Raw genomic sequence first — 56,664 nt, 5'->3', positions numbered from 1 at the left:
GCCCCGGTTGTCCTCGTGGTCGAGCCAGACCACGTCGCTGCGATCCGGGATCGGCGGGGTGAACGACGTGAGGATCCGCGACGCGGTGTCGGAGATTTCGCTCAGTGCCGCAACGGCTTCGGCGCGCGCCGACGCCGCCTTGCTGTCGCTGGTGGTGTCGATCGCCGAGCGCGCCGCGGTGGCCACGTCGCGCAGCGCCGTCAGGTAGGTCGCCATCTCGTCGTCGAGGCGGTCGATGCGGCCCGGCGTGCCCTCGTGGATGGCCGCCGCGAAGCTGGCGGTCGTCGCCTCCAGCCGTTGCACCAGTTCGGGTTCCACCAGCCGGGTGATCCGGCGCGCGGCGACGCCGAGGCCGGCCGACGTCAGCTCGGCGGTGGCCACGGACGTCACCCGATCGACGAGTTCGTGCGCCTCGTCGACCACCAGCAACGCGTGCTCCGGCAGCACCGCCGATTCCGCGACGGCGTCGATGGCCAGCAGGGCGTGATTGGTGACGACGACATCGGCCCGGCCGGCCTCCGCGCGTGCCCGCTCGGAGAAGCACTCGGCGCCGAAGGGGCAGCGCGCCACGCCCAGGCATTCCCGCGCCGAGACGCTGACCTGAGACCAGGATCGGTCCGGCACGCCGGGCTTCAGGTCGTCGCGGTCACCCGAATCGGTCGCCGACGCCCAGGCGGTGAGGCGTTGCACGTCGCGGCCCAGCGCGCTGACCGCCACGGGATCGAAGAGCTCTTCCTGGGGCCGCTCGTCGTCCGACTCGCCGGTCGCTGCGCCGTTATGGATCTTGTTCAGGCACAAGTAGTTTCGCCGGCCCTTCAACAGCGCGAAGCGGGGCCGGCGCGGCAGCGCATCGGCGAGCGAGTCGGCCAGCCGGGGCAGGTCACGGTCGACGAGCTGACGCTGCAGCGCAATCGTCGCGGTCGACACGACGACCGGCGCCTCGTCAGTGACCGCGCGGACGATCGCGGGAACCAGGTAGGCCAGCGACTTGCCGGTGCCCGTGCCGGCCTGCACGACCAGGTGCTCGCCGGTCTCGAAGGCCCGCTCGACCGCGCCGGCCATCTCGACCTGCCCGGGGCGCTCGCTGCCGCCGAGCGCGGCCACGGCCACGGCGAGCAACCCGGACACGGACACCTCAGGCGTGGTCATCGCCTTCGCTCTCAGGCCCGGATCTGCGTCGTCGGGATCGCGGGCTCGCCGTGCGAGAGGTTCAACCCCTCCCACGGCAGGCTGCGCAGGCCCGAGGCCACCAGCTGCCGCGCCGCCGCCAGGTCCGCGTCGAACACCGCCTCGCCGCCGCGGACGAGCGGCGTCGTCACCGCCCGACACGGCTCGGTGGTCTCCGGGGGGCGGCCCGCCGGATAGACCACCTCCTCGGTGATCGTGCCGGTTGGACGTGCCAGGCGCAGCGCCTGTTTGCGGCCGCCGTGGGATTCCTTGTGGCTGCTTCGCTTTTGCACGGGCATGCCGTCCACCTCGACCAGCTTGTAGACCATGCTCGCGGTCGGCGCGCCCGAGCCGGTGACCAGCGACGTGCCGACGCCATAGCTGTCGACCGGCTCGGCGCGCAGCGCGGCGATGCTGAACTCGTCGAGATCGCCGGACACCACGATGCGGGTTTGGGTGGCTCCCAGCCCGTCGAGCTGGTCGCGCACCTGCCGGGCGAGCACCCCGAGCTCACCGGAGTCGATGCGGACGGCGCCGAGCCCGGTGCCGGCGGCGGCCACCGCGTTGGCCACGCCGGTCGTCACGTCGTAGGTGTCCACCAGCAGCGTGGTGCCGGCGCCCAGCGCGTCGACCTGGGCGCGAAAAGCCGCGACCTCGTCCGGGCCGTCGCGATGCGTGTGCAGCATGGTGAACGCGTGCGCGGAGGTGCCCTCGGCGGGAATGCCGTATCGGCGCTGCGCCTCCAGGTTGGAGGACGCGGCGAAGCCGGCGATGTAGGCGGCGCGGGCCGCGGCGACCGCCGCGTGTTCGTGGGTTCGGCGCGACCCCATCTCGACCAGCGGGCGATCCCCGGCAGCGCTGACCATGCGCGCCGCCGCCGAGGCGATCGCCGTGTCGTGGTTAAAGATCGACAGCGCCAACGTCTCGAGAACGACGCATTCGGCGAAGCTGCCGTGCACCGAAAGCACCGGCGATCCGGGGAAGTACAGCTCGCCTTCGGCGTAACCGTCGATATCGCCGCCGAACCGGAAATCGCGCAGGTAAGCCACGGTGTCCGGGTCGAGGAATCGGGCCAGCAATTCGCAGGCGTCGTCGTCGAACCTGAACTGCGGCAACGCTTCCAGGAGCCGGCCGGTCCCGGCGACCACGCCGTAGCGGCGCCCGTCGGGGAGCCGGCGGGCAAACAGTTCGAACGTGGTCCGGCGGTGGGCGGTGCCGTCGCGCAGCGCCGCCGCCAGCATGGTCAACTCGTACTTGTCGGTCAGTAGCCCGGCTAGGACCGGCTGGTTCATTCCGCAACGGTAACGGCTGGCGGCGACGGGGGTGTGTCTCGGTATCGTAGGGGCCATGGTTGTTGCGTCAGCGCCCACGAAACCGGGCACTACCGGGCAACGCGAGTCGGCTCCGGTGGACGTCACGGCCAGCCCGTGGGTCACCATCGTGTGGGATGACCCGGTCAACCTGATGACCTATGTGACGTACGTCTTCCAAAAGTTGTTCGGCTACAGCGAGCCGCACGCCACCAAGCTGATGCTGCAGGTGCACAACGAGGGCAAGGCGGTGGTGTCGGCGGGCAGCCGAGAATCCATGGAAGTCGACGTGTCCAAGCTGCACGCCGCCGGTTTGTGGGCGACGTTGCAGCAGGACCGGTGAGGTTCCAGGTAGTCCGGGACTCCTTGTGCGCAAATGGAAGCGCGTCGAGACCGCCAACGGTCCCCGTTTTCGGTCCGCCTTGGCCGCTCATGAGGCCGCCCTGCTCAACAACCTGATGAGCGCGATGATCGGCCTGCTCGACGAGCGCGAATCTTCCTCGCCCACAGACGAACTCGAGGAGATCACCGGAATCAAGACCGGCCATGCCGAACCGCCACGTGACCCGACGCTGCGTCGGCTGCTGCCGGATTTCCACAATCCCGACGAACTCGGCGACCAAGCGGCCGATCAAACGCCCGATGGCCTCAACGCCGCGCTGCGCAGTCTGCACGAGCCGGAGATCATCGCGGCCAAACGCGCTGCGGCGCAACGGGTCCTGGACACCATTCCGGGCGATGGCGGCCGCTTCGAGCTGACCGAGGACGACGCGAACGCCTGGATCGCGGCGGTCAACGACCTCCGGCTGACGTTGGGGGTCATGCTCGAGATCGGGCCGGAGGGCCCGGAGCGCCTGCCGGCCGACCATCCGCTGGCCGTGCACTTCGACGTCTATCAGTGGCTGACCGTCCTGCAGGAGTATCTGGTTTTGGCCTTGATGGGGCGCCGATGATGTGGATGACGGCCGGATGAACGGCATCACCGACGTCGCGGGCATCCGTGTCGGCCACTACCAGCGACTCGACCCCGACGCGTCGCTGGGCGCCGGGTGGGCCTGCGGCGTGACGGTCGTGCTGACGCCGCCCGGGACGGTCTGCGGCGTCGATTGCCGCGGGGGCGCGCCCGGGACCCGGGAGACCGATCTGCTGGATCCGGCCAACACCGTGCGGTTCGTCGACGCGGTGTTGCTCGCCGGCGGCAGCGCCTACGGCCTGGCCGCCGCCGATGGCGTCATGCGCTGGCTCGAGGAGAACGAGCGCGGCGTGGCCATGGACGGCGGCGTCGTCCCCATCGTGCCGGGAGCGGTGATCTTCGACCTGCCAGTCGGCGGCTGGGACCGCCGGCCGACGGCCGACTTCGGGTATGCGGCCTGCGCGGCCGCCGGGGTCGGCGAGGTGGCCGTCGGGACCGTCGGCGCGGGGGTCGGCGCGCGGGCCGGGGTGCTCAAGGGCGGCGTGGGGTCGGCCTCGGCGACGTTACCGTCCGGGGTCACCGTCGGCGCCGTGGTCGTGGTGAACTGCGCCGGCGAGGTCGCGGACCGGGCGACCGGCCTGCCGTGGATGGCGGACCTGATACGGGAGTTCGCGCTGACGCCACCGCCGGCCGAGCAGATCGACGCGTTCGCGCAGTTGCCGTCGCCGCTGAGCCCCGAGCACCCGCTGAACACCACCGTCGCCGTAGTCGCGACCGACGCCGCGTTGAGCCCGGCCGCGTGCCGGCGCGTCGCGATCGCCGCCCAGGACGGCCTGGCCCGGACCATCCGCCCGGCGCACACCCCGGTGGACGGCGATACGGTTTTTGCGCTCGCGACGGGGGCGGTCGAGGTGGCCCCGGCCGTCGCTTCGAAGCCGCCGCCCGCCTCTTTCCTGCCCGAGACGGGGCTGGTCACCGAGGTCGGTGCGGCCGCGGCCGACTGCCTGGCCCGCGCGGTGCTGGCCGGGGTGTTTGCCGCCGAGTCGGTCGCCGGAATACCGACCTACCGCGACGTGTTGCCCGGCGCATTCGCCTGAAGGAAACCGTGACCTACCCGAGCCGCACCGACATCAACCGGTGCCCATGCCGGTAGCCTGGACCATGCCGAGAACGCTCTAGAAGGGCAGCTATGGGCATGATCCCGCGCCGCGACGATATAAGAGGCGATGAGGTGGGGGCACCTCCCGCTTGCGGGGGAGAGCGGCGCGCATGACTCAGGGACATCCGCGCACACCAGCAACCAAGTCGAAAAAACGACCCCAGTGGGTCGTCGGCGGGGCCACCATCCTCACCTTCGTGGCGCTGCTGTATCTGGTCGAGCTGATCGACCAGCTGATGGGCGGCCGGCTGGATTCCAACGGCATCAGGCCGCTGACCACCGACGGCCTCTGGGGCATCATCTTCGCGCCTGTTCTGCACGCCAACTGGCAGCACCTGATGGCCAACACGGTGCCGCTGCTGGTGCTCGGCTTCCTGATGACGCTGGCGGGATTGTCGCGCTTCGTCTGGGCCACGGTGATCGTCTGGGTTTTGGGCGGCTTCGGCACCTGGCTGATCGGCAACGTGGGGAGCGCTTGCGGGCCGACGGATCACATCGGGGCGTCCGGCCTCATCTTCGGCTGGCTGACGTTTTTGCTGGTCTTCGGGATATTCGTGCGCAAGTTCACCGACATCGTCATCGGGTTGGTGGTGTTGTTCGCCTACGGCGGCGTGCTGCTCGGCGCGATGCCCGTGCTCCACCAGTGCGGCGGGGTGTCCTGGCAGGGCCATCTGAGCGGTGCGGTCGCCGGCGTGGTGGCGGCCTATCTGCTCTCCGCCCCGGAGCGCAAGGCCCGCGAAAAGAAAGCCGGCGCGCGGCGGACCAAGACATGAGTTCGCCGTTGGCGCCCGTCGGGGTCTTCGACTCCGGCGTCGGGGGACTGACCGTCGCGCGGGCCATCATCGACCAGCTGCCCGACGAGGACATGATCTACGTCGGCGACACGGCCAACGGTCCGTACGGCCCGCTCTCCATTTCGGAGGTGCGCGCGCACGCGCTGGCCATCGGTGACGACCTGGTCGACCGCGGCGTCAAGGCGCTGGTGATCGCCTGCAACACGGCGTCGGCGGCCTGCCTGCGCGACGCCCGGGAGCGCTACGACGTGCCCGTCGTCGAGGTGATCCTGCCGGCGGTGCGGCGCGCGGTCGCCACCACCCGCAACGGGCGCATCGGCGTCATCGGCACCCGGGCGACCATCAACTCGCACGCCTACCAGGACGCGTTCGCCGCCGCCCGGGACACAGAGATCACCGCGGTGGCCTGCCCGCGGTTCGTCGACTTCGTCGAGCGCGGGGTGACCAGCGGGCGCCAGGTGCTCGGGCTCGCCGAGGGCTACCTGGAGCCGCTGCAGCGCGCGCAGGTGGACACCCTCGTGCTCGGATGCACCCACTACCCGCTGCTGTCCGGGCTGATCCAACTGGCGATGGGCGAGAACGTCACGCTGGTGTCCAGCGCCGAGGAAACCGCCAAGGAGGTGCTGCGGGTGCTCACCGAAACGGACCTGCTGCGCCCCCATGACGCGCCGCCCGCCACGAGGGTCTTCGAGGCCACCGGCGACCCCGAGGCCTTCACCAAACTGGCCGCGCGGTTTCTGGGTCCCGCCGTGACCGGCGTGCAACCGGTGCATCAAACCCGCGCCCGCTAGCGCGCCGGGAGATTCTGGTCACACCAAAGCGGCCATGTTTTCTCCATCGCCCCATCGGGCATGGCACAGTAGTGTCCGTGCGAATAACCGTGCTCGGCTGCTCGGGCAGCGTGACCGGTCCGGATTCGCCTGCATCGGGTTATCTGCTTCGGGCACCGGATACCCCGCCGCTGGTACTCGACTTCGGCGGCGGTGTTTTGGGCGCGCTGCAGCGCTACGCCGATCCCGGTTCGGTGCACGTGTTGTTGTCACACCTGCACGCCGATCACTGCCTGGACGTGCCGGGCCTGTTCGTGTGGCGCCGCTACCATCCGTCGAAGCCGCTCGGCAAGGCGCTGCTGTACGGCCCCGGCGACACCTGGTCCCGGCTGGGCGCCGCCTCATCGCCATACGGCGGCGAGATCGACGACTGCTCCGACATTTTCGACGTACGTCACTGGGTCGACGGCGAGCCGGTGACGTTCGGCGCGGTTACGGTGACACCGCGTGTGGTGGCACACCCCACCGAGTCGTACGGCTTGCGGATCACCGACCCCAGTGGTGCGTCGTTCGTCTACAGCGGCGACACCGGCCTCTGCGATCAGCTGGTCGAGCTGGCCCGCGGCGCGGACGTCTTCCTCTGCGAGGCCTCCTGGACGCACGCCGCGGATCGGCCGCCCGCGCTGCACATGTCCGGCACGGAGGCCGGCCGGGTTGCCCGGCAGGCCGGCGTGCACGAGCTGCTGCTGACGCACATCCCACCGTGGACATCGCGCGAGGACGTGATCACCGAGGCCAAGGCCGAGTTCGACGGTCCCGTACACGCGGTGGTCTGCGGTGAGACGTTCGATGTCCGCCGCTCCGAAAGGGTCTGACCACCCGGCGTTGGCTAGGGTTACTGGGTGTCCAAACGAGAAGACGGCCGCCTCGACGACGAGCTTCGCCCCGTCGTCATCACCCGCGGATTCACCGACCACCCGGCGGGTTCGGTACTGATCGAATTCGGCCACACCAAGGTCATGTGCACGGCCAGCGTGACCGAAGGGGTGCCGCGCTGGCGCAAGGGATCGGGGCTGGGCTGGCTGACCGCCGAGTACGCGATGCTGCCGTCGGCCACCCACACGCGCTCCGACCGCGAATCGGTCAAGGGCCGGCTTTCCGGGCGAACTCAGGAGATCAGCCGGCTGATCGGCCGGTCGCTGCGGGCGTGCATCGACCTGCGGGCATTGGGGGAGAACACGATTGCCGTCGACTGCGACGTGTTGCAGGCCGACGGCGGCACCCGCACCGCGGCCATCACCGGCGCCTACGTTGCCCTGGCCGACGCGGTGACCTACCTGTCGGCGGCGGGCAAGCTTTCGGACCCGCGCCCGCTGTCGTGTGCCATCGCGGCCGTCAGCGTAGGCGTCGTCGACGGCCGGATTCGGGTCGACCTGCCCTACGACGAGGACTCCCGCGCCGAGGTGGACATGAACGTCGTGGCCACCGACACCGGAACCCTGGTGGAGGTCCAGGGGACCGGCGAGGGGGCGACGTTCCCACGCTCGACGCTTGACAAGCTGCTGGACGTGGCGCTGGCCGCATGCGACAAGTTGTTCGCCGCCCAGATTGAGGCTCTGGCGTTGCCGTACCCCGGGGTGCTGCCCGAGGGACCGACCCCGTCGAAGGCGTTCGGCAGCTGACCGTGTCAGATGGTGATGACCCGACTGCTGGTCGCCAGCCGCAACCCCAAGAAGCTGGCGGAACTGCGCCGCGTGCTCGACGGCGCGGGTCTGTCGCGTTTGACGTTGGTTTCGCTGGACGACGTCGCGCCGTTCGAGGAGGCCCCCGAAACCGGTGCGACGTTCGAGGACAACGCGCTGGCCAAGGCGCGTGACGGGTTCGCCGCGACGGGCCTGGCGTGCGTGGCCGACGACTCGGGCTTGGAGGTGGCCGCGTTGAACGGGATGCCCGGCGTGCTGTCGGCGCGCTGGTCTGGCACCCACGGCGACGACGCGGCCAACACCGCGCTGCTGCTGGCGCAGTTGCGTGACGTTCCCGACGACCGGCGCGGCGCGGCGTTCGTGTCGGCCTGCGCGCTGGTCTCCGCGTCCGGGGAGGTCGTCGTCCGCGGCGAGTGGCCCGGCTCGATCGCGCGGGAGGCGCGCGGCGACGGCGGGTTCGGCTACGATCCGGTGTTCGTTCCCGACGGCAGCGACCGCACCGCGGCGCAGTTGAGCCCGGCGGAGAAGGATGCGGTGTCACATCGCGGTCGCGCGCTCGCGCTGCTGGTGCCGGCGCTTGGGGCGCTCGCCTGAGCGGCGCCGGTAATCACATAGGTCACATCAGCCTCCGCAACGGGGCGGTTGACTTTCTGCCCGCCTCATAGCGACAGGCCGTCAACCGGAGTCGCTATGAGGCGGGCACAAAGTGTGTCGCCGCCGGAAGAGATGAAAAAGGCAGATGTGACTCAAAGCCCGAAGCGCGCTTTGACGTCCTTCGTTTGGAAGTGCTCGACGATGATGCCGAGCAGTGGGATGGTGCCGGACAGCAGCACGCCGATGGTCTTGCCGATCGGCCAGCGCACCTTGATCGCGAGGTTGAACGCCGCCAACACGTAGGCGAAATACACCCAGCCGTGTACCACTTCGATCCAGCGGATCTCGTGGTGGAACGCCAGGTGCGAGACGATCTCATAGCACAGCGCGATGAGCCAGAGACCCGTCGTCCAGGCCATCACCCGGTACGCGAGCAACGCGGTGCGGATCTTCTCGACGGGGAAGGCGGGCGCGGGTGTCTCGGGCGTGCTCATGCGGTGGTCCTGTTCTCCTTCTGGGCGTCTTTCTGGGCGAGCTCGGCGAGGTAGGCGTTGTACTCCCGCAGCGCGGGATCGTCGGTCGGTGGCGGCGCCGGCTTGGGCCGCTCGGGCAGCAGGCCCGCGGGGATCTCGGTCATCTCGGCGCTGTTGTGCGCTTGCGGCGGCTCCTCCTCGTAGCGCACGAATTTGCGGTAGGCGTAGACGCAGAACCAGGCGAACAGCGGCCACTGCAGCGCGTAGCCCAGGTTCTGGTAGGTGCCAGAGACCGACTGGAATCTCGTCCACTGCCACCAGCCCAGGGCCAGGCAGCCACACGCCGCGACGATCACCAAAGCGATCAGCGCGGGCCTGCGACGGCGGGTAGTCGGCACCCCTTGAACGTACCGCTCACGATTTGGGCCCGACGAATTCATCGAAGCCGCGCGGTACGATCGGCTCCGCTGCGGGCGTGGCGAAATTGGCAGACGCGATGGTTTTAGGTGCCATTGCTCGAAAGAGCTTGAGGGTTCGAGTCCCTCCGCCCGCACCGATGTTCACGCGCCAAATAACGGTTACTGGCTAGACGGGTTGGCTTAACTCCCTTGGCTGCCCCAGGGCATAAGACCATCCCAATCTGGGTACTTCTTCTTGACTGTTGGGCACGTGAGCGTGCCCGAGCATTTAGGTAAAAGGAGCCGCCCAGGTGGGCTGGCATCGTGCAAATCAGGCCAGAGTGCCGGGCGGTGGAACCGGCAGGTGAACCGCGACGACGACCGGAACCTCACTGAAGCAGCTGGCGAGACCACTGCCGACTTTGGCGACGACTTCCTCGATGAATCTGATGACGGTTCGACCGCTACGGTGGCGGAAACCGTCGAAGCGTTGCCGAGCGGATCGGCACTGCTGGTCGTGAAGCGCGGCCCGAATGCCGGTTCTCGGTTCTTGCTCGATCAGCCAGTCACCTCGGCGGGACGCCATCCCGACAGCGAGATTCTGCTGGACGACATCACGGTGAGCCGTCGTCATGCCGAGTTTCGCCTGGCAGAGGACGGTAGCTGGACCGTCGCCGACGTCGGGAGCCTCAATGGCACATACGTCAACCGTCAGCCGGTGGACTCCGCGGTGCTGGCCAACAACGATCAAGTGCAGATCGGTAAGTTCCGGCTTGTCTTCCTGACCGGATAAGTCGGACGGGCGATGTCGATAGTCGCCGGCGCCAAACGCCCCGCGTTTCGTTGCCCACTCCGCGGGTAACCGCGTTGAACCGCAATTAGGAAGGCGCGTCATGGCCACCGGACAGGACCCATTCGACCAAGCCATCGACCGCGCGGAAACCCGGGCCGCCGCGGCTCGCGAACGGGCCGCCCTGGCAGGCCTGTCGGCGGCCCGCAGCTTCGAGGAGTCCGCGCGCCAGCACGAGCGAGTCGCGCAGGTGCAAGACGTGACCGTCGCACAAGGCGTGTCCGACTCGGAGGTGCACCGCAAATCCGCGTCCCGCCATCGCCAGGCGGCAGCCGAGGATCGAAAGCTGGCCCAGCTGAAGCGAAAAGAGTCCGAAGCCGACCTGGCCGTAGACGGCGATTGATCACCCGAACAGTTCGCGGTGCCGTTCGACGTAGTGCCGCACCGTCTCCGCGGGACGGCCGATGAGGCGTTCGACATCGTCGGTCGACCGGTTGTAGCGGTCCTCGCGGTGCAGTCGCGCCATGGTGGCGATGTGTTGCTCCACGTGCGGCGGCATCCCCAGTTCGCCGAGCTCGCGCAGCCACTCGTCGTCGGACGGCCGGACGGCGCTGACGGTTCGGCTCAGGGCCCGCGAGTATTCCTCGGCGAGTTCGTCGACGGAAAGCGTTGCGGGACCGGTCAATTCGTAGACTGCGCCAAGATGGACCCGTGGTTCTACAAGTATGGCGGTGATGACGTCGGCGACGTCGGCCGAGGCGACGGGGGAGGTGCGCCCGTTTCCGAACGGCAGCGACAGTTGTCCCGTCTCGCGGATCGAGCGGGCCGCCAACATCCCGAAGAGCGGGTTTTCCAGCAGGACGGTCGGCCGGACGTGCACCGCCGGGACGCCCGACCAATTGATGACGCGCTCGGCGAGCCAATGTAGGCGTTGGTGCTTGGATTCCGCCGTGCTGGTGGCGGTCATCTGGGAGACCGTCATCTGCGACATGTTGACCAACACTTCCAGGCCGCCGAGTTCCTCCGCCGCCACGCACACCACCGTGGTGGCCTGCAGATAATCCAGGGAGACGCTCATGTTGAAGAACATCCGGGTGACGCCCGACATCGCCGCGAAGACGTCGACCGGATTGGTCAGGTCCCCGGCGATCACCTCGGCGCCCTGCGCGCGGAGCGCGTCGGCGCGGGCGTCGTCGCGGTGCACCATCGCGCGGACGGCAGCGCCCAGGCTGAGCAGCCGAGTCACGACCTGCGGGCTGATGCCCGCCACCCCGCCGCCGGCGCCCGTGATCAGGTAGGTCGGCGGCTCTGCCATGAAAACACCTTTGTTCCAACGGATTTGGAGCTGATCGTAACCCCGTGACGGGACTTACGCGTGTTCACAAATTGACCCTGTGTTCAATGGCGCGCAGATCCATGCGCGATATCTTGAATGCGCAGCTAGAACGCCATTTTCAAGGTACATCGGGTGGCGGCCGCAAATCGGGTCAGCGAACACGTGTTTATCGAACGCGGCGGCCGGGAAGCCGATAGGGAAGCGTGAGCCGACCGGCCCACGTAAAACCCCGATCAGACCGCTGGGATGACTTATGGTTTCTCCGCTTCGCAGCCTCACTCGATGGAGCACGGCGCCCGCGAAGGGCGTGCAGACCGCCAAATCCTGGGTCAACGTGCCGCGGGGGCTGGCCGCCCGGGCGACCACCCCGCTACTGCCCGACGATTACCTCAAGCTGCTCAACCCGCTATGGTCGGCGCGCGAGTTGCGCGGCCTCATCGTCGACGTTCGACCGGAAACCGCCGACTCGGCGACCGTCACGATCAAGCCCGGCTGGGGATTCTCGGGGCGGTACAAGCCGGGCCAGTATGTCGGCATCGGCCTGCGGATCGACGGCCGGTGGCACTGGCGCTCCTATTCGTTGACGTCGATCCCGCGCCGCGACAACAAGAACATCACCATCACCGTCAAGGCCACCCCCGAGGGCTTTCTCTCGACGCACCTGGTCAATGGCGTCAAGCCGGGCACCATCGTGCGCCTGGCCTCACCCAAGGGAGACTTCGCGCTGCCCGACCCGGCGCCGGCCAAGATCCTGTTCATCACCGCCGGCAGTGGCATCACCCCGGTGATGGCCATGCTGCGCACGCTCAAGTCGCGCGGACAGCAGGCGGACATCGTGCACATCCACTCGGCGCCGAGCGCCGACGACGTGATCTTCCACGACGAGCTGCGCGAGCTGGAAAAGGCCCAGCCGGCATATCGACTTCACCTGCAGCTCACCAAAACTCAGGGTCACTTCGAATTCGACGACCTCGCCGACATCGTGCCCGACTGGCAGGACCGCCCAGCCTGGGTGTGCGGTCCGAACTCCTTGTTGGACGCCGCCGAAGAGACGTGGAAAGGCGCCGACTGCAGCGACCAGCTGCACATGGAGCGATTCACCATCGCCGCCACGGACAAGGGCGGGGAAGGCGGAACGGTCACCTTCGCCACCTCCGACAAGACGGTCGAAATCGACGGCGCCACATCGATTATGGAGGCCGGCGAACAGGTGGGCATCCAAATGCCGTTCGGGTGCCGGATGGGCATCTGCCAGACGTGTGTGTTGCCGCTGGAGGCCGGGCACGTGCGCGACTTCCGGTCGGGGACCGAGCACGGCGCCGGCGACCGCATTCAAACCTGCATCTCCACGGCATCCGGAGACTGCACCATCAAGATCTAGGGGGACTCATGGCAATCACTGACATCAAGGAATACGCGCACCTGACCACCGAGGACGTCGACCAGCTCGCGCAGGAACTGGACGCCATCCGCGCCGACATCGAGGAGTCCCGCGGTGAGCGCGACGCCCGCTACATTCGCCGGTCAATTCAGTTGCAGCGGGTCTTGGCCGCCGGCGGTCGAATCGTGTTGTTCGCCAGCCACAACAAGCTCGCCTGGCTCAGCGGTACCGCCATGCTCGCCATGGCCAAGATCATCGAGAACATGGAGTTGGGCCACAACATCATCCACGGCCAGTGGGACTGGATGAACGATCCGGAAATCCACTCGACGGAGTGGGAGTGGGACACCACCTGCCCGAGCGTCCAGTGGAAGCGCTCCCACAACTTCGTCCACCACAAGTACACGAACGTTGTCGGCCTCGACGCCGATGTCGGCTACGGCATCATGCGCGTCACCCGCGACGAGCCGTGGGAACCCTGGATGCTCGGCAACCCGATCTACAACATGCTGCTGGGCACGTTCTTCCAGTACGGCGTCGCGTTGCACCACATCGAGACCGCGAAGCTGCGCAAAAAGGAGAAGAGCTACGCCGAGGCGGCCAAGGATCTGCGGGTGATCATGAAGAAACTGGTCCGGCAGGAGGGCAAGGACTACCTGATCTTTCCCGCGCTGACCGGGCGCAACTGGAAGCGCACCATCAAGGCCAACATGACCGCCAACCTGATCCGCAATATCTGGGCCTACATGGTCATCTTCTGTGGGCACTTCCCCGACGGCGCGGAGAAATTCACCGTCGATGAGTTCGAGAACGAAACCCAGGGCGAGTGGTACCTGCGCCAGATGCTGGGATCGGCGAACTTCAACGCCGGCCCGCTGATGGCCTTCATTAGTGGCAACCTGTGCTATCAGATCGAGCACCATCTGTTTCCGGATCTGCCCAGCAACCGCTACGCGGAGATCGCCGTGCGGGTGCGCGAGTTGTGCGACAAATACGACCTGCCCTACACCACGGGATCCCTTGGCCGCCAATACCTGCAGACGTTCTGGACGATCCTCAAGCTCGCCCTGCCCGACAAACTTCTGCAGGCGACGCCCGACGACGCACGGGAGACGCGCTCGGAGCTGAAGTTCCGCGTCCGCGAGGGGCTGCGGGAAAGCTTCGTCGATCCCCAGACCGGCAAACGGCGCGGCCTGCGCACCGCCCTGCGCGAGTTGCGGGGGTCGGGGCAGGCGGCGTAGCCGGCACCTCGACCCAGGCTCGTCCAGATCTACGCCACCGCGAAAAAGTTCGAGTAGAGCTCACGGTTTCGTCGACCTCGACGCGCAAACGGGGCCCGGAACGTAGTCGACACCTCCCGGGTTGACCTTTGGTAAGGCAACCCTTAGTTTGTGGGTAACTTACCTACTCGGAGGGTCGCTGAATGCAGTCGGTTGCGTCTTGTCGGGGCGGCCGGCCGCCGCTGATCGCTGAGACAGAGGTCGTCGGGGCGGATCGCTGAATGGCGCGCGGATTCCAGGGGGTGATGCTGCGCAGCTTCGGCGCCCGCGACCACACCGCGACTGTCATCGAAACCGTCCGCATCGCGCCGCATTTCGTGCGGGTGCGGATGCAGTCGCCCACGCTGTTCGACGAGGTGGAGGCCGAACCCGCGGCCTGGCTGCGGTTCTGGTTCCCGGACCCCGACGGATCGAGCACCGAGTTCCAGCGCGCGTACACGATCTCGGAGGCGGACGTCGCCGCCGGCCGCTTCGCCGTCGACGTCGTCCTGCACGAGCCGGCGGGCCCGGCCTCGTTGTGGGCACGAACGGTGCAACCCGGCGCGACGATCGCGGTCATGTCGCTGATGGGCTCGTCGCGCTTCGACGCGCCCGACGAGCAGCCGGCCGGGTACCTGCTGATCGGCGACTCGGCGTCGATCCCCGGGATCAACGGAATCGTGGGAACCGTCCCCGACGATGTCCCGATCGAGGTGTACCTCGAGCAGCACGACGACAACGACACGCTGATCCCACTCGCGAAACACCCACGGCTGCGGGTGCATTGGGTCCCGCGCCGCGAGGAGAAGTCGCTGGCCGCGGCGATCGAAAGCAGGGACTGGTCGAACTGGTACGCGTGGGCCACGCCCGAGGCGACGACGCTCAAGCACGTCCGCACGCGGCTGCGCGACGAGTTCGGGTTTCCCAAGTCCGAGATTCACGCCCAGGCCTATTGGAGCGCCGGGCGGGCCATGGGCACCAGCCGGGGCGACGAAGCGGAGACCTCAGAAACCCCAGTGCCACAACCCGAACCGTCGACACCGTCGCCGCCGCCCCGCGGCAGCTGGCGCGCCCAGGGCGCGGGCCGGCTGCTCGCCCCGCTGCGCCCCGCGCTCATCCTCTCCGGCGTGCTGCAGGCGGTGATCACACTGGTGCAACTGGCGCCGTTCGTGCTCCTGGTCGAGTTGGCCCGGCTGCTGGTATCCGGCGCCGGCGAGCAGCGGCTGTGGACCCTGGGCATCGCGGCGGTTTCGCTGCTGGGGCTCGGCACTTTGCTCGGCGCCGCGCTCACGCTGTGGCTGCATGTCCTCGACGCGCGCTTCGCCGGTGACTTGCGTTCGCGGCTGTTGACCAAGCTGTCCCGGTTGCCGCTGGGCTGGTTCACCGCCCGCGGATCGGGGTCGATCAAGCAGCTGGTGCAGGACGACACACTGGCGCTGCACTATCTGGTCACCCACGCCATCCCGGACGCGGTCGCCGCCGTCGTCGCGCCGGTGGCGGTGCTGATCTACCTCTTCGCCGTCGACTGGCGGGTGGCGCTGGTGCTGTTCGTTCCTGTCCTGGTCTATCTGGTACTGACGTCGTCGATCACGATTCAGTCCGGCCCACGCATCCCGCAATCGCAGCGCTGGGCGGAGCGGATGAGCGGGGAGGCCGGCGCGTATCTCGAAGGGCAACCGGTGATTCGCGTCTTCGGCGGCGCCGCGGCCTCCAACTTCCGGCGCCGCCTCGACGAGTACGTCGGGTTCCTGGTGGCCTGGCAGCGTCCCCTCGCCGGCAAGAAGACGCTGATGGATCTGGCCACCCGTCCCTCGACGTTCCTGTGGCTCATCACGGCGGCCGGCACCCTGCTTATCGCGGGCGGACGGATGGATCCGGTCGACCTGCTGCCGTTCCTGTTGCTGGGCACCACGTTTGGTGCGCGCCTGCTCGGCATCGCTTACGGGCTCGGTGGCATCCGCGCCGGGATGCTGGCCGCCCGGCGGCTGCAGAACGCGCTCGACGAGCCCGAACTCGAGGTGCGACGGCAGGAAGCGCCCCGAGGCGACGCGCCGGCGACCGTGGTGTTCGATCGCGTCGGCTTCGGCTATCGCCCCGGCGTTCCGGTGATCCGGGACGTGTCGCTGACGCTGCGGCCCGGCACCGTGACCGCGCTGGTCGGCCCCTCCGGCTCGGGGAAGTCGACGCTGGCCGCGCTGCTGGCCCGATTCCACGATGTCGAGCAGGGCGCGATACGGGTTGGGGGACAGGACATTCGGTCCCTGAGCGCCGACGAACTCTACACCCGCGTCGGCTTTGTGCTGCAGGAAACCCAGCAGGTGCACGGCACGGTCGCGCAGAACATCGCGCTGGCCGTCCCCGATGCCACCGCCGCGCAGATCGAGGCCGCGGCGCGCGAGGCCCAAATCCACGACCGCATCGTGCGACTGCCGCAGGGCTACGACACGATGCTGGGTGCGGGCAGCGGGTTGTCGGGCGGCGAACGTCAACGGCTCACCATCGCCCGCGCCATCCTCGCCGACACCCCGGTCCTGATCCTCGACGAGGCCACGGCCTTCGCCGACCCGGAATCGGAATACCTTGTGCAGCAAGCGCTCAACCGGCTCACCCGGGAGCGGACGGTCCTGGTGATCGCCCACCGGTTGCACACCATCACCCGCGCCGACCAGATCGTCGTCCTCGATGAGGGCCGGATCGCCGAACGCGGCACCCATGAGGAGCTGCTCGCCGCGGACGGACGCTATCGCCGGCTGTGGGACACGGGCCACGGCAGCGCGGTCCCGGCGGCCGCGGCGGGGGAGGCGGCGCGATGATCCGCACCTGGATCGGCCTGGTTCCGAAAGAGCGCCGCGCCAAGGTGTTTTCGTACGCCGCGCTCGCCCTGATCTCCGTGGTGGCGCGGGCGGTGGCCACGGTGCTGCTGGTCCCACTGGTGGGCGCGCTGTTTGGCGGCGAACCGCACCGCGCGCTGGTGTGGCTGGGCTTGCTCACCGCCGCGACCGTGGCCGGCTGGGCGATCGACACCGCGACCGCGCGCATCGGCCTGGATCTTGGCTTCGCGGTGCTCGACCACAGCCAGCACGACGTGGCGGACCGGCTTCCGGACGTCCGGCTGGACTGGTTCGGCGCCGAAAACACCGCGACAGCACGGCAGGCCATCGCGGCGACGGGTCCGGAACTCGTGGGCCTGGTGGTCAATCTGCTGACGCCGCTCGTCACGGCGATCCTGCTGCCGGCGGGCATCGCGCTGGCGCTGCTGCCGGTGTCCTGGCAGCTGGGCCTGGCCGCGCTCGGCGGCGTGCCGTTGCTGCTGGGCGCGTTGTGGGGCTCCGCGCGGCTGGCACGCCGCGCCGACGCCGCGGCCGCCGCGGCCAACACCACGCTCACCGAACGGATCATCGAGTTCGCCCGAACCCAGCAGGCGTTGCGGGCCGCGCGGCGCGCCGAGCCCGCCCGCAGCCTGGTGGGCGAGGCGCTGGCCGCACAGCGCGGGACGACGATGCGGCTGCTGGCCATGCAGGTTCCGGGCCAGCTGCTGTTCAGCATTGCCAGCCAGTTGGCCCTCATCCTGCTGGCGGGCACGACGACGGCGCTGGCGCTGAGCGGGACCCTGAGCGTGCCGGAGGCCGTCGCGCTGATCGTCGTGATCGCCCGCTACCTCGAGCCGTTCACCACCCTCAGCGAGCTGGCCCCCGCGCTGGAGAGCACCCGCGCCACCCTGGACCGCATCCGGTCCGTGCTCACCGCGCCCGTCATGCAGGCCGGAGCCGCCACGCTGCCCGGGCTCGCCGCGGCCCCGCAAATCGAGTTCGACGATGTCACCTTCGGCTATGACGGGGCGAGCGCGCCGGCCCTCGACGGGCTGAGCTTCTCGCTGCGGCCGGGCACCACGACGGCGATCGTCGGCCCGTCCGGATCCGGCAAGAGCACCATCCTGGCGCTGATCGCCGGCCTGCACGAGCCGACCCGGGGCCGCGTGCTCATCGACGGTGTCGACGCGGCGACCCTCGACGCCGAGACCCGGCGCGCGACCAGCAGCGTCGTGTTCCAGCATCCGTACCTGTTCCACGGCACGATCCGCGAGAACGTCCTCGCGGGAAACCCGGCCGCCGGCGACGAGCAGTTCGCACGCGCCGTCGCCCTGGCGCGGGTCGACGAACTCACCGGCCGGTTGCCCGACGGAGCGGACACCGTCGTCGGCGAGGCCGGGTCGGCGCTGTCCGGCGGAGAGCGGCAACGTGTGAGCATCGCGCGTGCCCTGCTCAAGGACGCGCCGATGCTGCTGGTCGACGAGGCGACCAGCGCCCTGGACACCGAAAACGAGGCCGCGGTGGTCGACGCGCTCAGCGCCGATCGGCATGCGCGCACGCGGGTGATCGTCGCGCACCGCTTGGCGAGCATTCGCCACGCCGACCGGGTGCTCTTCGTGGACGACGGCCGCATCATCGAGGAGGGCACGGTCGACGAACTGCTTTCCGCGGGCGGACGTTTCGAGGAATTCTGGCGCCAGCAGCGCGAGGCCGCGGAGTGGCACATCGCGGTCGATCACGGCGGTTGACCGCGGCTCTTGCCGTATGCCTTACAGTTGATCGGTCAATTGACCGTCGGAGCGCTGGAGGCCTGCTCATGGATGCGGTGGTGTCGATTCCCCGGTACCCCGGCGACGTGACCCCGGAATGGCTGTCAGGCGTGCTCAGCGAACGGCGCGCGCCCGTCGCGGTGTCGGGCGTCGACGTGGTTGCCATCGGCACCGGCCAGACCGGCGCCACCTACCGGGTCACGGCCAGCTACGCGACGGATCCCGGTGACCTGCCGCAGACCTTCGTCATCAAGCTGCCCGCCCAGGACGACACGGTGCGCGACCGGGTCGTCATCGGATATCGCAGCGAATGCGCGTTTTACTCATCCGTTGCCGATCGGGTGCAGGTGCCGACGCCGGAGTGCTTCTATTGCGCGATCGCCGAGGACGCAATGGATTTCGCGCTGTTGCTCGCCGATCAGGCTCCGGCGGTGCAGGGCGACCAGCTCGCGGGCTGCGGCGAAGCCGAAGCGCGCCTCGCGGTTACCGCCCTGGCCGGCCTGCACGCCCCGACCTGGTGCGATCGGGCCTGGCTGGATTTCGAAGGCATCGCGTTCGGGCGGCCGGACGAGGCGGGCGCCAACGGCATGGGTGAGGTGGCCAAGATGAGTGCCGACATCACGCTCGAGAAGCTGGGCGGTCGGATGAGCGCCGAAGACCGCGATACTTTCACTGCGGCAATGGGTTTGGTGGCGCCGTGGCTTTTGGCCGAGTATGACCGGTTCGCGCTGCTGCACGGCGATTATCGGCTGGACAACATGCTGTTCGATCCCGACCGGACCCGGGTGAGCGTGGTCGACTGGCAAACGCTCGGCGTGGGCCTGCCGGCCAGAGATCTGGCCTACTTCACTGCGACCAGCCTAAATCCGCAACTGCGCGCCAGCCTCGAGGAAGGCCTCGTCGCCGACTATCACCGGGCGCTGACGGCTTGCGGGGTCACCGGCTACGACCGCGAAACGTGCTGGCGCGACTACCGGCTCGGCGTGCTGCAGGCACCGCTGATCTCGGCGCTGGGATTCGCGTTCGCCGCTGCCACCGAGCGCGGCGACGACATGGTGCTCGCGATGCTGACCCGCGGCTGCCGGGCGATCCGCGAGCTGGGGACGCTGGAGCTGCTCGGCTAGAGGTCGCCGGTGAAGTCGGCGGACAGCCAGCGGTCCGGGCGGATGGTGTACAGCACCTCCTCGACGCCCTCCATGCTCTGCAGGAACGCGCGCGCGCCCTCCTCGCCGAGGTAGCGGATGGCGATGGCCTCCTGCGCGTCGGCCGGGGCCGGCTTGGTGGTCCCGACGACGGTGCCCTCCACCACCACATATTGGTACGGCAACTCCTCGCGCTGAACCACGAGCGTCACCGCGCCCGCGCGCTCGATGAGCCGCGCCTTGCGGCTCGACGCGCCCGTCATGATCCGGATGTCGCCCCCGGGCGTGTAGTCGTACCAGATCGGGACGCTGGCCGGCGGCCGGCCGTCGGCGGCGACGGACAGGACGCCAACGTGGGTATCGGCGAGGAACTCCTGGCGTTCGGTTTCGCTGAAGGCTTTCATGCCGCCTAGCAACGCCAATCCGTGTCGGCTATTCCCTGCGAGGGCCGATCAGTATTGCGTCGAGCCCTGGTCGACCGGGATCTGCGCGGCGGTGATGTTGCGCGATTCGTCGCTGGCCAGCCAGCACACGGCGTCGGCGACGTCTTCGGGCTCGGCGGCCCAGGTGGGCAGGAAGGGCGTGAGCATGTTGGTCAGCTGCGGGTTGGTTTCCATGGCCTTGGCCATCGCCGCGATCATGTCGCCGGATCCCATCGGGGTGTTCACCGGGCCCGGGTGCACGCTGTTGACCCGGATCGAATGCTTGCCCAACTCGGCGGCGAACGCGCGCGCCATCCCGGCGACCGCGTGCTTGCTGGTGGTGTAGTGCACCATGAACGGCTGCAGCTTCATGCCGGCCGCGGAACTGATCAGGATGATCGAGCCGCCGCGGCCACCTTCGATGATCTTGTCGGCGCCCGCCATCACGGTGTTCCAGGTGCCGGTGACGTTGATCTCCATGACGTCTCGGAACGATTCGGGGGTGATGTCGTTCCAGGCCTGCGGGGCCGAGATGCCGGCGTTCGCGACGATGATGTCAAGGCGTCCGAAGGCGCCAACGCCGTCCTCAACCACCCGGCGGAGTTCGCCGAAGTCGCGAACGTCGGTGTGGGTGGCCAAGATTCGACGGTCCTCCTGTTCGACGATGCGGACGGTTTCGGCGAGGTCGTCGGGAGTGGCGGAATCGTAGGGCACGCAGGAGGGAAGCTCTCCGGCGATGTCGACGGCGATGATGTCGGCGCCCTCCCGGGCCATCCGAAGTGCATGGGCCCGGCCCTGGCCGCGCGCCGCCCCGGTGATGAGGGCCACCCGCCCCGCCAACCTGCCGCTCATCGCTGCGCCGCCTTCACGAGGTTCGAACCGATGATCAGGCGCTGGATCTCGCTGGTGCCCTCGTAGAGCCGCAGCAGGCGCACGTCGCGGTAGATGCGTTCGACGGGAACGCCGTGCATGTAGCCGCTGCCGCCGTGCACCTGCACCGCGAGATCGGCCACCTTGCCGGCCATTTCGGTGCAGAACAGCTTGGCCGCCGACGGCGCGATCCGGCGGTCTTCGTTGCTGACCCACAGCCGCGCGGCCTCGCGCACCAGCGCGCGCCCGGCCAGCACCCCGGCCTGCTGGTCGGCGAGCATCGCCTGCACCAGCTGAAAGCTCCCGATCGGCGTCCCGCCCTGCGTCGCCGTGGCCGCATAGGCCACCGACTCGTCGAGCGCGCGTTGCGCGGCGCCCACCGCGATTGCCGCGATGTGCACGCGGCCGCGCGCCAACGACGTCATCGCGGCCCGGTAGCCGATGTCCTCGCTGCCGCCGATCAGCGCGTCGCCCCCGACGCGGACGTCGCTGAAGCTGACGTCGGCGGTCCAGGCGCCCTCCTGGCCCATCTTCGCGTCCTTGGCTGCCACCTGGACGCCGGCCGTGTCCGCGGGGACGAGGAAGACGGCGATCCCTGGGCCCTGGTCGTCGGCCGGTCGGGTGCGCGCGAACACCACGAACAGGTCGGCGACCGGCGCGTTGGTGATGAAGCGCTTGTCACCGGAGATCACCCACTCGTCACCGTCGCGAACGGCCTTGGTCCGCAGGCCGGCCGGGTTCAAGCCGGCGCCGGGCTCGGTCAGCGCGAAGGAGGCGACGACGTCACCGGACGCCATCGACTCCAGCCAGCGTCGCTTCTGTTCGTCGGTGCCGAAGCCGACCAGAACCTGTCCCGCGATGCCGTTGTTGGTGCCGAACATCGACCGCACCGCGAGCGAGGTGTAGCCCAATTCCATTGCCAGCTCGACGTCTTGGACGAGATTCAGGCCGAGGCCGCCCCACCGCTGAGGGATCGCATACCCGAACAGACCCATCTTCTTGGCGTGGTCGCGCAGGTCGTCCGGCACCCGGTCGTCGGTCAGGATTTCCTGCTCGCGCGGGACGACGGCGCTGCGGACGAAGTGCCGGGTCTGGGCGAGGATCTCCCGGAAGTCCTCGTCGGGTACCTCCTGAATTTCGGCAGTCGTCATAGGCGGGCGCTCCTCTTTCGAAGTTGGTCGCTGGGCCGCGGCGCACCCGGCGCCGAGCGCGATCCTATATGAAATATGATATTCGACCGACGGGCACCCCATGGCGGGAGCAAAGCGAGGGAGGCGGGATTAACGTGTCGTTGCTGGATGGTCAGACCGCAGTCGTCACAGGTGGCGCGCAAGGGCTGGGCTTCGCGATTGCGGAGAGATTCGTCGCCGAGGGGGCGCGGGTCGTGCTCGGGGACGTCAACCTCGAGGCGACGCAGGCCGCGGCCGACAAACTGGGCGGCGACCAGGTAGCGCTGGCCGTCCGCTGCGACGTGACGCAGGCGGCCGAGGTCGAGGCGTTGATTCAGACCGCCGTCGAGCGCTTCGGCGGCCTGGACATCATGGTCAATAACGCCGGCATCACCCGCGACGCCACGATGCGCAAGATGACCGAAGAGCAGTTCGATCAGGTCATCGACGTGCACCTGAAGGGGACGTGGAACGGCATCCGGCTGGCGGCGGCGATCATGCGGGAAAACAAGCGCGGCGCCATCGTGAACATGTCGTCGGTGTCGGGCAAGGTCGGCATGGTCGGCCAGACCAACTATTCCGCAGCCAAGGCCGGCATCGTCGGCATGACCAAGGCCGCGGCCAAGGAGCTTGCTTACCTCGGGGTGCGGGTCAACGCGATCGCTCCAGGCCTGATTCGCTCAGCCATGACGGAGGCTATGCCGCAACGCATTTGGGATGAGAAGGTGGCCGAGATCCCGATGGGCCGCGCCGGCGAACCCAGCGAGGTCGCGACCGTCGCGTTGTTCCTCGCCTCCGATCTGTCCTCGTACATGACAGGCACCGTGATGGAAGTCACGGGCGGCCGGCACATCTGAGCGGAGCAACGAGTATGCGTCAGACCGTCATTTGTGAGCCCGTGCGCACGCCCATCGGCCGCTACGGCGGAATGTTCAAGTCGCTGACCGCCGTTGACCTGGGCGTGGCCGCCCTCAAAGGGCTACTCGAGCGGACCGGAATCGCCCCCGACTCCGTGCAGGATGTCATCCTCGGGCACTGCTATCCCAGCAGCGATGCGCCGGCGATCGGACGGGTCGTGGCGCTGGATTCCGGCCTGCCTGTGACGGTTCCGGGGATGCAGGTCGACCGGCGCTGCGGGTCGGGACTGCAGGCGGTGATCCAGGCGTGCCTGCAAGTGGGCAACGGTGACCACGATCTCGTGATCGCCGGCGGCTGCGAAAGCATGAGCAACGTCGCCTTCTACTCGACCGACATGCGTTGGGGCGGCGCCCGCGGCGGGATCCGGGTGCACGACGGGCTGGCGCGCGGACGCACCACCGCCGGTGGCCGGCACTACCCGGTGCCGGGCGGGATGCTGGAAACCGCCGAGAACCTGCGCCGCGAGTACGGCATTTCGCGCCAGGAGCAAGACGAGCTCGCGGTGCGCTCGCACCAGCGCGCGGTGGCCGCCCAGAAGGACGGCATCATGGCGGAGGAGATCATTCCGGTCTCCGTCCGCACCCGCCAGGGTGAAGAATTGATCGACACCGACGAGCATCCGCGCGCCGACACCTCGGTGGAGTCATTGAGCAAGCTCAAACCTGTTCTGCTGGCCGAGGATCCGGAGGCGACGGTGACGGCCGGCAACGCCAGCGGGCAGAACGATGCGGCGTCGATGTGTGTCGTGACTACGCCGGAGAAGGCGGCCGAATGCGGCCTGACGCCGCTGGTCCGCCTGGTGTCGTGGGGGTCGGCGGGCGTGGCGCCCAACATCATGGGCATCGGCCCGGTGCCGGCCACCGAGGTCGCCTTGGCCAAGGCGGGCCTGCGGCTGTCCGACATCGACGTCATCGAGCTCAACGAGGCGTTTGCCGCGCAGGCGCTTGCGGTGATGCGCGAATGGAATTTCGGCGCCGCCGACCACGATCGGACCAATGTGCACGGGTCCGGAATTTCGCTGGGCCACCCCGTCGGCGCGACCGGCGGCCGGATGCTGGCGACCCTGGCGCGCGAACTCAACCGCCGCCAGGCGCGCTACGGGTTGGAGACCATGTGCATCGGCGGGGGCCAGGGCCTGGCCGCGGTCTTCGAGCGGGTCGCCCCGTCGTGAACGCTCCGTTGAGCGGCCTCGCCATCGTGGAGGTGTCCAGCTTCGTCGCCGCACCGCTGTGCGGGATGACGCTGAGTCAGCTTGGCGCGCAGGTGATCCGCGTCGACCCGATCGGCGGCGCCTCCGACGTCGAGCGCTGGCCGCTGTCCGCCGCCGGCACGTCGATCTACTGGACCGGACTGAACAAGGGAAAGCGTTCGGCCGCCATCGATCTGCGCTCGGCCGAGGGCCAGGAGCTGGTCCAGCGGCTGATCGTCGAGGGCGACGGCATCGTCGTCACCAACGCCGGCGGGCTACCCTGGCTCGGCCACGATGTGTTGGCCGCCAAGCGTTCCGACGTCATCCACGTCCAGCTGCTCGGACGCGGCGACGGGTCCACCGCGGTGGACTACACCGTCAACGCGGGCATCGGGTACCCGCTCGTCACGGGCCCGGCCGAGCACGCCGGCCCGATCAACCACGTGCTGCCGGCCTGGGACGTGTGCTGCGGCCTGTACGCCGCCCTCGCCGTTGTCAGCGCCGTTCGGCGCCGCGACCACATTGGGGCGGGCGCGCGCATCAGCCTCGCGCTGGAGGACGTCGCGCTGGCCACGGCCGGGAACCTCGGGCTGCTGACCGAGCCACAGGTCAACGGGACAGAGCGCCAACGGCTCGGCAACGCCATCTACGGCCAGTACGGGCAGGACTTCACCAGCAGCGACGGGGTCGGCTTCATGGTGGTCGCCTTGACGCGCAGGCACTTTCGCGACCTCGTGGAGGTGACCGGCACGGCTGCCGCGGTGTCGGCGCTCGAGGAGGCGCTGGCGGTGGATTTCGGTTCGGAGGGCGACCGCTACCGCTACCGCGACGCCCTGTCCGGGCTGTTCGGCACGTGGTTCGCCGACCACACGGCCGATGAGGTCACCGCCGCGCTGTCGGGGACCACGGTGCTGTTCGAGCGGTACCGCACCTTCGCCGAGGCCGCCACCGACGCCAAGGTGACGGCCAACCCGCTGTTTTCCCGGCTGCACCAACCGGGCGTCGGGGAGTACCTCGCTCCCGGCCTGCCGGCCGCGTTCGACGGCACCCATGCCGCGAGCCCGCCGGCGCCCGCGCTGGGACAAGACACCGCCGACGTGCTCGCCGAGCGCTTGGGGTTGACGACCGCGGACATCGCGCGACTGACGAGCGCCAAAACGATAGGGACGGAAAGCGCATGACCAGACTCGCCCAAACCCTCGGCCTCACCGAGTTCCAGACCGAAATCGTCGCTACGGTACACCAATTCGTCGAGAAGGAAGTCATTCCCAACGCGCCGCAGCTCGAGCGCGACGATGCCTATCCCCAGGCCATCGTCGATCAGATGCGCGAGATGGGCCTGTTCGGGCTGATGATTCCCGAGGAATACGGCGGGCTGGGGGAGTCGCTGCTGACCTACGCGCTGTGCGTCGAGGAGTTGGCCCGCGGCTGGATGAGCGTGTCCGGGGTGCTCAATACCCACTTCATCGTGGCCTACATGCTGCGCCAGCACGGCACCGACGCCCAGAAGCAACGGTTCCTGCCGCGCATGGCGACCGGCGAGTCGCGCGGCGCGTTTTCGATGTCCGAGCCCGAGCTCGGCTCCGACGTCGCCGCGATCCGTACCCGGGCCCAGCGCGACGCGGGCGGTGGCTACACCATCAACGGCCAGAAGATGTGGCTGACCAACGGGGGCAGCTCGACCCTGATCGCGGTGCTGGTGCGCACCGACGAGGGCGCGGACAAGCCGCACCGCAACCTCACCGCTTTCCTCGTCGAAAAGCCAACGGGCTTCGGCGAGATCATGCCCGGCCTGGTGATCCCCGGCAAGATCGACAAGCTGGGCTACAAGGGCATCGACACCACCGAGCTGATCTTCGACGGTTACCAGGCGAGCGCCGACGACATCCTCGGCGGCACGCCCGGCCAGGGCTTCTTCCAGATGATGGACGGCATCGAAGTCGGCCGGGTCAACGTGTCGGCGCGCGCGTGCGGCATCGGCATCCGCGCCTTCGAACTCGCGGTGCGCTACGCCCAGCAGCGGCAGACCTTCGGCAAGCCGATCGCGGAACACCAGGCCATCGCGTTCCAGCTAGCCGAGATGGCCACCAAAGTGGAGGCCGCGCACCTGATGATGGTCAATGCGGCACGGCTGAAGGATTCCGGCGAGCGCAACGATGTCGCCGCCGGCATGGCCAAATACCTTGCCAGCGAATACTGTTCGGAAGTCACCCAGCAGAGCTTCCGGATCCACGGTGGCTACGGTTATTCCAAGGAATACGAGATCGAGCGGCTGATGCGCGACGCCCCGTTCCTGCTGATCGGCGAGGGAACCAGCGAGATCCAGAAGTCCATCATCAGCAAGCGGCTACTTGCCGAGTATCAGGTGTGAGGCGATGACCACCCCGGATTTCGCTGCGCGGCCGCAACTTTCCGACGACGTCGCGCGCTTCGTCCGCAGAAGGATCTTCGACGGCACCTACGCGAGCGGAACGTATGTGCGCCTGGACCAATTGGCCGCCGAGCTCGGGATCAGCGTCACGCCGGTGCGCGAGGCGCTGTTCGCGCTGCGCGCGGAGGGGTTGGTCGCCCAGCAGCCGCACCGCGGCTTTGTGGTGTTACCGGTTACCGGGCGCGACGTGACCGATGTCGCCAACGTGCAGGGCTACGTGGGAGGAGAGCTGGCCGCGCGGGCCGCGGTCAACATCACCGACGAGCAGCTGGGCGAACTCAAGCAGATCCAGGCCGAGCTCGAAGAGGCCTACGCCGGTGACGACACCGAGCGGACCGTGCGCCTCAACCACGAGTTTCACCGCGCCATCAACGTCGCCGCGGACTCGCCGAAGCTCGCTCAGTTGATGTCGCAGATCACCCGTTACGCACCGGAATCGGTGTTCCCCGCCATCGAAGGTTGGCCGGAGCAGTCGATCAAGGATCATCGGCGGATCCTGTCCGCCCTGAAAAAGCACGACCAGGAGCTCGCGCGGGCGGCGATGTCGCAACATCTTGCCGCGGGCGCCGTCCCGCTCATCGATCACCTCACCGCGCGGGGTGTCGTAGCGAATGGGAGTCACCCGGAACCTGGGTGAGCCGGGACAGCTGTTGTTGCCGACCCGCCCTGGGCTTAGGCTGCCATCGGAGGCGGCAAACAACACAAAGCGAGGAACAATGCCCCGAACGCTTCGCCCAGCGGCCGTATTCGTCGCATGTGTGGCCGCGATTCCGCTCGCGGCGCCCGCCGTCGCCGACCCGATGGATCCGATCCCCGGCAACGGTGTCTTTGTCGTGGGGCCCGACATCGCGCCCGGCCTTTACCGAACGGGCGGTTCGGCCTCGGCCTTCGGCGTCTGGATAAACAACGTGCCGACCCAGGACTCGATGTGCGCGTGGTTCACCTACAGCACCCCCGATGCGAACAAGGACCACGTGCTCCAGACGAACATGTCCATCGGCCCCATGTTCGCGAACATCAACACGTCGGTTAAGGCCTTCGAGTCGCAGAACTGCCAGCCCTGGACGCGGGTTCCCTAGGGCACATTCGCCTCGATCAACATCTCCCGCAGTCGGCGAATGTCGAGTTTGCCGGTGCCCCCGCGCGGGACCTCATCGTCGGATTCCAGCAACAGCCACACCGTCGGGACCTTGAACGCGCTCAACAGCTTTCGCGCCGATGTGTGCAGCTGCTCGGCGGTCCGCGGGCGCGCGCACACGACCGCGGCGCCGACCCGTTCGCCCGTGTCGCCGGCCACGTTGGTCACGTAGGCGCTCTGGACGCCGTCGATCGCGCGCAGGGCCCGTTCCACCTCGCTGGGATAGACGGTCGCGCCGCTGACCTTGAACATGTCGTCGGACCGGCCGTGGTAGAACAGGAATCCGTCCTCGTCGAGGCGACCGAGGTCACCGGTGGGGTAGTAGCCGTCGGGGGTGAACAGCTCCTCTCGGCTGCGACGGCAGATGCCGCGCAACGTGTGTGGCCCCCGGATTTGGATCTGCCCAACGGATCCCGCCCAAACCGGCTCGCCGCTGTCGGTGTCGACGATGCGGACCTCCATGCCGGGGAACGGCTTGCCGCAGCTGCCCCAGGCGGAAGGCGGCATGTCGGTGTCGGCAGCGTAGCCGCAATAGGGACCGAACGCCTCCGTCATGCCGAACAGCGTGGCCCGCGCGCCGGGTTGGGCCCGCCGGTCGGGCGGCAGTAGGGCTTCCAGGCTTCCCGGCCGCAGGGCCGACAGGTCGGCACCGACGGTGTCAGCGTGCCGTGCCAGTGCCTCGGCCTGATCGGGCCATCCGCGAAACAGCGTGACCCGCTCGGATTCCAGCAGCCGCAGGGTGGTTTCGGGCTGCGGTATTTCCTCGGTCACCAGGGTCGCGCCGGCCAGCAGCGTGGACAGGATGCCGCTGCCGAATCCGCCCACCCAGAAGAACGGCATCGGAAGATACAGCCGGGAGTCGGGCGTGATGCAGCGCGCCGCCAAGCCCGACCCCACGGCGGCCAACGCGTTGCCGTGGGAGTGGATGACGCCCTTGGGTGTTCCGCTGCTGCCCGAGGTGAACATGATGACCATCGGATCGGCGGCCGTGACCGTCTCGGTCATAGCGTCGACGATCCGGCGGGCGGGCTCGCTCGAAACGGCGTTGTCGAGCCGGTCGATCGGCCAAACCTGGCGCAGGGCGGGAAGTTCCAGTCGCGGCACCGCCTCGATGTCCTCCAGGTACCGGTGGCCACGGAACTCTTCCACGCTCACCAGGAATTGAACCGACGCGGCCCGCAGCTGCGCGACCAGCTCGCCGGGTCGTAGCAGGGTGCTGAGCGGAACCAGCACGGCGCCGAGGCGTGTCAGGGCGATCGCCACCTGCACCCAGCGGACGCTGTTCGGCATGATCAGCCCGACGCGGGTTCCCTTGCCGACACCGGCGTCGACGAAGACCGCGGCCAGATCGCGTGTGGTGGAGTCGAGTTCGCGGTAGCTCAGCCGCGCCGTCGGGTCGATCACCGCCGGCTTAGGGCCGTGTTGTGCGGCGCGAGACCGCACCAGTTGGTCGATGGTGCGCTCAGGCATCGAACAGTTTCCGCAACCGTTGGGTGTCGACCTTTCCGCTCGACAGCCGCGGAATCTCGTTGCGCGGCAAGGCGATGAGCCGCTTCGGGATCTTGTACGCGGACAATTCCGTCTTGAGACGCTCCCGCAGCGCGGCTTCGTCGAGACCCGGACGGGCGACGACGGCGGCGACGAGTTCCCCCCGTCGCTTGTCCGGAATGCCCACGACGTGAGCCTCGACGCCGGTGACCTTGGCGATCGCGTTCTCAACCTCGGCCGCCGAGACGTTGGCCCCCGCCGTCTTGATCATCGCGCCGAGCCGGCCGGCGAAATAGAAAAACCCGTCGGCGTCGACGCGCACCAAATCGCCCGTGTGAAACCACCCGTCGGCGTCGAAGCACTCCTCGCGGCTGCGTTTGTAATACCCCTGCATCACGTAGGGTCCGCGGATACACAGCTCCCCGATGCCGGAGGCATCCGGGTCGACGATCCTGGTGTCGAATCCGGGGGCCGGCTTGCCGAAGGATCCGCGGCGGTGTTCGGGTTGGTCGGATTCGTCGCCGCTGATCAACACCACGCTGCCGGCCTCGGTCAGGCCCAGCATGTTGTGCCGCAGTTCCGGATCGGCCGGTCGGGCGTCGGGCGCCATGATCGGATACAGATTGCCCCGGCGCATCGACGACAGGTCGCGCCCTGGGAAGCTGGGGTGATCCGCGAGGTGCGCGATCCCTGCGACGAAACCATTGGTGATGGTGGGCCTTTCGGCCTCGAGCAGGTCGAGGGTCACGCCCGGGTCGGTGGCATTCGAGCACACCAGGGCGGACCCGGCGACCACGGTGGCGAGCAGGCCGAATGCGAACCCGCCGATCCAGAAGAACGGCGAATTGCAAAACAGCCGATCCGCCGCGGTTAGCCCGCGGATCTCGTTGAGGTTCCGCTGGTGGGCGAGCAGGCCGGCGTGCGTGTGCACCACGCCCTTCGGGGCGCTGGTGGAGCCCGACGTATACACGATGGCCAGCGGATCGCAGCCGTCGACGTCGTCCTCTATCGCCTCGAGCAACCCGGGCGCGACGGTGCGGGCTATCCGGTACGGATGGCCGGAATTGACGATGACGTGACGCAATTGCGGCGCGGCGGTCACGAACAGCCGCTCATCGGTGACCGGCTCGGGACGCGACAGCGCCTCGGCCAGCCGTTGCGCGTAATCGTGGGAGCGAAAAGAGCGGGCGGACAGCAGGATTTGGGTGTCGCTGTCGACGAGCTGCTCGCGTAGCTCGCGAGCGGTGGCGAACGTGGAGAACGGGATCACCACCGCGCCGATTCGCGCGGCCGCGAGCATCCCGACGACGAATTCGATGCCATTCGGGTAGAGCAGCCCCACGTGGGTGCCCTTGCCCGCCCCCAGCGCGATCAGCCCGCGGGCCAGCTCCGCCGAGCGCCGCTCGGCCTCCGCGTAGCCGATGCGCTCGCCGTCGCACACGAGAAGCGCGTGCTCCGCGCGGGACTGGGCCTGGCGTCGCAGGACCTCGGCGACCGTGGGGGAGTCACCGGGCATGGTCGCGATGGGCCGCGGACTTGCTGAAGTACAGCCTGACCTGGCTGAGGTCGGCCTTACCGGAGGGCGTTCGCGGGATCGCATCGACGATCGCGATCTCGGTGGGGATTTCGTAGCGCGCCAGCCGCGTTCGCAGATACTGCACCAGCGTGTCGGAGTCGGCGGACGCGGGCTGGCGCAGTTGCACCATCGCGACGGGCGTCTCCCCGAGCCGTTCGTCGGACCGCGCGACCACGGCGGCGCCCGCCACCGCGGGATGGTCTTCCAACGCGACGCGTACGTCGTCGGGCATCACCTTGAACCCGCCGCGGATGATCGCCTGGTCGGCCCGCCCGACGATCCAGACGAAGCCGTCCGCGTCGATGCGGGCCAGGTCGGTGGTTCGCATCCATTTCGCCGATGGGCCCAGTTGCCCGGGCTTGACCTCCAGCAGGCCGACCCGGTCGGGCCCGAGCGGCGCGCCTTCGTCGTCGACCACCCGCAGGTGTGCGCCCGGGTTGGCCCGTCCGACGCTGCCGCGCTTGGCTTGCCAGTGCTTTTGGTAATCGGCGAGGGTCCAGCCGGCGACACCGCCGCCGAATTCCGTTGCCGCGTAGGAGGTGAGGACCGGGATGCCGTACTTCTCGGTGAAGGCGTCGGCGTCGTCGGCCGACAGCGGTGCGGTGCCGCAGGTGACGGCGCGGATGCTCTCCAGGTCGGCGCGGGTCAGGTCGGAGTGCAGCACCGTCCGCAGCGCGGCCGGCACCAGCGACACCGTGCGGGGCCGGTGGGTGCGCACCGCCTCGGCCCATGCCTGCAGCTCGAAGCGCTCCAGCAGCACAAAGGGCCTGGCCTCGGCGACGCACTGCAGAACCCGGAACACCCCGCCGATGTGCACCAGCGGCGAGTTGACGATCGCGACGCCGCGGCGCAGCTGCGTTGGCGCCGGGGCGGTTTCCGGGTCGGGGCCCATCACGCTGCGCGCCAGCATGTCGTAGCTGAGATCGATTCGTTTGGGCGGCCCCGTCGTCCCGCTCGTCAGCATCCGCACCGCCACGCCGCGCTGGGCGGCGGATCTGTCGCAGGCCTGCCCCCGGGCGTCGACGGAGGTACCGATGATCGCCACCGTCGCGGTGCCGGCCGGGACCAGCGTGGCCAGGTCGTCGGGTTCGCCGATGATCAACGGCAGCCGCAGGGCGGCGATGTCGACCCGGGTGCGGTCGTCACCGCGGCCGGGGTTGATGGTGACCACCGTTCCGCCGCCGAGCAGCACCCCGAGGAAGGCCGCGACGTGGCCGGGCCGGTTGCGCAGCAGCATGCCGACGCCGGAGGCCCCGGCGGCCACGGATTCGACGCGCCGCGCGGTGTCGCCCACTTGGCGCCACGAGATCCATTGGCCCCCATACTCGATCGCGTGCGCGTCGCGCTGCAGGTCGAGCACGTCGGCGATGCGTCGGCTGAGCGGGTGCATCACCGGATCTTCGGTTCGCGCGCAGCGACCTCGCCTTGCTGGGCGCGCAATTCGCGCAATTCCGCGGTGCCGAGCGGGTTGCCCAGACGCGTATAGATGAGCCCCTGCTCCAGGGCGGCGCGGTAGGGCCGGTCCAGCGATTCCCAGATCGCCTTCACCGTGCCCTGGGTCGCCGACGGCGGCTTGGCGGCGATGGTCGCGGCGATCTCGTGGGCGCGCCCCCACAGTCGGTCGCGGGCGACGACCTCCGAAACCAACCCGATGCGCAGGGCGGTGTCGGCTCCGACGCGCTCGTCGTTGCCCATCAGCGCCATCCGCAAGGTCTCGCCCAGGCCGATGCGCCGCATCAGCCCGATCGGCTCCAGCGCGCACACCAGGCCCGCCGATACGTGCGAGTCGAAAAACGTTGCGTCGTCCGAGCAGATGACAACGTCGGATTCGTTGAGGAAATAGAACGCGCCCGCGGTGCACATGCCCTGGACGGCGCACACCACGGGTTTCCACATCTTCTGCCACTTGGGACTGAGCGCCTCGCCCGGATCCTCGTGGTTCCACACGTTTTCGGGTTGACCGTACGGCGTCTTGACGTCCAGACCGGCGCTGAACGCCCGGTCGCCGGCCGCCCGCAGCACCACCGCGTGCACGGACTCGTCAAGCTTGACCGCGCGCCAGGCCCGGGCCATCTCCTCACACATGGTGCGGTTGAACGCGTTTAGCTGCTCGGGCCGATTCAGCGTAATGGTGGCGACGTGGTCGTCGGCGTCGACCTCGAGCAGGATGGTTTCAAAGCTCATCTGCATTGCCAATTCGGCTTCCGCTTTTCGACGAAGGCCTTGGGGCCTTCCTGCGCATCCTCGGTTCGCAGCACGCGCTCGCGGAAGGTCTCGGCGAGTATCTCGGCCTCGTGCAGCGGCACGTTCAGGCCCTTGAGGATGGCCAGCCGGGTCCCCCGCACCGCCAGGGGCGCGTTGGAGTTGACGATGTCGGCGATCTCGTAGGCCCGGTCCAACAGGCGGTCGTGCTCGACGATTTCGCTGATCAATCCGAGTTCGTAGGCGCGTTGCGCGCTCATCCGCTCGTGCTTGCCCATCAGGGCCATCCGCAGCGCGATCGAGCGGGGCAACACTCTGGACACCCGCACCAATTCGCGCCCGGCCACCAGCCCGATGCTCACGTGCGGATCGAAAAAGGTCGCCTGCTCGGACGCGATGACGATGTCCGTCGTAGTGACCCAGTCCATGCCGGCACCGCAGCACAGCCCGTTGACCGCGGTCAGCACCGGCTTGGCCATGGTGCGAAACGGCGGAGTGCCCTCCTGCGGTGCCTCCCACTGGTCGTATGTCGACAGGTACGGGCGCTCGTAGATCACCTTGCCGTCTTCGGGAATGGCCTTCACGTCGGCCCCCGTGCAGAACGCGCGGCCGGTGCCGGTTACGACGAGCAGCCACACCTTGTCGTCGTTCTCGGCTTCGTCGTAGGCGGCGCGGAGTTCGGTGATCATGTGCGGGCTCAGCGCGTTGAGCGCCTCCGGACGGTTCAGTGTGATGGTGGCCGTGTGCCCGTCGACGTGGTAGTTGATGGTGTCGAACGAGTCAGTAGGCATCCGCGCTCCCTCATCTGCCCTGGAACTTTGGCGCCCGCCGTTGCCGAAACGCCTCCAGCCCCTCTTTGAAATCGCCTGTCCGACAGGAGAGTTCCAGATTGAACAGCTCCTGCGTCAGCGATTGACTCAACGTCGCGTGCTGACCGAAGTTCAGGGCCTGCTTGGCCAGCCCGATCGCGGCCGTCGGTCCCGAGGCCAGCCGCTCCACCAGTTTCCCGGCGGTGTCGTCGAGTTCGGGTCCGCTCACCGCCTGGTGGATCAGCCCCCAGGCGGCCGCGTCGGTCGCGTTGACCTTCTCGCCCAGCAGCAGCATCTGCCTGGCCCGTGCCAGCCCGACCAGGCGGGGCAGCAGCCAGGTGGAGCCCGAATCCGGGCTGAAACCGCGGTCCACGAACGGTTCCCACAACACCGCGTCGGTGGCGGCGACGGTGAAGTCGGCGGCCAGTGCGAGGTTGCAGCCGAACCCCACCGCCCATCCCCGCACGCTGCAGACCACCGGCAGCTGAACGCTCGCGACGAGTTCGATGACCCGGTGGGCGGCGTGCGGGATCCGCCGCACCAGATCACCCGCGCGGGGACGTTGGCCGCCGGGCTCATTGGCGGCCACCCAGTCGGCGCCGGCGCAGAAGTCTTCTCCCGCGCCGCGGATGTGGATCGCGCGCAACGAATCGTCGGCGGCCGCATCGGTCAGCGCGTCGACGAACTGACCGATCATCAAGTGGGTCAAGGCGTTACGCTGCGCCGGGCGATTCAAGGTGACCCGCAGGACCGCGCCATCCCGGCACGCGTTGACCGATCCCTCGGCCTCGGCCGCGTCGGCCCCATGACTCACCGTCTACCCGGCCTTTCTCCGCCGATACGGTTACCCATACAGTAGGCAATACGATTGATACGAGGTATAAGTTAGCAAGGAAACCCTAACGACGGAACAGAGCGGGGCGAAACCCCGTGGATAAGGGCAGCATGGCCGACGGCACAACCGCTTCGCCATACGCCGGCGACGCCAAATTCGGCGAGGCGCCGCTGGCGCAAACGGTCGCGGCGGCCAGCGCCATGCGGCGCCTCAGCTCGCTGCTGTTATCGCTGGAGCACCCGCACCCCACCGTCGACGCGATGCTCGCGAAGTTCGCCGAGTGGGAAGGCGAGTTGGCCGCCGCGGCCCCGACGGACAGCGCACCGCGAATCGGCGAGATTGCCGATGACCCCCGGCGCGTATACCTCAACCATGCCACCGACATCGGTGCCTACAACCCATGCTTTCCCGAATACCGGTTCGACGAGCTCGATGCCGAGAAAGCCGCCGGGATGGTGTCCTTCCCGCTCGTCTACGAAGGGCCGCCGGGGCTGGTGCACGGCGGCTTCCTCGGCGTGTTCTTCGACAGCGTGATCCAGCACCACAATTGCGTCACCGGCCTTTCCGGCAAGACCCGGTCGCTGCTCGTCACCTTCCGCCGGCCGACGCCCGTGCTGACCGACCTGCGCTTCGACATCGTTCGCTCACAGGTCGAACGGGGCATCGAGTCGACGGCGCGGCTGCTGCTCGACGACGAAGTGCTGTGTATGGGCGAGGTCAAGACGTTGGCGTCGCGGCCGGAGGACCTGACCGGATTCAAATTCGGCAGGCGGCGAAAGGAGTCCGGCAGATGAGCGGCTCCAGCGTTTCGGACGATCGTGTGCTCTTCGACGTCGACCCCGAGCGGCGCATCGCGACGATCACGCTGAACAACCCCAAGCAACGCAACTCCTACGACGCGACGATGCGTGAGGCCATCGCCCGCTGCCTGGACCGAGTGGCGGAGGACGATGACCTCACCGTGGTGCTGTTGCGCGGAGCCGAGGGAGTCTTTTCCGCCGGGGCCGACATGAACAACGCCTACGGCTGGTACGGCGACAAGGCCAAGGCGTCCGACGACGCGGCGGCCAAGCGTCGTCCCAGTCAGCGTCGGCGACTCACCGTGGACCGCAAGTCCTTTGGCTTCTACCACAACTTCATGGGCTTCCCGAAGGTGACGGTGGGGGAGATTGCCGGCTACGCGCTCGGCGGCGGCTTCGAGATGGCGCTGATGACCGACATCTCCGTCATTGCGCGCGACACGAAGATCGGCATGCCGGCCACCCGCTTCCTCGGCCCGGCCCTGGGCAGCCTGCACATGTTCTTCCACCGGCTGGGGCCGGTGCTGGCCAGACGGCTGCTGCTGACCGGTGACATCATCGAGGCCGCCGAGATCGAGCACCTCGGAATCTTCACCGACACTTGCGATCCCGGCGCGGTGACGGCGCGGGCTCGCTACTGGGCAGAGAAGGCGGCGAAGATGCCCGCCGACGGAGTCGTCATCGCCAAGGAGGCGTTCCGCCTCGTCGAGCAGAGCCAGGCGTACCAGGGCGAAGAAGTCGCGAGCTACCTGTTTCACGCCTACGGCACCAACTTGCAATTCGCGCCGGGCGAGTTCAACTTCGTCAAAACGCGAGCAGAGCACGGCGCGAAGGAAGCCTTCCGGCTACGTGACGAGCATTTCCACGTGCCGGAGCCACCGGAAACACAAGGGTAGCCGCCGCGTCAATTCGCTTCTGCCACCAGAGATTCAGCACAAGAGGGATCGACAGTTTGCCCGCCTCCGAGCGACAACGCGGGCGCATCGTTTGCAGCTGATCGACTTGTCGCTATGAGGCGGGCACAAGGCATTCCCCCTCCGCTGGCGACGCGTGTGGCCGGTGTGACTTGGCGGGCAGTTACCGCGTCGCGGTCGCCTTGCTCCGCCCGCGCTGGGCGGGCGACTTGGTCGCCTTGCGTTGCCCCGACGGCGCGGACTTGCCGCCTTTACCGCCCTTTTCGATCAGGCTGGCCGCGTGGTCGAGGATGCAGTCCAGGCCGAATTCGAAATTCGTTTCGTCGGGCGCCCCGATGCGGTGTCCCTGCCCGGTCACCTGTGCGATAAGCGGCGTGGTGGCGGGATCGATGGCCACGGCGTCCTCGATGGCGCGCGGCCCGCTGTCCGGGGTCTGGTTCTTCTCGTACAGCCGATGCAGCACCACCGAACCGCGGACGTGAACCGAAACGGCGGAGTAGGTGTCGAAGGCATCCTCGGGTGACAGGCCGGCCTCGACCAGGTTGGCTATCGCGCGCTCCATCTCCTGGGCGCCCAACCGCGCGGCCTTCGGACTGAGGGCGGCGCGAATCAGAATCAGGTCGCACAGAATTGGATTGCCCATGAACGTCTTACGCATCAGGCGGGCATGGTTGCGCAGCGTCTCGCGCCAGTCGCTGGCCTCGACGTAGGGGGTGGCGAACACGTACTTGCTGAGCGCGCGGTCGGTCATCGCGTTGAGCAGGTCGTCCTTCTTGCGGAAGTACCAGTAGATGCTGGTGACGCCCACGCCGAGATGTTTGCCGAGCAGTGGCATGCTCAGGTTGTCTATCGACACTTGCTCCGCGAGTTCGAATGCGCCGCTGATGATGTCGTCGGGATTGATGGACCCGCGCTCGCGCCGTTGACGCTTATCAGCGGTTGCCTGCTTTGCCACTACGGGCACCTCCATCACGATCTAGCCGTGCCACCGGTAAGGTGGAATCTACCGGCGGTTCCTCTCTGACCTGCGTATACGCGGGCGTGTCGTCGAGTTTTCCGTCTGCTACTGTAATACCTATCGTAGGCTTTTTGGTAAAACGGCTGGACACATGGATCTAGGGCTGGCGAATGCCACCGCGGTGGTGGTCGGAGGCAGTCGCGGCATGGGTCTGGCCACGGCTCGTTGCCTGGCCGACGACGGTGCCCGGGTGGCGCTGGTCGGCCGCAGCCGTGCGGCTCTCGATTCCGCGGTGACGGACTTGACCGGTCGCGGCAGCCCGGATGCGCTCGGGCTCGACGCCGACATCACTGACGCCGGCGCCGTCGACAAGGTCTTCGCCGAACTCGCCGAGCGGTGGGACGGCGAGCTCAACGTGCTGATCAACACCGTGGGGCCCGGCGCGCCAGGCAGTTTCGAGGCTCTTAGCGACGAGCAGTGGCACCAGGCCGTCGAAGAGGGCGTCATGGGCATGGTGCGCTGTGTTCGTTCGGCACTTCCGCTGCTGCGCAAGGCCCAATGGGCGCGGATCGTCAACTTCTCGGCGCACTCGACCCAGCGGCAAAGCGTCATGCTGCCGGCCTACACGGCGGCCAAGTCGATGTTGACAAGCGTCTCGAAGAACCTCTCGCTGCTGTTGGCCAAGGACGAGATCCTGGTCAATGTGGTGTCGCCGGGCAGCATCGCCTCCGAGTCGCTGGTCGGCTGGGCGAAGTCCGTCGGCGTCGACGGCACCGACCCCTATGCGCTGATGGACGCCATCGCCGAGCATTTCGGGCATCCGGCGCAAATGCCCCGGGCGGGCCTACCGGAGGAGATCGGCCCCGTCGCCGCGTTCCTGGCGTCGCGGCGCAACTCGTACATGACCGGAGCGAACATCAACGTCGACGGTGGATCGGACTTCACCTGACTCCAAATCGTTTGGCCGACAGAAGGAGTGGACGATGGCGACGGCTGGCGAGGCGCGTGTTTGGGCGCGAGGGGCGTTGCGAGGAATCGGCGACTCCCTCTACACGCCGTTCTGTGGCACCGACGGTGACGACATCGACTGGGACGCCTACCGGACGTTGGTCCGCTACTGCGTCGGCGACCTGGGGCACCCGATGTTGTGGTGCACCAGCGGGATCGCGGAGTTTTGGTCACTGACCCTCGATGAGCGCAAGCGATTGCTGGAGGTGGCGATCGAGGAGGCGCGCGGCCTCAACCCCCACGTCGTCATCCAGGCCTGCACCGCGGCGATGTCGGCGAAGGACTGTCTGGAGCTGACACGGCACGCTCAAGAGGTGGGTGCCGACATCGCCTACATCCAAACGCCGATGATGGAGGCCCACGGCGGCGAGGGCGTACTGAGGTTCTTCAAGTATGTTGCCGCACGCACCGATATCGCGTTGGGCATGTTCAACTCCCCGTCCTCCGGCTACGTGCTGACTCCGGCCGAAAGCGCGCGCATCTACGACGAGGTGCCCGCCGTATGCGCCACCAAGGAGGGCGCGTTCCGGCCGGAGGCGAGCCGGCGGCTGCACGAGTTGGCGCCCGGCCTGACGGTCTGGGAATGCGACCGGACCGTGTACCGCGCGGGGTGGCTGCGGGCCGGCATCGTCTGTCCGGCGCAATTGGGCACGGCCGGTTACCTGTTCGAGACCCCGCAGCGGCGACTGTTTTCCGAGTATTGGGATCTGGTGTGCAGCGACAAGCTCCTCGAGGCGATGGACTACGGGCGAGAGTCCGGGATGGACCAGTTCGACCTCGACGTGGGCTCGTGGTGGACCTGCTACCCGGGCCGGTCGGATTACTTCACCCACTGGGGTGGTGCGTTCAAGTACGCCGCCGCACTGCTGGGTCTACCGATAGGCGACTATCCCCACTCCCGTCCCCCACAGGCGCAGTTGCCGAGCGAGGCGAAGGCCCAGATCGAAAACGCCTACCGGCGGCTGGGGCTCATCGCGGCATAGCCGCCTCACCATTACGCCGCAACCGGTTACGACGAGAAACGGGCCCGGTCGGTAACCGGGCCCGCTCCCTCGACGCGCTATTTAGTTCTGTTCAGCGCGCTCGCGCGCTTCGGCGGCCTTGGCCTTCGCGCGAGCCTTCTCGGCCGCGGCTTCCTTCTTCCCCGCGTTGCGCTGCGCTTCGGCCTTGTCCTGCTGGGCCTCACCCTCGTTGATCAGGTCATCCCGGCCGAGGATCGTGCCGATGAATTCCTTCGCCTTACCGAAAACGTCCTCGATGACGCCCCGGACCAGCTCGATGGGACCGCTCTTGCTGTCGACCATTGCATATCCCTCCCGTTGATGGATGGCTTACCTGGAGCCTTCCCGGTTGCCCCGTCAGCGCAAACGTGATCGCAACGTGGCACACGCCACAACATCAGTTGACGGGCGGCGGTACGACCGCATCGCCCGTCCGCGGCAACTCACGTCGCATCCGGCGCTGTCGGGCCCGCAGCGCGAGACCGACCGGAGCGCCGATCAGCGCCACCCAGAACAGGATCTGGGCGCCCGTCAGCGCCAACTGGGCCCGCAGCAAAACTCCGCGGGCTTGGCGGAGGCGATGAACGAGCGCTCTCAACAGTGTCTTCACCAATCGTCGATAACCCGCCAGATCGCCGTTTCAAACGCCCGCAAGCGGCATAGGGTGATGGCTACTCGCCTACCGAAGGGATTGCGGAATGCTCACTCTCGGTGTGGTCGGCTGGATAGTCATCGGGGGACTGGCCGGTTGGGTCGGCAGCAAAATCATGGGGACCGACGCCCAGATGGGGCTGATCCTCAATATCGTGGTCGGCGTCGTGGGCGGCTTGATCGGGGGGTTCCTGCTGCGCGGCTTCGGCGTGGACGTCGCCGGGGGAGGCCTGTTCTTCTCGTTCCTCACGTGTCTGCTCGGCGCGGTGCTCTTGCTGGCGATCGTCAAGCTCATCACCGGGCGACGGGCGCCCCGTTAGGCGACAGCCGGATGACCGGAAACCGAAGACCGCCAAGCACCTTCGACCATCGCGCGGTTAGCGGTTCAGCATCGGCAAAATCGCTGCTGGACCGGGCTGCCGCCGGCCGGGGAGGCAGTTGTGGAATGCGCTACCGATAGGTATACAGTATGCGTACAAAGTCGGTGGGGATCCGGTAGGCAAGCGTGAGGAGGTGCCGCGGCAGATGTCCGGCAGCGACGGTGCCTCCGAAGACGCGGTGCTCTACGAGGCGACGGCGAGCGGCGTCGCGATCCTGACCTTCAACCGCCCGGATCGCCTGAACGCCTGGGGCCCGGACATCGCCGCCGGCTTCTATGCCGGGATCGACCGAGCCGAACAGGATCCGGACGTCCGGGTGATCGTGGTGACCGGCCGGGGCAAGGGATTCTGCGCCGGCGCGTATCTGGGCGCGCCGAGTTCGGCGCCCAGCTACGGCGAGAAGATGGAGAAGGCGGCTCAGACCGACCTGGCCGAGCTGGTCGGCGAGCGCCCACCCCATTTCGTGACCACACTGCGCAAGCCCGTCATCGCGGCCGTCAACGGAGCCTGCGTCGGCATCGGCCTGACGCAGGCACTCATGTGCGACGTCCGGTTCGCGGCCGCGGGCGCTAAGTTCGGTGCGGTGTTCGCGCGCCGCGGCCTGATCGCCGAATTCGGCATCTCCTGGATACTTCCGCGCCTGACGACCTGGGGCGTCGCCCTCGACCTGTTGTTGAGCGGGCGCACCTTCCTCGCCGAGGAGGCGGCCGCGCTCGGGCTCGTCAAAGAAGTCGTCGCGCCCGAACATCTGCTGAGCCGCGCCCTGGAATACGCGGAGGACATCGCACGGAATTGCTCGCCGGCTTCGATGGCGGTGATCAAACGGCAGGTATACGGCGACGCCACTCGCGACGTCGTCGACGCCACGTCGCGCGCCGAGGTCCTGCTGCACGAGGCGATGCCGCGTCCGGACGTTATCGAGGGCATCACCAGCTTCCTCGAGAAGCGGTCGCCGCGATTCCCGCCCTTGTTGGGGAAGCTCACCTCAACCGACGCTTGATTTTCGCCGGTGGTACCGGGAAAGGATGATCATGGCCCACTTGGATTACAAGGCGATCGACGTCGACAATCACTATTACGAGCCGCTGGATGCCTTTACCCGTCACTTGGACAAGGCATTCAAGACCCGCGGCGTGCAGATGGTCACTCAGGGAAAGCGCACTCTGGCCGTAATCGGCGGCCGCGTCAACCATTTCGTTCCCAATCCCACCTTCGATCCGATCATCGTGCCGGGCTGCCTCGACCTGTTGTTCCGTGGTGAGATTCCGGAAGGCGTCGACCCGGCGTCTCTGATGAAGGTCGAGCGGCTCGCCGAACACCCCGAGTACCAGAACCGCGAAGCGCGCGTTGCCGTGATGGACACCCAGGACATCGAAACGGTTTTCATGCTGCCGACGTTCGGCTGCGGCGTGGAAGAGGCGCTCAAGGGAGACATCGACGCGACGATGGCGTCGGTGCACGCGTTCAACCTCTGGCTCGACGAGGATTGGGGTTTCGACCGGCCCGACCACCGCATCATCGCCGCGCCGATCATCTCGCTGGCCGACCCGGCCGGCGCCGTCGACGAGCTGGAGTTCGTGTTGGCGCGCGGCGCCAAGCTGGTCCTGGTGCGGCCGGCGCCGGTGCCCGGCGTCGTCAAGCCGAGGTCGCTGGGCGATCGCAGCCACGACCCGGTGTGGGCCCGGCTGGCCGAGGCGGGGGTTCCGGTCGGATTCCACCTCAGCGACAGCGGTTACCTGCACATCGCGGCGGCTTGGGGAGGCAAGGCGACCTTCGAGGGGTTTGGTGAAAAGGATCCACTGGACACGGTGCTCCTGGACGACCGCGCCATCCACGACACGATGGCGTCGATGATCGTGCACGGCGTGTTCACCCGACACCCCAAACTCAGGGCGGTCAGCATCGAGAACGGCTCCTACTTCGTGCACCGGCTGGTCAAGCGCCTGAAGAAGGCGGCCAACAACTATCCGCGGCATTTTCCCGAGGATCCGGTGGAGCAGCTGCGCAACAACGTGTGGATCGCGCCGTACTACGAGGACGACCTGACGGAGCTGGCCAAGGCCATCGGCGTCGACAAAATCCTGTTCGGCTCCGACTGGCCGCACGGTGAAGGCCTCGAGTCGCCGCTATCGTTCGCCGAAGAGCTCGTCGGATTCAGCGACTCGGATATTCGGAAAATCATGCGGGACAACGCTCTAGATCTCCTCGGTGTCCAGGTCGGATCGCCCGCTTGATTATTCGAGGCTGGTTACGCTAGTGAGCGAATGGACCGTAGGCGCGGTTCTTGACGCCATCGCCGACGTCATCCCCGACCGTTTGATGACCGTCTGCGGAGACCGCCGCAGCACGTTTGCCGAATCCGCCCGGCGCACCGATGATCTGGCGAATTACCTCAGCGGCAAGGGATTCGGGGCCTACGCCGAGCGCGAGACGCTCGAGCCGTGGGAATGCGGCCAGGACCGGGTCGCGCTCATCATGTACAACGACCTGTACCCCGACATGGTGATCGGATGCCTCAAGGCGCGCACCGTCCCGGTCAACGTGAACCACCACTACTCGCCGCGCGAAATCGCCGACCTGCTGGCCTATGTCCGTCCCAGGGCGATCATCTATCACCGCGCCCTCGGCGCGCGGTTCGCCGACGTGCTTCCCCCGGAGGGGACGGAGCTGCTGGTGTCCATCGACGACGGCAGCGGCGCCCCGGAATTGCCGGGTGCCGTGTCGCTGGACGACGCGCTGGCGGCCGGCGCCACCGGCTTTCGCCCCGCTGGGTCGCCCGACGACCTGATCATGATGTGTACCGGCGGAACGACCGGACGCCCCAAGGGCGTCCTGTGGCGCCAAAGCGACATGTACGTGTCGTCGATGGTGGGGGCCGACCACGCGAGCGTCACCGAGATTCATGACAAGGTGCGCGGCGGCGGGCCGCCATGGTTCGCCGTCTCGCCGCTGATGCACGCTGCCGGCATGTGGACCGCGTTCGCCGCGCTGTGTGCGGGCCTGACGGTCGTGCTCTATGACGACCGCAATAAGCTCGACGTCCGGTCCGTGTGGGAAACCGCCGAGCGCGAAAAGGTAGGCATGATGACGATGGTCGGCGACGCGTACGCCGGGCCGCTGATCGCCGAACTGCGCGCCCACCGCTACGACTTGTCCGCGCTGAACGCCATCGGCACCGGCGGGGCCGCCACCAACGCGAAATACAAACGCGCGCTGATGGAATGCATTCCGCACATCACCATCATCGAAGGCTACGGATCCTCGGAGAGCGGCAACATGGCCTTCGGTCATAGCCACAACGGCACCGCGAGCGAGACCTTCGCACCCCGGGAAGGCGCCACCGTCGTCTCCGCCGATCGCACCAGGTTTCTGCGTCCCGGTGACAACGAGATCGGGTGGGCCGCCAGGACGGGGCGGATTCCGCTGGGCTACTTCGACGACGCTGAGGCCACCCGGCGCACCTTCCCCCGGATCGAGGGCCGGCAGGTGGTGATACCGGGCGACCGCGCATCCATCGAAAAGGACGGCACCATACGCCTTTTCGGTCGTGACTCGCTGGTGATCAACACCGGCGGCGAAAAGGTCTTCGTCGAAGAGGTCGAGGAAGTGCTGCGCGCACATCCGGGCATCGCCGACGCCCTCGTGGTGGGACGACCCAGCGAGCGGTGGGGCCAGGAAGTCGTCGCGCTCGTCGCGCAACACCCGGGCGCCGACCTGAGCGCCGACGGGCGTGCTCTCTATACCTTCTGCACGGCGCAACTGGCACATTTCAAGGCGCCCAAGGCGTTCATCTTCGTCGAGCAGATTCAGCGTTTGGGCAATGGCAAGCCCAACTACCGGTGGGCCCGAGAGCAAGCTGAAGAGAAGGTGTCATGAACACCAAGGCGATTGACTGCCTCGTCAACGTGCACTTTGGTGAGGCGGACTCCCAACCCACCTGGATGCTCAAGGTCCGAGACGACTACTTCAAGGGGCCGGAGTCGATGTTCGCGCCCGTCGACCTGTCCGAGCTGCTCGACGAGATGGACGAACAGGGAGTGCAGCGGGCGATCCTGATGGATTCGCTGGCCAGCCCGTCCACCACGGCGCGCAAGTTCATCGAAGCCAAGCCAGACCGGTTCGCCCTGGCGATGGGTGGGGCGAACCTGCTGCGGCCGGTCCGGTCCCTGCGCGAGCTGACCGCCGTCGTGAGCGATCTGCCGGTGGCGTATGCGGTTGTAGGACCGAGCTTTTGGGGCGACGGGCAGTATCCGCCCAGCGACGCCGTCTACTACCCGCTGTACGCGAAATGCGCGGAGCTGGACCTCCCGCTGTGCATCAACACCGGCATCCCGGGCCCACCGATCCCGGGAGAGGTCCAACATCCCATGCACCTGGACCGGGTGTGCGTGCGTTTTCCCGAGCTGAAGCTGTGCATGATCCACGGCGCCGACCCGTGGTGGGACGTCGCGATACGGTTGCTGCTCAAGTACGCCAACCTGCGCCTGATGACATCGGCGTGGTCTCCCAAGCGGCTGCCGGAATCGCTGCTGCACTACATGCGGACCCGCGGCCCGAACAAGGTGATCTACGCGTCGGACTGGCCGGTGCTGCGCATGCGCCGGGTTTTACCGGAAGCCCGCGCGCTCGACCTGCCCCCCGAGGTGCTCGACAACTACCTCTACAACAACGCGCAGGAGTTTTTCTTTGGGAAGGAACGTTGACATGGACCGCTTCGAACTGCGCAGACTCGATTACAGCCTGTCCGAGGACCACGTGGCTCTGCAGAATGCGTACAAGCAGTTCTTCAAGACCCAGTGCTCCATCGAAACGGTGCGCGCCGCGGAACCGTCCGGGTTCGACAAGAACCTGTGGGAACGGCTGTGCGCCATGGGCGCGACCACGATGGCACTGCCGGAGTCCTGTGGTGGCGACGGTGCGACGCTGGTCGATCTCACCCTGGTCGCCGAGGAGATCGGCCGCTCGCTGGCGCCCGTCCCGTGGATCGACCACGTGTGTGCGGCGCGACTGCTCGGGCGGCTGGGCGGGCTGAACTCCGACACCGCCGGAGTGGCCGATGGTGAACAGCTCGCGGGGCTCGATGCCCGCCTCGACGGTCCGCCGGGCGCCCGGCTGATTCCGACGGGCTCGATCGCCGACCACATCGTCGTGCGTGAGGGCGACCAGGTGGTGCGGCTGACGTTCGGCACCCGGCCGACCAAGGTCGACAACATCGGCCGGTTGCCGATGGCCTGGGTGGACCCGGCCGCCGCGGACACCCGCACCGTCATCGGCGAGGGCCCGGACGCGGTGGCGAATTACCAACGCGCCCTCGATGAATGGCGGCTGTTGACCGCGGCGGCGTTGGTGGGCCTCGTCGAGGAGACGATGACCATCGCCGCGGAATTCGCCAAGACCCGTTACACGCTCGGTGTGCCGATCTCGACGCTGCAAGCCATCTCGCACCCGCTCGCGAACATGGCCATCACCGTTCAGGGTGGCCGCAACCTCGCCCGCCGGGCCGCCTGGTTCCTGGACAACGAACCCGACGAGCGGCCCGAGCTGGCGCCGTCGGCGTTCGTCTTCATGGCCGAGGAGGCCGCCAAGGCGGCGACGATGGCGGTGCACATCCAAGGCGGCCTTGGGGTTTCCTCCGAAGCCGCGGCCACGGCGTATCTGGTGCGCGCCCGGGGATGGCCGCTGGCCGGCGGCGATCCCGGCGCTACCGCCCTGCGCGTCGCCGAGATCGTGACGGCCCGCGAGAGCGCACCACAGCCCGCCTAGATCGGCTCAAGACAGGAGCGAACAACGATGGACTTCTCCCGAGTCGAGCTGTCCGAGGAAGATCGGGCCTTCCGTGAGGAAGCGCGGAACTTCCTGAGCACCCACATGACAGAAGAGGTGCGGCGCCGCGACCGCGAGACTGGCGACAACTTCGACGAGGGCCTGCACCTGAAGTTCGGCGCGGCAGGCTATTTGGAGGCCGAGTGGAAGCCGGAATCCGAGGGTGGGTTCAGCCGGGTGCGGCGGCGCATCTGGGAGCTGGAGAAGCGGCGGGTGCACGTGCCGTGGGTGACGTGGGGCACCACCGCGATGGTGGCGCGCTCGGTGGCGAAGTTCGGTAGGGCCGAACTTCGTGACGAGGTGCTGCCGAAGGTCTTCAGCGGCGAGGTCCGGCTGTGCCTCGGCTACACCGAGCCCGAGGGCGGCTCCGACGTCGCCACCTGCAAGACCCGCGCCGTGCGCGACGGGGATGCGTGGATTATCAACGGCTCCAAGATGTTCACCACCGGCGCGCACAACTGCCAGTACGTGTTTCTGATCACCAACACCGCCCCCGAGGCGCCGAAACACAAGAGCCTGACCATGTTTCTGGTTCCGCTGGACTCGCCGGGCATCGACATCCAGGGCATCCGCACGGTGGACGGCGACCGCACCAACATCGTCTACTACAGCGACGTCCGCGTCGACGACAAGTACCGGCTGGGTGACGTGAACGCCGGCTGGACGGTGCTGCGCGAGCCACTCAACGTCGAGCACGGCGCCGTTGCGGCGGCGCCGGACGGGCTGCAGGACACCTCGATCATGATGCACCAGGCGGGATTCATGTCGGAGGCCGTCGACAAGGCCGCCGCCGTCGTGACCCGACCCGGCCCCGACGGGCGCCGGCTGATCGACGACAAATCCGTCGCATACCGCCTTGGCCGGTGCGCGGCCCGGTTGGAAATCGCGCTGTCGTCGCCGAGCATCTACGGGCGGGTCGCGATCGCACAGACCATGCGCGACATCTCGCCGGACCTGATGGACATCCTCGGGGCCGCGTCGACCCTGCCGTTCGGTACTGACGGCGCCGCCGACGACGGCAGCGCCGAATACGCCTACCGGTTCGCCCCCTTGGTGGGCATCTACGGCGGCACGCTCGAGGTGTTCCGCAACATGGTCGGCCAATACACGCTCGGCTTGGGCAAGCCGAATTATTCGCCGCCGCTTCAAAAAACCTGAGCCAAAGCGCGCCCAACGCGCAAGGCGTCATCCGGCATTTCCCTTAGTCCCGATCTGTACGTAGGCGCGTCCTGGCTGTTTGACGGCAGCCTTCGCGACTATCAGTCGATGTCCAGTAGCTGCACAGTCCACATTCGGCACATCCACAGGCAGCGTGATTTCGTTGCGCCGGCAAATACCAGCCCCTAGGCTACGTATTTGCTGGAGACCGCCTAAGGGGAACGCGGGAATCGCCAATGTCATGCACATTCTGCGCCGCCGGTGGCTGATGCGGGCCGGCCTGTGACGGGCGGGAAGAGCGGATCGACTGAGGCCGGGGCAGTCGAGGACTTCCTCAGTTCCGCGAGCGGGGGGCCGTCTGTGTTGGTGATCGAGGGCGACGCGGGTATCGGCAAGACCACCCTGTGGTTGTCGGCGCTGCACACAGCCCGAGAACGCGGCTTCGCGGTCTTGGCCGCGCGAGCGGCGGCGACCGAATCGGTGCTGCCCTACGCGTCGTTGGCCGACCTGATGGCCCACACCGGGGCGGACTGGAGGCAACTGCCGGATCCGCAACGTCTCGCGCTCGATCGAATCTTGTTGCGAGCCAGCACTGACGCCGAGCCCACCGACCAACGCACCGTTGCCGCCGCGGTGCTGTCGGTCGTCCAGATCCTCGCTGAGAAGTCACCGGTGCTGGTGGCCATCGACGATCTGCAATGGCTGGATCCCTCCAGCGCCCTAGCCATCGGATTCGTCGCACGACGGCTAACCGAACGAGTTGGCATGCTGGCCACCTTCCGGACCAACAGCCACCGCGACCGCGCGCCATCGTGGTTTGCCCCACCGCCACCCGCACAATTGACCAGGACTCGGCTGGGCCCCTTGAGCATCGGTGCGCTTCACGCGGCGGTGACGCAGCGGCTAGGCCGCTCGCTCTCACGCCCCCAGATCTCACGCGTTTACGAGGTCTCGGCCGGAAACCCCTTCTACGCCATCGAACTGGCGCGCACAGTGCTCGACCAGCCGCCAGGCGCGCGGGTGTCCATGCCGGCCACGCTGATGGAGTTGGTGCGCAACCGCGTCGGGATGCTCGAACCCGCGGTGCGTGAGGTGCTGCTCGCCGTGTCCTGTCTTGGCGCACCGAGCATCCAAGACATCGCGCACGCGACCGGCCGCGACGCGGACGACGTCGTTGCGCTACTGGACGCCGCCGAAGTACAGGGCACCGTCGAAATCGCCGGCAACCGCGTGCAGTTCACCCATCCCCTACTGGCCCAGGGCTGTTACGACGACGCCACCGCAGCGCAGCGCCGCGCCATGCACCGTCGCCTCGCCACCTTGGTCACCGAACCTGAGTTACGCGCCAGGCACCTGGCGTTGTCCGCCCCGACTGCCGATCCCGCCACGCTGCAAGCCCTCGATGCGGCGGCCCGGAGTGCCCGCGTGCATGGGGCGCCGATGGCCGCGGCCGAAATGTTGGAGCTGGCGATCGGGCTCGGCGCAGACAGCCCTAAGCGCCGAATCCGGTTGGCACGCAACTACCTCGACGCCGGCGACCCGGCGCGGGCACGGGCCCTGCTCGAGGACATCATCGGGGCGTTGCCGCCCGGAACTCAGCGAGCCGAAGCGTTGAGCATGCACGCGGTGGTCGCCCTGTACGGCGAGAGCTTCCTTGAGGCCGCCGAGTTGCTGGAGCGCGCCCTCAGTGAGGTCGGCGATCAGCTACCGCTGCGCGTGCAGATATTGGTCAGTCTCTCGTTTGCGATGCTGAATACCGGTGATCCAGCCGCCGCCCTGCGCATCGTCGATGACGCCGTCACCAACGCGGAGCGGCTAGGTCACCCGCAGTTGCTCGGCCAGGCACTGAGCCTGCGGGCACATTTGCGATTTCGGCACGGCGACGGCATCGACGAAGCCGGCCTGCAACGCGCGTTGGAGTTGGAGGACAACGCGTTCATGCCTGCGGCACTGCGACCAAGCATGCAAAAGGCCCTGCTGCTGGGTTGGAGCGGACAGCTGGATACGGCCTACGCGGCGATGGTAGGCCTGCGACAAGCCTGCATAGAGCGCGGTGAAGAGAACGAACTGATCCACCTGGCCTTCAACCTGTTTCAGATCGAAATGTGGCGCGGAAACGTTGGCAATGCCAGTCTGTTGGCCGAGGACGCCGCAGCACGGGCAGTGCTGCTCGGCACCGACCTTGCGCAGGGCGTCGCCCTGACGATGCGCGCTACTCTCGCTGCCCATGCCGGCCGTGAAGGCGAGGCCCGTGCCGACGTCGAGGAGGCCCTATCGGCAAGCCGGCGCTGCGGTGCGCACATTCTTGCGTTGTGGCCGCTCACTGCGTTGATCTTTCTGGAGGTATCCCTCGGCAACTATGCCGCGGCGGTGAGGACGGCCGAACCGATGCTGTCGCAAGTCAATTGGGATCAGCAGACAACCGAGCTCGTCCAGGCGCCCTTTTTGCCCGACGTTCTTGAGGCGTTGATAGCTCTCGGACGCTACGACGAAGCGGAGCCGCCGATCGACGCGCTCGAGCGCAACGGTCGCCGGATGGATCGTGCGTGGATGCTGTCAGTCGGCGCGCGCTGCCGCGCAATGCTGTTGGCCGCAGGGGGCGACGTGACCGCAGCGACCGCGGCGGCCGAGGCTGCGATGGTCGAACATGACAGGCTGCCGATGCCGTTCGAGCGGGCCCGCACCCAGCTGCTGCTCGGCCAACTTCAGCGCCGGCGACGCCACCGCGACGATGCCACGGTCAATGTGAGCGCGGCGCTGGCGGTCTTCGACGAACTGGACACGCCCCTGTGGGCGGCGCGAGCCCGCGCGGCGCTGGCCCGTTCTGAGGTCGATACGGGTCCCGCCAAGCTGCTTACCGCCGGTGAACGACGAGTGGCAGAGCTCGCGGCGTCGGGAATGACCAACCGCGAGGTGGCCGCCGCGTTATTCATCAGCCCAAAGACCGTGGAAGTCCACCTCACCCGGGTCTACCGCAAGCTGGACGTGCGCACGCGCGCCGGATTGGCCCGCCGCATCGACCAGCTCAAGACATGATCGTGTGACCCCCAGCCTCGGCTGATGGGCGACTAGTGCGTGACGACGGCCTTCTCGGCGCCGATGCCGGTAAGGGAGCGGACCTCCATCTCGGCGTTGCGCACCGGGTCGCCGCGGTCGGACGACGACAGCGTCCCCACGATGCCGAGGACGAACGCCAGCGGGATCGACACGATTCCGGGGTTGGCAAGGGGGAACCAGGCGAAGTCCATACCGGGGAGCATCGCGGTCTTCGCGCCCGACACCGCGGGCGAGAAAATGATCAACACGATGGTCGAGATCAGGCCGCCGTACATGCTCCACAGCGCACCGCGGGTGTTAAACCGCTGCCAATAAAGCGAATACAGGATCGTCGGCAGGTTGGCCGACGCCGCGACCGCGAACGCCAGCGCCACCAGGAAGGCGACGTTCTGGCCGTTGGCCAGGATCCCAAGCGCAATCCCGAAAATACCGAGCACCACGGCGGTGATGCGGGACACCCGGACCTGTTCGCTCTCGGTGACCTTGTGCCGCTTGATCAGGCTGGCGTAGATGTCGTGGGCGAACGACGTCGACGCGGTGATCGTCAGACCCGCGACCACGGCGAGAATCGTGGCGAACGCCACCGCGGAGATGACGCCGAGCAGGACCACGCCGCCGAGATGGAACGCGAGCAACGGCGCCGCCGAGTTCTGGCCGCCGGCGGCCTTGAGGATCCGGTCGGGCCCGACGATGGCGGCGGCGCCGTAGCCCAGCGCCAGCGTGAACAGATAGAAGGCTCCGATGAGGCCGATCGCCCAGACCACCGACCGGCGTGCCTCTTTCGCGGTCGGGACCGTGTAGAAGCGCATCAACACGTGGGGCAGGCCCGCGGTGCCCAGCACCAGCGCAAGCCCCAGCGACAGCAGGTTGATCTTCGACGTCGTCGACCCGCCGTATTGCGCGCCCGGGGCCAACACGTTGCGGCTGGAAACACCCTTGGTGGTGGCGTGCGACACCGCGGACTGCGCCGAACCCAGGATGTCGGAGAAGTTGAAGCCGAACTTCGCCAGCACCATCACCGTCATCGTCGCCGCACCGAGGATCAACAGGACGGCCTTGATGATCTGCACCCACGTGGTGCCCTTCATCCCACCGACCAGGACGTAGACGATCATCAGGACACCGACGACCGCGATGACGATCGACTCGCCAAGGCGCCCTTTGACATTCAGCAGCAGGGCAACCAGCCCCCCCGCGCCGGCCATCTGGGCGAGGAGGTAGAACAGGGACACCGTCAGCGTCGAGATCGCCGCGACCAGCCGCACCGGGCGCTGCCGGAGCCGGAAGCTCAGGACGTCCGCCATGGTGAACTTCCCTGTGTTGCGGATCAGTTCGGCGACCAAGAGCAGGGCCACCAACCAGGCCACCAGGAATCCGATCGAATACAGGAACCCGTCGTAGCCGTAGACCGCGATCGCGCCGGCGATGCCGAGGAAGCTGGCCGCCGACAGGTAGTCCCCGGCGATGGCGATGCCGTTCTGCGGTCCCGAGAAGGCTCGGTCGGCGGTGAAGAACTCGGTCGCGGTGGCGTTCCGCTGGCTGGCCCGGATCACCACGTACAGGGTGATGAGGACGAAAACGGCGAAGATCGCGATGTTGGCGACGGGATTCCCGATCGTCTGCTGTCCGGCGGCAAACAGCGTCATGACGCCCCGCCTTCCGCGCGGATGGCGGCGGCCCTCGGATCAAGCTCCCGGTCGGCGAACCGTACGTAGAGGCCGGTGATGATGAATGTCGTCAGGAATTGGCCCAGTCCGATCAGCAGTCCGACGTTGACGTTCCCGAAGACCTTGGTCGCCATGAAGTCGTGCGCGAAGGCGCCCATCAGCACGTAGGCGGCGTACCAGGCGAGGAAGATCGCGGTCATCGGGAACACGAATCGGCGTAGTTTGCGGCGAAGTTCGGCGAACTCGGGGCTCGCTTGGATGGTCACGAACTGCTCGCCCGTCGCCAATGGGACGTCTTCGGATGGAAACTCGGTAGTAGACAACGCAACTCCTGACCTCGGGTTCGAGCAGGGCTTTTCGGCGTTAGCCTACGAGCAAACCCGATGACAACAGGAGTGCGATTTATGCCTGTGGGTCTAAATTAACCCTGGCGTCGCCGCGCGGGCACCTGACGGAAACCCGATTGAGGGCGTTTGTTAAGCCGGTACCTCGTGCGGCGAGTCTTTCTTGAATGCTTCCCGTCGAACCATTTCCCACACCGTCGGCGTGTGCTCGGTGGTCGAGACGACAACGGTCTTCCGCGGCGCCGTCCGATCTTGGGCGAGCCTGACGAGGTAGTCGGCCAGGTCGACGCGAGCCGTGAAAGCACCGACCGGATCGGTCTCTCCCGCAACATAATTGGTCACACGAGGCAAATCGAACAATCCCGACGGGCGCACGACCGTCCAGTCCAAGCCGCTCTCGCGCACCACCGTTTCCATCCGGCGGATGTCGTCGTAGACGGTCTTGCCGATGGTGCGGGCGATGATCGGCTCGAATAGCCGCAGCGCCAGTGGCGTGTGGTGGCGTCCGCGCGCGGGGTAGGCGCCGGTGGAACTCACCACCACAAGCCGGCGGACGCCGGCCTCGCGCATCGCGTTCACGATATTGCGGGTGCCGACGGAATACGTGTCGACGGGCCGGCGCGCGAACGGCACCCCGAGCGTCGACAACACGACGTCGGCGCCGGCGACGATCCCGGCCAGCTGATCGCGCCGCACGTCCGCGCCCGCGACCGTCAGCCGTGCGTCGGAAATGGGGAACTCGTCGGGCCGCCGGGTCACCGCCACGGCCGCGTGCCCCGCGTCCAGCACCCGACGCGTCACAAGTCGTCCGGTCGATCCATTGGCGCCAAAGATGACGATTTGCATGAGAACTCCTCCCGTTCGCCACTACGACGAAGCGGGCCGGCCGAAAGTTACACGGGCTCCCGAAGCTCAGGTGGTCAGAATGGTCGCCGCGGCGGTGCCGGGGGCGCCGTATAGCTGGGTGAACCCGACCTTGGGCTCGCCGGGGACCTGACGATCGCCGGCCTCGCCGCGGAGCTGGCGCACGATTTCGTGAATCTGGCGCAACCCGGAGGCGCCGATCGGCTCTCCGTTGGCGATCAGCCCGCCATCGGTGTTGACCGGCATGGGGCCGCCGATCTCGGTGGCGCCGTCGGCCAGTAGCTTCTCCTGATCGCCGTGCGCACAGAACCCACACTCGGCCATGTGGATGATTTCGGCGCCCGCATCGGTGTCCTGCAGTTGGATCACGTCGACATCGGCGGGGGCCACGCCGGCCTTTTCGAACGCGGTGCGGGCCGCGTACACGGTCGGCGCCACGTCCTCGTCGACCGGCGCGAACGTGGTGTTGACCTCGTAGGCCCCGTAACGGCGGGTGCGCACCTCCACCGCCCGTAGGTAGACGGGCTTGGACGTGTAGCGATGGGCGATGTCGGCCCTGCACATCACCGCGGCCGCGGCGCCCTCGTCGGGCGCGCAGAACATGTATTGGGTCAGCGGGTAGTTCAGGACGGGCGAATCGAGGATGCTCTCTTCGGACATCGGCTTGCGGCGAAACGCGTTGGGGTTCAACGCTCCGTTGCGGAAATTCTTCGCGGCGACCTTGGCCAGCGTCTGCTGGGAGATGTTGTGGTCGTGCAGATACCGGTTCGCCTTCATGCCGAAGAACTGGGTGGTCAGGTACTGGCCGTTCTCGGCGTACCACCTCGGCATGCCCACCAGCGCCGGATCTTCGGTGAACGCCCCACGCGGGTGCTTGTCCAGGCCGATGGCGATGCCGATGTCATAGTCGCCCAACCGGATCCCGTCGGCACAGGCCTTGACCGCGCTGGCCGCCGTCGCGCAGGCGTTGAACACGTTGGTGAACGGGATGCCGGTGAGGCCGACCATGCCGACGATGGCGTCCGGGTTTGCCACCGTCCAGCTGCCGCCGGTGGCGAACTGGACGTCCTTCCATTCGATGCCGGCGTCGGCGACCGCGGCGAAGATCGCGTCGGCGCCCATCTGCATGGCCGACTTGCCCTCGAAGCGGCCGAAGGGGTGCAGACCCACCCCGATGATCGCTACGTCGTTTGTCATCCGTATCTCCTTGTGTCCGGCGGCTCTAGCGGCGGCGCACCAGCTGGGCCTGCTGAAGGGCGGCCACCGCCCCGTGCTCGTGGCAACGGAGACGCCTACTCCGTCTGGGCCGTAATGATTTTCGGCGCGAACGCCGATCCATTCGCCGTCGGGCACGCGGTGGATGTGCACGGTGAGATCGGTGTTGAGGAAGAGCCATTCGGCTACGCTGAGCCGGCTGCCCATGCCGTTGGCGATGTCGGCCACCGCGAACAGGCGCTGCATCGGCGTCAACGCTTCGCCCTTGACGAGGTCGACGACCGGTCGGGCCCAGCACTCCCCGGGTACATCGTTGAGGATGTCGTTCAGCCAGCGCCAATCCAGGCTCTGGATGTAGGTCTGGTTCGCGTCGCTGTCGGGCGGACGGGGACGCCCCTCGCCAAGAGGGCGCAGCGGGGGAGTCGGTGTGAAATACAACTCCGCCGTGTCGCCGTGCTGAAATCGCCAGGCGATCGCGTTGGCCACCGGTCGCGGCCGTTCGTCGGGACCCGGCGCCAGCATTTGGGCGTTGAGCAACTCGATCTTGGTTCCCGGGCGCTCGACATGCGCGCAAACCCAGAGCGGCCCGTCAACCGGCACCGGCCCGAGCAGGTCGACGACGACGCGGCTCAGCCGGGCGTCGTCGCGCGCCGAGCAGCCCTCCAGCGCGCGCACCAGTAACGCCGAGACGGGTGCCGCGTTCTGCATGGTCGGCGACCACGTGCTGATGACGTGATCCGAGGCGCTGAACCTCTCACCGAGTGGATCGTGCGGATCGACCAGCTCGTAGTAGGCGTCGGTCAAGCGATGGCCCCCGCGTCCTTGAGTTCTTCGATGCGGTCCCAGTCCATGCCGAGCTCCATCAAGACGATCTCGGTGTGCTCGGAGGCTTGCGGCGCGCGGGTCGTCACCAGCGGCTCGTGGTTGAACTGGACCGGGCCGCGCACGACCCGGAACGGCTTTCCGCCGCCGGCGAGTTCGACCTCGGCGATCATGTCGTTGGCGACGGCCTGCTCGTCGTCGACCAGATCGAGGAGGCTCTGGAAGGGCGCCCACTGGCCCTTCATCGTCTTGAGGTGCTGGCGCCAGTAATCAAACGGCTTGCCGGCGAAGGCTTTTGCGATCAGTTCGGCGGCGGCGTCGGCGTTCTGGATCAGCGGGAGCACCTCGGAGAACCGCGGATCGTCGGCGGCCTCGGGGATGCCGAGATGCTCGAACGTGTCCCGGATCAACCCGGTCGGGCTGATGATGCACAGGTTGATCGTGCCGCCGTCGGAGGTTTCGTAGTTGCCCATGAAGGGATTCACCGACTTGCCGGTTCCAGGCATGGGCGTGCGCATCACTTCGCCGGTTTCCATGCCCTGGGTCAGGCTGGCGCCGGCCGCCCACCAGGCGGTGCTCAGCAACGACACGTCGAGTTCGACGGCCTCGCCCGTGCGCTCGCGATGCAGCAGCGCGGCCGAGATGCCGCCGGCGATGAACATGCCGCCGATGGAGTCACCGAACGCCGGAATGCCCTGTCCCAGTGCGCCGCCCAACTCCTCGGGGGTGAGCGCGTAGCCGATTCCGCTGCGCGTCCAGAACACGGTGCCGTCGTAGCCACCGATGTCGCGTTCGGCGCCCTTGTCCCCATGAGCCGAACCGCGCGCATAGACGATGTTCGGGTTCGCCGCGCGGATGTGCTCCACGTCGAATTTGTGCTTCTGGCGCTGCGCGGGCATGTAGTTGGTCAGGAACACATCGGAGGACTTGGCGAGCTCGTAGATCACTTCTTGGCCGCCCGGGGTGGAGATGTCGATTCCCACGCTGCGCTTGCCCCGGTTGGGGTGCTCCATCAGTGGGTGCCGCTCGGGGTCGACCTGGATGCCGCCCATGTTGAGGAAGCCGCGCTGGGTGTCGCCGCGCAGCGGGTGCTCGACCTTGATGACGTCGGCACCCCAGTCGGCGAGGATGGCTCCCGCAGCGGGGACGAAAGTGAACTGCGCCAGCTCGAGGACCCGAAAGCCCTC

The 56,664-nt window shown here is 67.8% G+C and carries 55 protein-coding genes, 1 tRNA gene and 1 pseudogene (2 of these 57 only partly in view); 34 read left to right on the top strand and 23 right to left on the bottom strand.

Annotated elements, in window-relative coordinates:
• Positions 1-1,149: the 5' portion of an ATP-dependent DNA helicase gene (locus tag N415_RS05375; protein ID WP_068177923.1), read on the bottom strand. 855 nt of this gene lie to the left of the window's left edge; the window shows 1,149 of its 2,004 coding nt (coding positions 1-1,149); the start codon lies at positions 1,147-1,149; its stop codon lies off the left edge, out of view.
• Between the two features lie 11 nt (positions 1,150-1,160).
• Positions 1,161-2,459: a nicotinate phosphoribosyltransferase gene (locus N415_RS05370; RefSeq protein WP_068177921.1), complete on the bottom strand. Its 1,299-nt coding sequence runs from the start codon at positions 2,457-2,459 to the stop codon at positions 1,161-1,163.
• A 55-nt stretch (positions 2,460-2,514) separates the two neighbouring features.
• Here N415_RS05370 and clpS point away from each other — a divergent pair, with 55 nt between their 5' ends.
• The 8 genes from clpS to rdgB all read left to right on the top strand — a co-directional run bounded on the left by clpS (position 2,515) and on the right by rdgB (position 8,410).
• Positions 2,515-2,820 (top strand): ATP-dependent Clp protease adapter ClpS, encoded by a 306-nt coding sequence (gene clpS, locus N415_RS05365; protein ID WP_066928670.1) that lies wholly within the window; start codon positions 2,515-2,517, stop codon positions 2,818-2,820.
• Between the two features lie 25 nt (positions 2,821-2,845).
• Positions 2,846-3,430 (top strand): DUF2017 domain-containing protein, encoded by a 585-nt coding sequence (locus tag N415_RS05360; protein WP_068177919.1) that lies wholly within the window; start codon positions 2,846-2,848, stop codon positions 3,428-3,430.
• 16 nt (positions 3,431-3,446) lie between these two features.
• Positions 3,447-4,487, top strand: a complete 1,041-nt coding sequence (locus N415_RS05355) for a P1 family peptidase (protein ID WP_068178153.1) — start codon at positions 3,447-3,449, stop codon at positions 4,485-4,487.
• A gap of 172 nt (positions 4,488-4,659) precedes the next feature.
• Positions 4,660-5,322, top strand: a complete 663-nt coding sequence (locus tag N415_RS05350; RefSeq protein ID WP_068177917.1) for a rhomboid family intramembrane serine protease — start codon at positions 4,660-4,662, stop codon at positions 5,320-5,322.
• The gene (murI, locus tag N415_RS05345; RefSeq protein WP_068107585.1) at positions 5,319-6,134 is read left to right on the top strand and encodes a glutamate racemase; all 816 of its coding nucleotides are present in this window, start codon (positions 5,319-5,321) and stop codon (positions 6,132-6,134) included. Before N415_RS05350 ends, murI begins: the two co-directional genes overlap by 4 nt.
• A 71-nt stretch (positions 6,135-6,205) precedes the next feature.
• Positions 6,206-6,988, top strand: coding sequence for a cyclic nucleotide-degrading phosphodiesterase (locus N415_RS05340; protein WP_068137154.1), 783 nt, complete (start codon positions 6,206-6,208; stop codon positions 6,986-6,988).
• A 27-nt stretch (positions 6,989-7,015) separates the two neighbouring features.
• On the top strand, positions 7,016-7,795 hold the full coding sequence (gene rph / locus N415_RS05335; protein ID WP_068177915.1) for a ribonuclease PH: 780 nt from the start codon (positions 7,016-7,018) through the stop codon (positions 7,793-7,795).
• A gap of 9 nt (positions 7,796-7,804) precedes the next feature.
• Positions 7,805-8,410: an RdgB/HAM1 family non-canonical purine NTP pyrophosphatase gene (rdgB, locus tag N415_RS05330; protein ID WP_239645452.1), complete on the top strand. Its 606-nt coding sequence runs from the start codon at positions 7,805-7,807 to the stop codon at positions 8,408-8,410.
• Positions 8,411-8,562: 152 nt separating this feature from the next.
• Here rdgB and N415_RS05325 read toward each other — a convergent pair whose 3' ends face one another.
• Entirely contained in the window at positions 8,563-8,904 is a 342-nt protein-coding gene (locus N415_RS05325; protein WP_068134781.1) for a DUF3817 domain-containing protein, read from the bottom strand.
• Positions 8,901-9,281: a hypothetical protein gene (locus N415_RS05320; RefSeq protein ID WP_068177914.1), complete on the bottom strand. Its 381-nt coding sequence runs from the start codon at positions 9,279-9,281 to the stop codon at positions 8,901-8,903. The genes N415_RS05325 and N415_RS05320 overlap by 4 nt, the downstream gene beginning before the upstream one ends.
• A 71-nt stretch (positions 9,282-9,352) precedes the next feature.
• Between N415_RS05320 and N415_RS05315 the strand changes: the two genes are divergently transcribed.
• The 3 genes from N415_RS05315 (at position 9,353) to N415_RS05305 (ending at position 10,474) form a co-directional block, all read left to right on the top strand.
• Positions 9,353-9,436: transfer RNA gene (locus N415_RS05315), tRNA-Leu, on the top strand.
• Positions 9,437-9,645: 209 nt separating this feature from the next.
• Positions 9,646-10,074, top strand: a complete 429-nt coding sequence (locus N415_RS05310; protein ID WP_068177912.1) for an FHA domain-containing protein — start codon at positions 9,646-9,648, stop codon at positions 10,072-10,074.
• Positions 10,075-10,174: 100 nt separating this feature from the next.
• A complete protein-coding gene (locus N415_RS05305) occupies positions 10,175-10,474 on the top strand; it encodes a hypothetical protein (RefSeq protein WP_068177910.1) in 300 nt (99 codons plus the stop codon).
• Here the strand turns inward: N415_RS05305 and N415_RS05300 are convergent, their stop codons facing one another.
• Complete coding sequence (locus N415_RS05300; RefSeq protein WP_068177907.1) at positions 10,475-11,386, bottom strand: NAD(P)H-binding protein; 912 nt, start codon at positions 11,384-11,386, stop codon at positions 10,475-10,477.
• A 274-nt stretch (positions 11,387-11,660) separates the two neighbouring features.
• On the opposite strand from N415_RS05300, the gene N415_RS05295 reads away from it, so the two are divergent.
• From N415_RS05295 to N415_RS05275, 5 genes are all read left to right on the top strand, one after another.
• Positions 11,661-12,788: a ferredoxin reductase gene (locus tag N415_RS05295; protein ID WP_068177905.1), complete on the top strand. Its 1,128-nt coding sequence runs from the start codon at positions 11,661-11,663 to the stop codon at positions 12,786-12,788.
• An 8-nt stretch (positions 12,789-12,796) separates the two neighbouring features.
• Positions 12,797-14,029 (top strand): fatty acid desaturase, encoded by a 1,233-nt coding sequence (locus tag N415_RS05290; RefSeq protein WP_068177903.1) that lies wholly within the window; start codon positions 12,797-12,799, stop codon positions 14,027-14,029.
• Between the two features lie 260 nt (positions 14,030-14,289).
• The gene (locus tag N415_RS05285; protein ID WP_068177901.1) at positions 14,290-16,860 is read left to right on the top strand and encodes an ABC transporter ATP-binding protein/permease; all 2,571 of its coding nucleotides are present in this window, start codon (positions 14,290-14,292) and stop codon (positions 16,858-16,860) included.
• Complete coding sequence (locus N415_RS05280) at positions 16,857-18,605, top strand: ABC transporter ATP-binding protein (RefSeq protein ID WP_068178147.1); 1,749 nt, start codon at positions 16,857-16,859, stop codon at positions 18,603-18,605. The genes N415_RS05285 and N415_RS05280 overlap by 4 nt, the downstream gene beginning before the upstream one ends.
• A gap of 68 nt (positions 18,606-18,673) precedes the next feature.
• The gene (locus N415_RS05275; protein WP_068177900.1) at positions 18,674-19,750 is read left to right on the top strand and encodes a phosphotransferase; all 1,077 of its coding nucleotides are present in this window, start codon (positions 18,674-18,676) and stop codon (positions 19,748-19,750) included.
• Here N415_RS05275 and N415_RS05270 read toward each other — a convergent pair.
• From N415_RS05270 to N415_RS05260, 3 genes are read right to left on the bottom strand one after another with little or no spacing between them, the layout of a single operon-like run.
• Positions 19,747-20,172 carry a pyridoxamine 5'-phosphate oxidase family protein gene (locus N415_RS05270; protein WP_068177898.1) on the bottom strand — a complete coding sequence of 142 codons (426 nt, stop codon included), beginning with the start codon at positions 20,170-20,172 and terminating at the stop codon, positions 19,747-19,749. The two genes, N415_RS05275 and N415_RS05270, sit on opposite strands and share 4 nt — an antisense overlap.
• A gap of 48 nt (positions 20,173-20,220) precedes the next feature.
• On the bottom strand, positions 20,221-21,042 hold the full coding sequence (locus N415_RS05265) for a mycofactocin-coupled SDR family oxidoreductase (protein ID WP_068177894.1): 822 nt from the start codon (positions 21,040-21,042) through the stop codon (positions 20,221-20,223).
• Positions 21,039-22,211 (bottom strand): acyl-CoA dehydrogenase family protein, encoded by a 1,173-nt coding sequence (locus tag N415_RS05260; protein ID WP_068177892.1) that lies wholly within the window; start codon positions 22,209-22,211, stop codon positions 21,039-21,041. Before N415_RS05260 ends, N415_RS05265 begins: the two co-directional genes overlap by 4 nt.
• Before the next feature lie 134 nt (positions 22,212-22,345).
• Here N415_RS05260 and fabG point away from each other — a divergent pair, with 134 nt between their 5' ends.
• The 6 genes from fabG (at position 22,346) to N415_RS05230 (ending at position 27,846) form a co-directional block, all read left to right on the top strand.
• Positions 22,346-23,086, top strand: a complete 741-nt coding sequence (fabG, locus tag N415_RS05255) for a 3-oxoacyl-ACP reductase FabG (RefSeq protein ID WP_193376407.1) — start codon at positions 22,346-22,348, stop codon at positions 23,084-23,086.
• 14 nt (positions 23,087-23,100) lie between these two features.
• Positions 23,101-24,318: an acetyl-CoA C-acetyltransferase gene (locus N415_RS05250; protein WP_068177890.1), complete on the top strand. Its 1,218-nt coding sequence runs from the start codon at positions 23,101-23,103 to the stop codon at positions 24,316-24,318.
• Positions 24,315-25,517, top strand: a complete 1,203-nt coding sequence (locus N415_RS05245) for a CoA transferase (RefSeq protein WP_068177888.1) — start codon at positions 24,315-24,317, stop codon at positions 25,515-25,517. The genes N415_RS05250 and N415_RS05245 overlap by 4 nt, the downstream gene beginning before the upstream one ends.
• Positions 25,514-26,707, top strand: coding sequence for an acyl-CoA dehydrogenase family protein (locus N415_RS05240; protein ID WP_068177886.1), 1,194 nt, complete (start codon positions 25,514-25,516; stop codon positions 26,705-26,707). The genes N415_RS05245 and N415_RS05240 overlap by 4 nt, the downstream gene beginning before the upstream one ends.
• 4 nt (positions 26,708-26,711) lie before the next feature.
• Positions 26,712-27,404, top strand: a complete 693-nt coding sequence (locus N415_RS05235; protein WP_068177884.1) for a GntR family transcriptional regulator — start codon at positions 26,712-26,714, stop codon at positions 27,402-27,404.
• Positions 27,405-27,483: 79 nt separating this feature from the next.
• The gene (locus N415_RS05230) at positions 27,484-27,846 is read left to right on the top strand and encodes a hypothetical protein (RefSeq protein WP_068177883.1); all 363 of its coding nucleotides are present in this window, start codon (positions 27,484-27,486) and stop codon (positions 27,844-27,846) included.
• On the opposite strand, the gene N415_RS05225 is transcribed toward N415_RS05230, so the two are convergent.
• From N415_RS05225 to N415_RS05200, 6 genes are read right to left on the bottom strand one after another with little or no spacing between them, the layout of a single operon-like run.
• Entirely contained in the window at positions 27,843-29,375 is a 1,533-nt protein-coding gene (locus N415_RS05225; protein WP_068177881.1) for a class I adenylate-forming enzyme family protein, read from the bottom strand. The genes N415_RS05230 and N415_RS05225 overlap by 4 nt on opposite strands.
• The gene (locus N415_RS05220; protein ID WP_068177879.1) at positions 29,368-30,909 is read right to left on the bottom strand and encodes a class I adenylate-forming enzyme family protein; all 1,542 of its coding nucleotides are present in this window, start codon (positions 30,907-30,909) and stop codon (positions 29,368-29,370) included. The genes N415_RS05225 and N415_RS05220 overlap by 8 nt, the downstream gene beginning before the upstream one ends.
• Entirely contained in the window at positions 30,899-32,359 is a 1,461-nt protein-coding gene (locus tag N415_RS05215) for an AMP-binding protein (protein ID WP_068177877.1), read from the bottom strand. Before N415_RS05215 ends, N415_RS05220 begins: the two co-directional genes overlap by 11 nt.
• Positions 32,359-33,153, bottom strand: a complete 795-nt coding sequence (locus N415_RS05210; RefSeq protein ID WP_068178142.1) for an enoyl-CoA hydratase/isomerase family protein — start codon at positions 33,151-33,153, stop codon at positions 32,359-32,361. Before N415_RS05210 ends, N415_RS05215 begins: the two co-directional genes overlap by 1 nt.
• Positions 33,150-33,962: an enoyl-CoA hydratase/isomerase family protein gene (locus N415_RS05205; protein ID WP_068133528.1), complete on the bottom strand. Its 813-nt coding sequence runs from the start codon at positions 33,960-33,962 to the stop codon at positions 33,150-33,152. Before N415_RS05205 ends, N415_RS05210 begins: the two co-directional genes overlap by 4 nt.
• A gap of 10 nt (positions 33,963-33,972) precedes the next feature.
• Complete coding sequence (locus N415_RS05200) at positions 33,973-34,794, bottom strand: enoyl-CoA hydratase-related protein (RefSeq protein ID WP_068177875.1); 822 nt, start codon at positions 34,792-34,794, stop codon at positions 33,973-33,975.
• A 131-nt stretch (positions 34,795-34,925) separates the two neighbouring features.
• Here N415_RS05200 and N415_RS05195 point away from each other — a divergent pair, with 131 nt between their 5' ends.
• Both N415_RS05195 and N415_RS05190 read left to right on the top strand, forming a co-directional pair.
• Positions 34,926-35,609, top strand: a complete 684-nt coding sequence (locus tag N415_RS05195; protein ID WP_068178139.1) for a hypothetical protein — start codon at positions 34,926-34,928, stop codon at positions 35,607-35,609.
• Positions 35,606-36,511, top strand: coding sequence for an enoyl-CoA hydratase/isomerase family protein (locus N415_RS05190; RefSeq protein WP_068177873.1), 906 nt, complete (start codon positions 35,606-35,608; stop codon positions 36,509-36,511). Before N415_RS05195 ends, N415_RS05190 begins: the two co-directional genes overlap by 4 nt.
• 181 nt (positions 36,512-36,692) lie before the next feature.
• Here N415_RS05190 and N415_RS05185 read toward each other — a convergent pair whose 3' ends face one another.
• Positions 36,693-37,499, bottom strand: coding sequence for a TetR/AcrR family transcriptional regulator (locus N415_RS05185; RefSeq protein WP_068177871.1), 807 nt, complete (start codon positions 37,497-37,499; stop codon positions 36,693-36,695).
• A 139-nt stretch (positions 37,500-37,638) separates the two neighbouring features.
• Here N415_RS05185 and N415_RS05180 point away from each other — a divergent pair, with 139 nt between their 5' ends.
• Entirely contained in the window at positions 37,639-38,436 is a 798-nt protein-coding gene (locus tag N415_RS05180; RefSeq protein ID WP_068177869.1) for an SDR family oxidoreductase, read from the top strand.
• A gap of 34 nt (positions 38,437-38,470) precedes the next feature.
• Positions 38,471-39,478: a dihydrodipicolinate synthase family protein gene (locus N415_RS05175; protein WP_068177868.1), complete on the top strand. Its 1,008-nt coding sequence runs from the start codon at positions 38,471-38,473 to the stop codon at positions 39,476-39,478.
• 81 nt (positions 39,479-39,559) lie between these two features.
• Here the strand turns inward: N415_RS05175 and N415_RS05170 are convergent, their stop codons facing one another.
• Together N415_RS05170 and N415_RS31305 are read right to left on the bottom strand one after the other, a co-directional pair.
• Positions 39,560-39,799: a CsbD family protein gene (locus N415_RS05170; protein ID WP_068133550.1), complete on the bottom strand. Its 240-nt coding sequence runs from the start codon at positions 39,797-39,799 to the stop codon at positions 39,560-39,562.
• A gap of 94 nt (positions 39,800-39,893) precedes the next feature.
• A complete protein-coding gene (locus N415_RS31305) occupies positions 39,894-40,106 on the bottom strand; it encodes a hypothetical protein (RefSeq protein WP_152531249.1) in 213 nt (70 codons plus the stop codon).
• An 88-nt stretch (positions 40,107-40,194) separates the two neighbouring features.
• Between N415_RS31305 and N415_RS05165 the strand changes: the two genes are divergently transcribed.
• From N415_RS05165 to N415_RS05130, 8 genes are all read left to right on the top strand, one after another.
• Entirely contained in the window at positions 40,195-40,467 is a 273-nt protein-coding gene (locus N415_RS05165) for a GlsB/YeaQ/YmgE family stress response membrane protein (RefSeq protein ID WP_068177866.1), read from the top strand.
• Between the two features lie 205 nt (positions 40,468-40,672).
• Positions 40,673-41,527 carry an enoyl-CoA hydratase gene (locus N415_RS05160; protein WP_068178137.1) on the top strand — a complete coding sequence of 285 codons (855 nt, stop codon included), beginning with the start codon at positions 40,673-40,675 and terminating at the stop codon, positions 41,525-41,527.
• A 31-nt stretch (positions 41,528-41,558) separates the two neighbouring features.
• The gene (locus N415_RS05155) at positions 41,559-42,761 is read left to right on the top strand and encodes an amidohydrolase family protein (protein ID WP_068178135.1); all 1,203 of its coding nucleotides are present in this window, start codon (positions 41,559-41,561) and stop codon (positions 42,759-42,761) included.
• A gap of 22 nt (positions 42,762-42,783) precedes the next feature.
• A complete protein-coding gene (locus N415_RS05150) occupies positions 42,784-44,403 on the top strand; it encodes an acyl-CoA synthetase (RefSeq protein WP_068177864.1) in 1,620 nt (539 codons plus the stop codon).
• Positions 44,400-45,230, top strand: coding sequence for an amidohydrolase family protein (locus N415_RS05145; protein WP_068110011.1), 831 nt, complete (start codon positions 44,400-44,402; stop codon positions 45,228-45,230). Before N415_RS05150 ends, N415_RS05145 begins: the two co-directional genes overlap by 4 nt.
• A 1-nt stretch (position 45,231) precedes the next feature.
• Complete coding sequence (locus tag N415_RS05140) at positions 45,232-46,290, top strand: acyl-CoA dehydrogenase family protein (RefSeq protein ID WP_068177862.1); 1,059 nt, start codon at positions 45,232-45,234, stop codon at positions 46,288-46,290.
• Positions 46,291-46,317: 27 nt separating this feature from the next.
• Positions 46,318-47,508: an acyl-CoA dehydrogenase family protein gene (locus N415_RS05135; RefSeq protein WP_068177860.1), complete on the top strand. Its 1,191-nt coding sequence runs from the start codon at positions 46,318-46,320 to the stop codon at positions 47,506-47,508.
• A gap of 261 nt (positions 47,509-47,769) precedes the next feature.
• Positions 47,770-50,544: a LuxR C-terminal-related transcriptional regulator gene (locus tag N415_RS05130; RefSeq protein WP_343203452.1), complete on the top strand. Its 2,775-nt coding sequence runs from the start codon at positions 47,770-47,772 to the stop codon at positions 50,542-50,544.
• A 32-nt stretch (positions 50,545-50,576) separates the two neighbouring features.
• Here N415_RS05130 and N415_RS05125 read toward each other — a convergent pair whose 3' ends face one another.
• The 6 genes and pseudogenes from N415_RS05125 to N415_RS05105 all read right to left on the bottom strand — a co-directional run.
• Positions 50,577-52,211, bottom strand: a complete 1,635-nt coding sequence (locus N415_RS05125) for a cation acetate symporter (RefSeq protein ID WP_068177856.1) — start codon at positions 52,209-52,211, stop codon at positions 50,577-50,579.
• Entirely contained in the window at positions 52,208-52,555 is a 348-nt protein-coding gene (locus N415_RS05120) for a DUF485 domain-containing protein (RefSeq protein ID WP_068177854.1), read from the bottom strand. The genes N415_RS05125 and N415_RS05120 overlap by 4 nt, the downstream gene beginning before the upstream one ends.
• A gap of 153 nt (positions 52,556-52,708) precedes the next feature.
• Positions 52,709-53,422 carry an NAD(P)H-binding protein gene (locus N415_RS05115; protein WP_068177851.1) on the bottom strand — a complete coding sequence of 238 codons (714 nt, stop codon included), beginning with the start codon at positions 53,420-53,422 and terminating at the stop codon, positions 52,709-52,711.
• A 66-nt stretch (positions 53,423-53,488) separates the two neighbouring features.
• Positions 53,489-54,637: a thiolase family protein gene (locus N415_RS32530; protein WP_068178132.1), complete on the bottom strand. Its 1,149-nt coding sequence runs from the start codon at positions 54,635-54,637 to the stop codon at positions 53,489-53,491.
• 96 nt (positions 54,638-54,733) lie between these two features.
• Positions 54,734-55,459, bottom strand: a pseudogene (locus N415_RS32525) (thioesterase family protein); the annotation flags it as partial.
• Positions 55,456-56,664 carry the 3' portion of a CoA transferase gene (locus N415_RS05105; protein ID WP_068178130.1) on the bottom strand. 3 nt of this gene lie beyond the right edge of the window, so only the last 1,209 of its 1,212 coding nucleotides appear in the window; the start codon falls outside the window, past its right edge — the gene reads right to left on this strand; the stop codon is at positions 55,456-55,458. The gene N415_RS05105 and the pseudogene N415_RS32525, both read right to left, overlap by 4 nt.

The sequence above is a fragment of the Mycobacterium sp. UM_CSW genome (genome assembly GCF_000455205.1).
GTDB lineage: Bacteria > Actinomycetota > Actinomycetes > Mycobacteriales > Mycobacteriaceae > Mycobacterium.
This window is presented reverse-complemented; position numbering and strand designations above follow the sequence as displayed.

Excerpts from the sequence above, each read along its gene's own strand:
- N415_RS05265 (WP_068177894.1), bottom strand. The coding sequence starts at position 21,042 with ATGAGCGGCAGGTTGGCGGGGCGGGTGGCCCTCATCACCGGGGCGGCG.
- N415_RS05235 (WP_068177884.1), top strand. The coding sequence starts at position 26,712 with ATGACCACCCCGGATTTCGCTGCGCGGCCGCAACTTTCCGACGACGTC.
- N415_RS05370 (WP_068177921.1), bottom strand. The coding sequence starts at position 2,459 with ATGAACCAGCCGGTCCTAGCCGGGCTACTGACCGACAAGTACGAGTTG.
- N415_RS05195 (WP_068178139.1), top strand. The coding sequence starts at position 34,926 with ATGGCCGACGGCACAACCGCTTCGCCATACGCCGGCGACGCCAAATTC.
- N415_RS05280 (WP_068178147.1), top strand. The coding sequence starts at position 16,857 with ATGATCCGCACCTGGATCGGCCTGGTTCCGAAAGAGCGCCGCGCCAAG.
- N415_RS05205 (WP_068133528.1), bottom strand. The coding sequence starts at position 33,962 with ATGCCTACTGACTCGTTCGACACCATCAACTACCACGTCGACGGGCAC.
- N415_RS05145 (WP_068110011.1), top strand. The coding sequence starts at position 44,400 with ATGAACACCAAGGCGATTGACTGCCTCGTCAACGTGCACTTTGGTGAG.
- N415_RS05290 (WP_068177903.1), top strand. The coding sequence starts at position 12,797 with ATGGCAATCACTGACATCAAGGAATACGCGCACCTGACCACCGAGGAC.
- N415_RS05230 (WP_068177883.1), top strand. The coding sequence starts at position 27,484 with ATGCCCCGAACGCTTCGCCCAGCGGCCGTATTCGTCGCATGTGTGGCC.
- N415_RS05215 (WP_068177877.1), bottom strand. The coding sequence starts at position 32,359 with ATGCACCCGCTCAGCCGACGCATCGCCGACGTGCTCGACCTGCAGCGC.
- N415_RS05270 (WP_068177898.1), bottom strand. The coding sequence starts at position 20,172 with ATGAAAGCCTTCAGCGAAACCGAACGCCAGGAGTTCCTCGCCGATACC.
- N415_RS05300 (WP_068177907.1), bottom strand. The coding sequence starts at position 11,386 with ATGGCAGAGCCGCCGACCTACCTGATCACGGGCGCCGGCGGCGGGGTG.
- N415_RS05155 (WP_068178135.1), top strand. The coding sequence starts at position 41,559 with ATGGCCCACTTGGATTACAAGGCGATCGACGTCGACAATCACTATTAC.
- N415_RS05170 (WP_068133550.1), bottom strand. The coding sequence starts at position 39,799 with ATGGTCGACAGCAAGAGCGGTCCCATCGAGCTGGTCCGGGGCGTCATC.
- N415_RS05295 (WP_068177905.1), top strand. The coding sequence starts at position 11,661 with ATGGTTTCTCCGCTTCGCAGCCTCACTCGATGGAGCACGGCGCCCGCG.
- N415_RS05115 (WP_068177851.1), bottom strand. The coding sequence starts at position 53,422 with ATGCAAATCGTCATCTTTGGCGCCAATGGATCGACCGGACGACTTGTG.
- N415_RS05275 (WP_068177900.1), top strand. The coding sequence starts at position 18,674 with ATGGATGCGGTGGTGTCGATTCCCCGGTACCCCGGCGACGTGACCCCG.
- N415_RS05355 (WP_068178153.1), top strand. The coding sequence starts at position 3,447 with ATGAACGGCATCACCGACGTCGCGGGCATCCGTGTCGGCCACTACCAG.
- N415_RS32530 (WP_068178132.1), bottom strand. The coding sequence starts at position 54,637 with ATGACAAACGACGTAGCGATCATCGGGGTGGGTCTGCACCCCTTCGGC.
- N415_RS05185 (WP_068177871.1), bottom strand. The coding sequence starts at position 37,499 with ATGGAGGTGCCCGTAGTGGCAAAGCAGGCAACCGCTGATAAGCGTCAA.
- N415_RS05160 (WP_068178137.1), top strand. The coding sequence starts at position 40,673 with ATGTCCGGCAGCGACGGTGCCTCCGAAGACGCGGTGCTCTACGAGGCG.
- N415_RS05285 (WP_068177901.1), top strand. The coding sequence starts at position 14,290 with ATGGCGCGCGGATTCCAGGGGGTGATGCTGCGCAGCTTCGGCGCCCGC.
- N415_RS05250 (WP_068177890.1), top strand. The coding sequence starts at position 23,101 with ATGCGTCAGACCGTCATTTGTGAGCCCGTGCGCACGCCCATCGGCCGC.
- N415_RS05190 (WP_068177873.1), top strand. The coding sequence starts at position 35,606 with ATGAGCGGCTCCAGCGTTTCGGACGATCGTGTGCTCTTCGACGTCGAC.
- N415_RS05240 (WP_068177886.1), top strand. The coding sequence starts at position 25,514 with ATGACCAGACTCGCCCAAACCCTCGGCCTCACCGAGTTCCAGACCGAA.
- N415_RS05125 (WP_068177856.1), bottom strand. The coding sequence starts at position 52,211 with ATGACGCTGTTTGCCGCCGGACAGCAGACGATCGGGAATCCCGTCGCC.
- N415_RS05350 (WP_068177917.1), top strand. The coding sequence starts at position 4,660 with ATGACTCAGGGACATCCGCGCACACCAGCAACCAAGTCGAAAAAACGA.
- rdgB (WP_239645452.1), top strand. The coding sequence starts at position 7,805 with ATGGTGATGACCCGACTGCTGGTCGCCAGCCGCAACCCCAAGAAGCTG.
- N415_RS05175 (WP_068177868.1), top strand. The coding sequence starts at position 38,471 with ATGGCGACGGCTGGCGAGGCGCGTGTTTGGGCGCGAGGGGCGTTGCGA.
- N415_RS05260 (WP_068177892.1), bottom strand. The coding sequence starts at position 22,211 with ATGACGACTGCCGAAATTCAGGAGGTACCCGACGAGGACTTCCGGGAG.
- N415_RS05165 (WP_068177866.1), top strand. The coding sequence starts at position 40,195 with ATGCTCACTCTCGGTGTGGTCGGCTGGATAGTCATCGGGGGACTGGCC.
- N415_RS05305 (WP_068177910.1), top strand. The coding sequence starts at position 10,175 with ATGGCCACCGGACAGGACCCATTCGACCAAGCCATCGACCGCGCGGAA.
- N415_RS05325 (WP_068134781.1), bottom strand. The coding sequence starts at position 8,904 with ATGAGCACGCCCGAGACACCCGCGCCCGCCTTCCCCGTCGAGAAGATC.
- murI (WP_068107585.1), top strand. The coding sequence starts at position 5,319 with ATGAGTTCGCCGTTGGCGCCCGTCGGGGTCTTCGACTCCGGCGTCGGG.
- N415_RS05220 (WP_068177879.1), bottom strand. The coding sequence starts at position 30,909 with ATGCCCGGTGACTCCCCCACGGTCGCCGAGGTCCTGCGACGCCAGGCC.
- N415_RS05180 (WP_068177869.1), top strand. The coding sequence starts at position 37,639 with ATGGATCTAGGGCTGGCGAATGCCACCGCGGTGGTGGTCGGAGGCAGT.
- N415_RS05210 (WP_068178142.1), bottom strand. The coding sequence starts at position 33,153 with ATGAGCTTTGAAACCATCCTGCTCGAGGTCGACGCCGACGACCACGTC.
- N415_RS05140 (WP_068177862.1), top strand. The coding sequence starts at position 45,232 with ATGGACCGCTTCGAACTGCGCAGACTCGATTACAGCCTGTCCGAGGAC.
- clpS (WP_066928670.1), top strand. The coding sequence starts at position 2,515 with ATGGTTGTTGCGTCAGCGCCCACGAAACCGGGCACTACCGGGCAACGC.
- N415_RS05225 (WP_068177881.1), bottom strand. The coding sequence starts at position 29,375 with ATGCCTGAGCGCACCATCGACCAACTGGTGCGGTCTCGCGCCGCACAA.
- N415_RS05135 (WP_068177860.1), top strand. The coding sequence starts at position 46,318 with ATGGACTTCTCCCGAGTCGAGCTGTCCGAGGAAGATCGGGCCTTCCGT.